This window comes from Acidovorax sp. SUPP950, assembly GCF_030158935.1.
Classification (GTDB): domain Bacteria; phylum Pseudomonadota; class Gammaproteobacteria; order Burkholderiales; family Burkholderiaceae_C; genus Paracidovorax.
This window is the reverse complement of record NZ_BQXE01000007.1, coordinates 57,250-113,129: the sequence shown is the minus strand read 5'-3', so window position 1 is coordinate 113,129 and position 55,880 is coordinate 57,250. Positions and strand designations below refer to the sequence as shown.

Sequence of the window (55,880 nt, the reverse complement as noted above, 5' to 3'; positions counted from 1 at the left end):
GCTGCAGGCCTGGCTGTCCACCCTGGCCCACGTGCCCGGCTGGACGAACCGGCTCATGGCGCTGCGCAACCGGCTGGTGCGGCTGGCAGGCCTGAAGGACCTGGGAGCGCTCGGTGGCGATGCCGCCCACCCGCTGCGCGACGCCGCCAGCTACCGGGTGGGCGACCGCGTGGGCATCTTCCGGATCCGGCACCTGGCCGAGGACGAAGTGGTCATGGGCCAGGACGACCGCCACCTCGACGTGCAGGTGTCGCTGACCAAGCGGCAACCGGCGGAGGGGCCGCCCCGCATCGCCCTGAGCACCGTGGTGCATGTGCACAACACGCTGGGCCGGGTCTACATGGCGCTGGTCGTTCCGTTCCACCGGCGCATCGTGCGCACCCTGCTGGCGCGCTACGCCGCCCGGTGAGGCGCGGGCGCTCGCCCCTGCCCGGCCGGAAACACCCGGTCACAACACTTCGCGCCGCGGCGATACCGGCTTGACGTTGGAGGATCACGATGGAGGTGCTGAAAAAAACACACAGCGCTTTTCCAAAGGAGATCGTCATGACCCGCAAGACCATTGCCCTCACCGCCGCCACGCTGGCCCTCGCTGCGATGGGCTCCGTCACCACCGTGGCACGGGCAGCCACCAGTGCCACCGTGATCGTGCAGTCTGGCGGACCGGTGTACCAGCAGCCCGGACCCGTGATGGTGCAGTACCAGGCACCGCCCCCGCCCCGCCGGGAAGCCGTGCCGCCCCCGCGCCGCGGCATGGTGTGGGAGACAGGCCATTGGGAATGGCGCGGCCATCGCCATGTCTGGGTGGCCGGCCACTGGGTCCGCGCCCGCCCCGGCTATGTCTACCGCCAGCCGGCCTGGGTGCAGCACGACGGCCGCTGGGAGATGCGCCGCGGCGGCTGGGACCGCGACGGCGACGGCGTGCCCAACCGCCAGGACCGCCGCCCGGACAACCCGAACCGGTACTGAGCCACGCGGAGCCGGCGCGGCCCCGCGCCCGCAGCCATTCACCCCATGGCGGCGGCGCGCCCCCGGTCCATATGCATATGGCGCGCGGCGCATGAACGCTTGCCCACAATGGCGCATCGGTTCTCACCCCGCGTTCAGCGCCCCTCTGCCATGCCGCTCCTTTTTCCCATCACCCACCACGCCACCCGCCGCATCGCCGCCGCCCTGGCCTGCGCCGCGGCCGCCACCTTCAGCTTCGCCGCCCACGCCGAAGCGGCCGGCTGGCCCCGGCAGCCCATTACCCTGATCCTGGGCTTTCCGGCGGGCTCGGGCATCGACGTCGTCGCCCGCGCGGTGCAGGAGCCCCTGAGCCAGAAGCTCGGGCAGCCCATCGTCATCGACTACAAATCGGGCGCGGCCGGCAACATCGCCAGCGAGTTCGTGGCCCGCGCCCGGCCCGACGGCTACACGCTGGCCTTCGGCACCGCCGCCACGCATGGCAGCAACGCCGCGCTTTACCCCAAGCTGCCCTTTGACGTGGAGAACGACTTCGTCCCGGTGGGCCCGCTGATCGACGTGTCGAACGTGCTCACCATCAACCCCGACGTCATCGACGCGAAGACGCTCCAGGAGTTCGTCGCGCTGGTGAAGGCCCACCCCGGCCAATACAACTACGCCTCCACCGGCAACGGCGCCGGCACGCACATGGCGTTCGCCGAATTCAATGCGCGCCTGGGCCTGGACATGGTGCACGTGCCCTACAAGGGCGGCCCCGAAGCCATCACGTCGGTGGTGCGCGGCGAGACCTGCTGCATCATGAACCAGGTGCAGACCGTGTTGCCGCACTACAAGGCCGGCAAGGTGCGCCTGCTGGGCGTGACCACCGCCAAGCCCGTGGCCGCCGTCAAGGAGGTGCCCACCATCGCCTCCAGCGGCCTGCAGGGCACGCAGGGCTTCGACAGCTCGATCTGGTTCGGCCTCTTCGCGCCCAAGGGAACGGACGCCGCCGTGGTGCAGAAACTCAACACCGCCCTGCGCCAGGTGCTGGAGCAGCCCGAGGTGCGCGAGCGCTTCGAATCGCAGGGCAACGCCGTGCGCATCGAGACGCCCGCGCAGTTCCGCCAGACCGTCCACACCGACCGCGCCAAGTGGGCCCAGGTGGTGAAGGACGCCCGGATCCGCATCGACTGACCGCACGGCCCGCCCCCTTCGCCGCGCACGGGGTTTGCGCCGCGCGGCTTCGCTGCTACGATGCACCCCGCAGGAGAGCGAACGGCCCCCGGGCCGCTCCACCGAAGGCGCAAACTCCCATACACGCTCAGGTCCCGTACTGCACCACCATCAAAGCCGTCTGGAGAGCCGCCATGCATGCCATGGCGCACCGAAGGAGCAAGCCCCTCGCCGTGTTGGCGCAGGGTGAATCTCTCAGGTACCAAGGACAGGGGGAGCGGCAGCACGGCAGATCGCCGTCGGCTGCACGCTATCGAGTCAATAGCACCACGCCGGCGATCTGCTTGCGCAAACCTTCCAAAAGGCTTGTGAATCATGCGCGTGATCGTTCTCGGTGCCGGCCTGCTCGGCACCACCTCCGCCTATTTCCTGCAGCAACTCGGCCACGAAGTGACCGTCATCGACCGCCAGGGCGTTCCCGGTGCGGAAACCAGCTTCGCCAACGGCGGGCAGATCTCGGTGAGCCATGCCGAGCCCTGGGCCAACCCCGGTGCGCCGTTCAAGGTGCTGAAATGGCTGGGCCGCGAAGACGCCCCCCTGCTCTTTCGCCTGCGCGCCGACATGCGCCAGTGGCTGTGGGGCCTGCAGTTCCTGCGCGAATGCACGCCGGCCCGCACGCGGCACAACATCGAGCAGATCGTGCGCCTGGGCACCTACAGCCGCGACACGCTGCAGCAGCTGCGCCGCGATACGGGCATCCAGTACGACCAGCGCACGCAGGGCATCCTGCACTTCTACACGAGCGCCCGGGAGTTCGATGCCGCGCTCGCTCCCGCCGAGCAGATGCGCGCCCTGGGCTGCGAGCGCCGCGTGGTCAGCGCCGACGAGGCCGTGCGGCTGGAGCCCGCGCTCGCCCACATCCGCCCGCAACTGGCCGGCGCCACCTACACGGCCGAGGACGAATCGGGCGACGCCAACACCTTCACGCGCGAGCTGGCCCGGCTGGCGCAGGCGGCGGGCGTGCAGTTCCGTACCGGCTGCCACATCACGGCGCTGCGCACGGCAGGCGGCGCCATCGACCATGCCGAGATCACCAACGCGGAAGGCCGCTTCGAACGCGTGCGGGGCGATGCCTACGTGCTGGCCATGGGCTCGTTCAGCCCGCTGCTGGCCGAGCCGCTGGGCATGCGCCTGCCCATCTACCCGGCCAAGGGCTATTCGGTCACGATGCCCGTGCGCGATGCCTCGGCGGCCTACGAGGTGAGCCTGACGGACGATGAATTCAAGCTCGTCTTCTCGCGCTACACCAGCGAGCGCGGCGACCGCCTGCGCATCGCCGGCACGGCGGAACTCAACGGCTACCAGCGCGACTTGAACCCCGTGCGCTGCGAAGCCATCGTGCGCCGCGTGGAAGAACTCTTTCCTGGCGCGGGCGACACGCGCCAGGCCCAGTTCTGGACCGGGCTGCGCCCTGCCACGCCCAGCAACGTGCCGCTGATCGGCAAGACGAAGATCGGCAACCTGTTCCTCAACACAGGGCACGGCACGCTGGGCTGGACGCACGCCTGCGGCTCGGGCCGCTCCATCGCCCGCATCGTGAGCGGGCTGGCGCCGGAAGTGGACTTCGCCTTCACCGGCATGCCGCGCACGGCCGCGCCCGCGCTCCTGCCAGTGACCTGAAGTCAAATGCTATTATTTTTATAGCTGTCACCGCATGATTTTCTAGGGCATGAGGCCAAAAAGGCCCAAAACCCCGTTGGGCCACCCCCGGGAAGGGGCGCACGGCCTGCGGGCATGCCGGCGCGGGGCCTCCCGCGGTCGCCGGGCTCAGACCGGCGCGTGCTCGCTGGTGAACACCGTGAGCACGCCGGTGTAGCCGTACAGCCGGTGGTGGGCAATCTCGCCGCCGGCGAAGAACCCCACCAGCGGCACGTCGCCCAGCGCATGGCGCACGATCTGCAGCTCCGCGCTCGGCCCCCCGAAATGCGGGCCGCCGCGCCCGGAGCAACTCACGTAGATCGCGCCCATGATGTGCCGCTGCACCGGCGCGCGCGTGGCCCCGTCGGCACCGCCACCCAGGGCCTGCGCCAGCGCGCGGCGCTCGCTGTCGGCCGACGGTGCGGGCAGGGTCTCGGCCTCCTCGGGCGTGAGTTCCTCGCGGATCTCGGCGCAGATGCGCATCAGGTCGGCGCGGGCCGCCGCCACGTTGCGCTGGCAGAACGCCAGGCGCATGCCCTCTTCCACCTGGTCGGCCAGGGCCACGCCCCGGCGCGTGGCGTCGAGCCCCACGATGTGGCGCACCCGGGTGTCCGTGCCGAAATGCCCGGCCCGGCCGAGCGGCTGCACGCCGGCATCCACCAGGCCCGCGAGCGTGGCCCGCACTTCGCGCAGCGCGGGCTGCGGGTCACCGTCGAGCGAGATGTGCAGCGTGTCCAGCAGCGCATCCAGCGCCGGCTGGCCGTCGAGCGCCAGCACCACGTTGTCCTGCGCCTCGGTGATGGTGCACAGCGGTCCCACGGGCTGGCAACCCTGCGTGACGCGCGACAGCAGGCTCACGCCCTCGCTGAAGGCCACGCCCGACAGTCCGCCGTCGAACACGCCGCGCGCGCCGCCCTGCCCCGCGATGTTGCCGTTGCCGCCCACGGCGAACTGCACGCTTGCGTTGCGGCTGGCCGACAAGCCGCCGAACAGGTAGCCGGTGGCCGTGCGGTCGGCCATTTCATCGATCAGCTCGGCCAGGTCGGGCGTGCGGCCGTCCGCGTGCACGAGCGCCGTGTGGGCGACGAACCCGCTGGCCGCATTGCGCGCCAGCGGCGCCACGCCGGAGAACACGCGGTACTGGTCGGACCGCAGGTCCAGCAGCATGACGGACAGCGCCGGCTCGTCGAAGTATTCAGCGTTGTTGGCCGCCACGCCCACGCCCACGGTGCCGCTCCAGTCGGTCACCTCGGGCAGTTCGGCCGACACGAAATCGAGCAGGGCCTGCGCCTCGTCCGCATAGTGGTCGGTGATGTAGAGCACCCCCAGGGTGGGCGCGCTGGCGTACTGCGGCAGCGCCATCTGCGCGCGCAGTTGCGCCAGCACCAGCGCGGCCGCCATGCGCCACTGGGGATGGGTGGCGTGGCCGTTGGGAAAGAGTTTCATGGTCGGTGGCAATGGTCGCGGCGGCCCGCTGCGCGGGCGGCCATGTCGGAAAAGAAAGTGCAGGGAGATGCGGTCACGGGCCCGTCCGCTTGCGCGGTGCGGCGGACTTGGCCGCGGCAGGCGCGGCAGCGCGCCGCGCCGCGGAAGGGGGAGCCCCCACGGGCTTCCTGGCAGCGGCCTTTTTCGGCGCAGCGGCCGGCCGAGTGCGCGGGGCTGCGGTGCGGGCTGCGGCCGGCTTGCGGCTGCGGGCGGTTGGCGCGTTGGCATCCTGCGGCGCCTGGGCCATGCGCTTGGCTTCCTGCACGCCCTGCAGCCCCTGGGCGGCCAGTTGCGTGGCCATGTCGGTGGCGGTCTTGAAGGCCTCGGCCGCCGCGCCGCGCGTGGCCTCCACCGCGGCCTGGTGCGACGCGTCGCCCATCGCCTGGGCCGCGATCTGCTGGAACTGGCTGGTCAATGCACCCCACCACTGCATCGGGTCCACGACGCCGGGCAGCGCGGTGGACGCCGCACCTGCGGCTGCGTGGTCGCTGGCGGCGTCTTCTTGGGCCGCGGACTCGGAAGCGGGCGCCTCGGCCGGTGGCTCGCGCTGGGGCTCGCGGTAGGCGGCGGGGCTGGCACGTGCGGGCTCGGGGACGGGCGCCGCAGGCGATGGCTTGGGCGCGAAGGCACCGGCCAGATCGCCCATCGCCACGTTCATGCCGTTGAGCGTGGCGAGGGTCATCTTCTGCACTTCCAGCGCCTGCACCGTGGCGCTCAAGGCGCGCGAGTTCTGCTCCAGCCAGAACTGCACGGCCTTCAATTCATCGATGCGTTTTTCCAGTTCTTCCACGCTGATCGTCGGGGCCACCCAGCTCGACAGGCTGGGCATCTGCGGCACGCCGCCCGGCGCGCCTTTGGCCAGGTTCTGGAGGAAGTCGAAGCCCGGCACGAACCTGCCGAAACCGAAGGGGGATGTGTCGCTCATGGCCATTCCTTTGCGATGCGCTGCATGGCGCCGGTGGGGATGGGACAGCTTAACGCGATTGACCCGCGGGGCCAACGCCGTGGGCATGGCCCCAGCATCGGCAGGGCACCTCGCCGGCACCGCTTTCTGCGCGCGCCTCGGGGCCTTCGAACCCAGCATCCATGCCGCTTGCAGCGTGCAATCCACGTGCGGCCCGCGCCCGCCGATGCAAACCCCCTAGAATCCGGCGACCAGCATGCTGGAATGTTCACCACTTTTTCCGAGAAATACCAACACCATGGCAACTGCAAAGAAAACCACCGCGCCTGCAAAGAAGGCCGCTCCCGCAGCCAAGAAGGCTGCAGCCCCCGTGGCCAAGAAGGTCGCAGCACCGGCCAAGAAGGCCGCTCCCGTGAAGAAGGTCGCAGCCCCCAAGGCCAAGGCCCCCGTCGCCGCCAAGGCCGCTCCTGCCGCGCTCAAGCCGCTGAAGGAAGTGTTCACGAAGACCTCGCTGATCGCCCACCTGGCACAGCAGGCCGGCGTCGAGCCCAAGGCCGCCAAGGCCGTGCTCGCAGCACTGGAATCGGCCATCCTGGCATCGGTGCACAAGAAGGGCTCCGGCGAATTCACGCTGCCCGGCCTGATGAAGATCGGCCTGCAGCAAGTGCCTGCCAAGAAGAAGCGCTTCGGCAAGGACCCGTTCACGGGTGCCGAGCGCTGGTTCCCCGCCAAGCCCGCCTCGGTCAAGATCAAGACCCGCGCGCTGAAGAAGCTCAAGGACGCCACGGTCTGATCGACCGGTCCGCTCCGCCGTGCCTTGGCGGCACCGCCAGCCCAACGAAAAAAGCCGGCACCTGTGCCGGCTTTTTTCATGCGCACCGCGTTCTTATCAGGGCTCCAGATACCACTGCGCCAGGCGCTTGCGCTCGCCAGGGCCCACGCCCAGCCGCTGCTCCAGGTAGCGCAGCACGCCGCCATGGTCCGTGTCCACGGCCTGCAGCGCCGCTTCGAGAAAGTCCTGCTGCACGCGCCACAGCACGTTCAGCACCGCCTCCGGCGCAGCCCCGTTCACCTGCGCGGGCCGCCGATACAGCCCGTTGGTGAGCAGGTAGTCCTGCATCACCACCTCGCGCGACACGCCCAGCGCCAGCAGGATGAGCGCCGCCGCGAAGCCCGTGCGGTCCTTGCCCGCGGTGCAGTGAAAGACCAGCGGCGTGTCGTTGTCCAGCAGGTGTTCGAACAGCGCGGCGAACTCGCGCGTGTTGTGCGCGACGAAAGCGCGGTAGGTGTCGCGCATCAGCCCCATCGCGATCTCGGGCGTGAGCGTGTGGCCCGACAGCGCCATCTCCTTGGCACGCTGCACCACCGTGGGCTCGATGGACAGAGGGTAATAAGCCACGTCGGGCAGCACGTAGGCCAGCGTGGCGCGCTCGTGCTCCCCCCGGAAATCCACGGCGCGCGCCAGACCCAGCGCCGATAGCGCCCGCGCGTCTTCGGGGGTCAGCGCGGCCAGGTGGTCGGAGCGGAACAGGCGGCGCCAGCGCACGGGCCGCCCCTGCTCGCCCGGGTAGCCGCCCAGATCGCGGAAATTCGTGGCGCCCAGCAGGTTCAGCGAACGGGTGTAGGAAGGTGAGTCGCTCATGCAGCCACTTTATGCGAAAGGCGCGGGGACCGGAGGGGGCCGCAAGCGCATCGCCCGCAAAGCCCATCCCAGGCGAACCCCTGCCCCAATCGCAAGGCGCCCCCTATACTGGCTACGGAGCACCCGACCCCGCTGGAAGCCATGGCGGTGGCATGGATGCAAGTGCACAGAAAGAGGCACGGAGAAAGAACGCAAGGGCGAATGCCGGCCCCTGCCAAGCGGGTCCCCGGCGCGAGGGGCCGGGTTCGAAGCGGAGAGGTACATGAAGAATCCAAGGCCAGTGACCGTCCACGGTCCGGCCTTCCATTCCATAATTTCAGGAGGAGGCTTGCATCCATGAAGAAGACGCTGGCGAACGCTTCCACCAGAAAGCTCCTGATGCTGCTGGTTCCAGCGCTGATCATCGTCCAGGTGGTGGCGTTCGTCTTCCTGCACTTCGCCAACCGCAACATCGCGCTGGAAAGCGTGGACTCCGCGCTGGAAGGCGGGGCGCAGACCTTTCTGTACACGGCCGCGACCCGCAAGGACAACCGGCAGCAAACCTCGCTCCTGGTCACGAAAGACTACGGGCTGCAGCACACGATCGCCAACGGCAACCGCGCAACCATCGAGTCGGCGCTGGCCAGCCAGCTGGCCCGCACGGGGGCCGAGCTGATCGTCCTCACGGACCTCAACCACAAGGTCGTGGCCCGCGCCTCCGCGACCCAGCTTCTGAACGAGCGCGACATGGACCTGGACGCCACGCTGGAGGCCCTGGCGACCGAGATCAGCGAGACCGGCCGCAGCATCGGGCCGCTGGCTGCGGGGGAGCACACGCCCGTGCTCTACAACTGGGTCAAGGCCACCATCAGCGCCCCCATGCCCATCATGAACATCTTCCTGGGCTACCGCGTCAACACCATGGCGGTGGAGCAGTTCACCAAGATGACGCAACTGAAAATGGCGTTCCTTTCGCAGGAGAGCGAAGGCGATTTCGTCATCCACACCTCGACCCTGCCCGGCATCGTGCTCAACCGCAGCATCCACGAGCATGCGCAGTCGTCCGAGAACTTTTCGGCGGAAGGGACGGACGGCGCGCAGTACCGGGCCAAGGTCATCAACCTGGGCGGGCTGCAGGGCTCCAACGTCATTGCCGTGGTGGCCAAGCCGTTCGCGCCGGTCTTCTCGCCTTTCCTGCGGCTGGAGGCGCTGTTCGCCGCCAGCATCCTGTTCAGTTCGTTCCTCTCCATCCTGGCCGCGAACCTCATCACCAACCGGGTGGTCGTGCCGCTCGAGAACGTGGCGCACCGCGATGCGCTGACCCATCTGGCCAACCGGCGGCTGTTCGAGATCAATCTGCAGAACGCCGAGCAGAACCAGCAGGCCCTGAACACCGGATACGCGATCTTGCTGATGGATCTCGACAAGTTCAAGGCCATCAACGACAACTACGGCCACGAAGCGGGAGACGCCGTCTTGAAGGAAGTGGCGCTGCGCACCAGGAAGCACGTGCGCTCGTCGGACACGCTGGCGCGCCTGGGCGGAGACGAGTTCGCCATCCTGATGCGCTCGCAGGACCTGCAGCGCGTGCAGGAGGCCGCCGCTGCCATTGTCAGCGCCATCCGGCAGCCCATCCAAGTGCGGCCGGACCAGTGGGTGAACGTCGGAGCCAGCATCGGCATCGCGCGCTCGCCCGAGAATTCGACCGTGGCCGCCCAGGTGCTGCATTGCGCCGACCTTGCCATGTATGGCGCCAAGCAGCAGGCCAGCGGGCTGCAGGTGTATGAGGGCACACCGCCGACGTGACGCCGCGCCGCCACCGCAGACACCGCGCTCGCGAAGGTGATTGCGTTGCAGCCCGTCCTGCGCGCAGGACCGAACGCGCCAACGGTTGAGTAGGACAGGTCTGATTGACGTGATTTGAAATTCTGGACCCAATGGACTTCCTTCACCCATCCCCCGCTCACATCCACCCACTGCCGAGGTCCGCACCCCCATGCCCAAGCTCCAAACCGAATCCAGCGCCCGCCATCCCGTCGAGATCCACTACGAAGATTACGGACAGGGCGCCCCCGTCGTGCTCATCCATGGCTGGCCTCTGAGTGGACGCTCGTGGGAAGCCCAGATCCCAGCACTCGTCGAAGCGGGCTACCGCGTGATCGCCTATGACCGCCGCGGCTTCGGCGCGTCGTCGCAACCCTGGGAGGGCTACGACTACGACACCTTCGCGAAAGACCTCGATGCGCTGATGACCGGCCTCGATCTCATGGGCGCCACGCTGGTCGGCTTCTCGATGGGCGGCGGCGAACTCGCGCGGTACATCGCCAAATACGGCAGCCAGCGTGTGGCCAAGCTGGTCTTCGCGGGCGCCGTTCCGCCCTACCTCTACAAGAGCGCCGACAACCCGGAGGGTGGACTGGACGACGCGACGATTGCGCAATTCCAGGAAGGCGTCAAAAAAGACCGGATGGCGTTCCTGGAAGACTTCACGCACAACTTCTTCAGCGTGGACGGCAAGCTCAAGGTCAGTGAGGAACAGCGCCAGTACGCCCGCGACATCGCCGCCATGGCATCGCCCAAGGGCACGCTCGACTGCATCCAAGCCTTCGGCAAAACCGACTTCCGCGAAGACCTCAAAAGCGTGAAGGTCCCAACGCTGGTCCTTCACGGTGATGCCGACGCCATCGTGCCGCTGGAAGTGAGCGGCGCCCGCACCCATAAGGCGATTCCTGGCAGCGTGCTCAAGGTCATCGCCGGGGCGCCGCATGGCTTCAACCTGTCGCATGCGCAGGAATTCAACGCCGCCTTGATCGCATTCCTGAAAAGCTGACGCCATGGCCGAGCCACACGCCCCCATTCCCGCGACCTTCGAAGACTTCGAGCGCCAGGCGCTGGCGAAAGGCTACGAGCAGGCACTCGTTCGCACCTGGGCCCCGCAGCAAATCGTGCAGGAGCATCGGCACGATTTTCATGCGAGTGCATTGGTGGTGGCGGGCGAGATGTGGCTGACGCAGTCGGGCACCACGCGCCACCTGGTGCCCGGCGATACGTTCGAACTGGATCGGTTGGAACCGCACGAGGAGCGTTACGGCCCGGATGGGGCCACGTACTGGGTGGCGCGGCGGTCGAGTACGGCTTGAATCGGCGGGATGCTTGGGATTGCGGGATTGCAGTGATGGCGCAATAGCAAGCCGACCCAGAACGACAGTGGAAAGATCCGCCCAAGGCAAAAAGCCCTTGGTTCGCAAGAACCAAGGGCTTTAATGACTGGTGGCCTGGGGCTGGTTCTAAAAAGTCCCTGGAACCCGCGCCAACACTCACTTTTTCCCACTCGTCCAGTTCCTTGGGTACACCGCTGGGTACACCAAACTGTCCGAAGAAGCATGTGGAATCGAACCACCTTGCTCGCAGCCCATTATGACACCCCTGAAGCACGCTGGACTTCGCCGGATGGCGCCATCAGGACTTTGACATATCGGCTCTGGCAAGTTTTTTCACAACATACACCACAGCCAGTATGTTGAAATTATTGGTCATGGCGTGTATATTGGCTTCAATACATAAGCGGTATGAACTTTCCTGTCCACTTTCCAAGCCAACTCCGTGAGCACCTGAGAGCTCTGCGCAAGGCGCGTGGCTTGACGCAAGCGGCCCTTGGGAAGCTGCTCGGGGTGGGGCAGGCGCGGATCGCAGAAATCGAGAACAACCCAGGGGTCGTCAGCGTAGACCAACTGATGAAGGTGCTGTCCGCTCTGAGCGTCTCAATGGTGCTGCGCGACGATGGTGCCGACGGCGCGTCAGACCGGTTTTCCCCCGGTGCAAGGTCGCTTGCATCCGAATCCGCCCCCCTTCCCAAAAAGAAGCCCGTGCCGCAGCTTGATATCAAGACACCTTCCGGCGGTCAATGGCGCATAGAGCCATTAACCGGCGCTGGCAGGCTCCCACCGAAGTCTGCCCTCGTCAGCCGCAGCGACGGCACGACCTCATCCGACGCCCAGGCGCTCCGCGATGCCAATCCGACGATGGATGTTGCGCCTACGTCCCGGCGCAACTTCATTATTCGGCCCAAAAAAGGCTCCTGGTAGTGGCTGCACTCAACGCCTGGATGAACGGCGAATGGGTCGGTACGTGGCAGGTCACCCGCGGCACCCACAGCTTCACATACGCACCCTCGTGGCTGGATTCCGGGAAGTGGCGGCCACTGTCCCTGTCGCTGCCGATCACCCGCACCTTGGAGATCAAGGGCGAGGTGGTGGCGAACTACTTCGACAACCTGCTGCCTGACAACGATCGCATCCGCGAGCGCATCGGTCGGCGCTTCAAGACCCGAACGCTGGACGCCTTCTCCTTGCTGGAAGCGATTGGCCGCGACTGTGTGGGCGCCGTGCAGTTGCTGCCCGAAGGAACCACACCGGACGGATGGGACCGTGTGGAGTGCCAAGCGCTGACCGAGGCGGAAGTTGCGCAAGCCCTGCACGCGGTTCCCGCCGATCCGCACATGCGTCCCGGCGACGAGGCACCTGTCTTCCGGATTTCGCTAGCCGGTGCGCAGGAAAAAACCGCCTTCACACGGGTGGACGGCCAATGGTGCCGCCCCCTCGGAGCGACTCCGAGCACTCATATCTTCAAGCTCCCACTCGGGGTGATTGCCAACACGAGCCGAGTTGAGATGTTCGACTCCGTGGAGAACGAGTGGCTGTGCGCCCAGATCATCGGCGCGCTTGGCCTGCCAATGGCCCACACCGAAATGGCCAGCTTCGAGGACCAGCGCGCATTGATCGTGGAGCGCTTCGACCGGGAATGGATGGACGATAACAAGTGGATTGCCCGGCTACCTCAGGAGGATTTCTGCCAAGCAATCGGCCTGCCCCCGCGACTGAAGTATGAAAGCGATGGTGGTCCGTCTATCGCGGCGGGCTTGGCGCTGCTGGCTGGAAGCGAGGACGCTACCACGGACCGGCTGGCCTTCCAACTTGCCCAGTTGGCCTTCTGGCTCATGGCTGCACCCGACGGACACGCCAAGAACTTCTCGATCTTCATGCGGCAGGGCAATACCTACGAAATGACGCCCTTGTATGACGTGCTGTCGGTCTGGCCCTATGTCGGCAAGGGCCGCGGACAACTGCACCTGCGAGACGTGCGCCTGGCCATGGCGCTGAGATCGAAGAACGCGCACTACGACGTCTACGGCATTCGTGCCCGCCACTGGTACGACTTGGCCATGAAGAACGGTGGACCAGCAGTGTGGGAGGGAATGCTGGGCTTGGTCGAGCAGGTCGAGGCAGCTCTCGATGTCGTCGAGGCACAACTACCCGAAGCCTTCCCGGACCGCATCTGGACTCCTATTGCGGGCGGCATGCGAAGCCAGGCGAAAAAGTTCCAAGCGGAAGCCGGTGCCATCTCGTGATGGCTGCTGAACGCCCCAGCGCAATATCGGCAAGCATGGGCCGACAAACATCTACGATGGTCAAGAACATCAAACCGGCGAGCGCCGCGGCAAAGACGCTTGTGCAGCCAGCCCGCGTGCGGGCCAACACCATCAAGGATTCGGTGCGCACGATCGACGGCCCCGTCGTCGAGTTTTCAGATCTGCGGGACGACGACCTGACCGGCAACCCCAACAAACCGGCGCCTGGCGACAAGGGGGCTACGACAGCCAATGCGATTTGCGCATGAGTGCAACCTTGTACGGGGTGAAAAAATGAAGCGAGCCGCCATCTGCGTTGGCGGCTTCGCATATGGTCTGTTCCTGACTTGGATTTGTCTCTACATCTTCAGCCATATCGATTGGCCTTCGCCTGACAGGCCAGCGATTGGGTGTCACGAAATCGATAAGTGCCCCATGTCCTGGTGGACCTTGCCGCTACTTTTTACCCATCTGTTGGGGGCACCAGTGCTGTTCGGAATCCTGAATGCCGTAGCGTGGCAGCGCTGGTCCAATAAGAAATGGACTTGGTGGTTTGGTGGTCTAAGGAAGGTCTGCGCAATGCGCTTTGAGGTGTGCTGATGCGGCCTGATCGAACCAACTCGCAATCTTGGCCCGCGACGCAGCGACGTTTCGCCCCTTGCGGGCCTGTTTCCCGGCCATTTGGCCGTTTGCAGGCGCACTCATGCCTGCACTTGCATCAAATGCCTTCGGGCCATCCACAGGTTGGACAGCGCGAACAGCGTGTGCAACTGCGCGGTGTTCTTAGCCAAGCCGCGGTAACGCACCTTGACGTGGCCGAACTGGCGCTTGATCACCCGGAACGGGTGCTCGACCTTGGCCCGGATGCTGCCTTGATGCGCTCAATCTGGTCGGTCAGGCTTTCGATCAACTGAGTTTTGTCCAGCAGCTTGCGCTTGCCAGGACGCATGGCGATGCTCCAGCGCACGCCGTCCTTGGCGTCTGGCCGTTTGCCAGCGCCCTGGTAACCGGCATCGCCCCACGCTTGGGTCTCTTGGCCGTGCAGCAGCGTGTTGGCCTCCACCACGTCGTTGACGCTGCCAGCGGTGCCGCGCACGGTGTGCACCAGGCCGGAGTCGGCATCCACGCCGATATGGGCCTTCATGCCGAAGAACCATTGCTGACCTTTCTGGCTCTGCTTCATCTCTGGGTCGCGCTCACCCGAGGCGTTCTTGGTCGAGCTGGGCGCGGCGATCAAGGTGGCGTCCACCACGGTGCCGGCACGCAGCAACAGCCCCTTGGCGCCAAGCAGTTCGTTGACCAGCGCCAGGATCTGGGGGGCCAGTTTGTGTTCCTCCAGCAGCCGACGAAACCGCAGGATCGTCGTCTCGTCGGGCACTGCGGTGTCCCAGTTCAGGCCTGCGAATTCGCGGAACAGCGGCACGTCGTGCAGCGCCTCTTCCATCGCCGGATCGCTCAATGTGAACCATTGCTGCATGAAGTGGATGCGCAACATCGTCTCCACTGCAAACGGCGGGCGGCCACGCTTTCCTTCAGGGGCATAGGGCGCAATCAGGGCCACCAGCGCAACCCACGGCACCACACGTTCCATCTCCGCCAGGAACTCGCGCTTGCGCGTGCGCTTGGTCGTCAGGTTCAGGCCCAGGTCCGCTTGCTTCATGCCTTCGATTTTCTCAGCGCGTCAGCTCGACGAGCACATCGAGAGCCGATTTGTGCAGACCTTCCCTAACCGTCCTGACTGTTGCCCACCGCTTAGCCGGCTATGCGATATGAAGCGGTTAACCTCGAAGTTCAGGCCGGAATGCTGCATCACGCCAGCTCAAATGCAGAGCGGCTACGGCGCTTCGCCCATCCGCCGCGCCGAACCAGCTCACATTCAGGCAACCTTAGCTGTATTGATTGCAGATCGACCTATTGGCCTTCAAAATCCCCGACCTTTTGAACTTTCAAGGGCGGCTTCGCCCCGCCCTTGCCACTAAGCAGTGCCTTGAATCCCCGGTCACGTGCAATAAACGCGACGAGCATGTGCGGCACCAGCGCCACCGAATCGACCGGCACCTGATGAACTTGCGCATGCACCTCGGCATACGCGTCGAGTTGTGCCTTCAACTCTGCCGACACCGTGATGGTCAGCTTCACCGATGACGATGCAGGCAGTGGCCCCAGGCTCAACCGGGTTGCACTCCTGCTCATTGCGCGCTCCCGCGGACAAAAAAGAGTGGCTGGTACGGCCGAAGGATCAAGTCCTTGCTCACCATCACCCGCATCGGGAATCCCGGCCGGATGGTCAGTGTCGGCTGGATGCTCGCATTGCGTTTCGTGATCTCCTGCCCGACCTGATTGATCGTATCCTGCGCACCGTCACGACCCGCGATCACGATGCGATTGCCGTCGGCACTGCTCGCTGGCGCCGCCAGTTCAGCTCCCATGCCTAGCAATGTGGACAGCGCCGCCCCGGCCAGGATACGGTCCCAGTGCCAATCGACACCATCCTCAAGCCCGGCATAACCGGCCGGGTCGATGCCGGGCAAGCGGTCCAGAGCAACCGATGAGGTGTCCGGCAGGATCAACCTAGTCCACACCAGCAGCACGCGCCGCTGCCCGAACGAGACCTGGCTGTCGTAGCGCCCGATCAGTCGCGAACCCTGGGGGATCAGCAGGTGATGCCCCGTGGCCGTGTCGTAGACCGCCTCGGTCACGTTTGCGATCACCTGCCCCGGCAGATCCGAATTGATCCCCGTCACCAGTGCTGCAGGGATCACCGTGCCCGCCATCACCTGGTACGGCGATGCGGGCAGTTGCAGGCTCCCGGGATTGCGCGTAGAGCCATCGCCGGCCTTCGCCATGAACGCCTCCTTCGAATCCTGCCGGTTCTGCACTGCCGTCGGATCAGACAAAGGCGCAGCAGGAGACGACGTACTCCCAGTCATTGCATTGAACGGATTCTGATTTGACGGGGAGGTGCTGGTGCTTGCAGTGCTGCCTGCAATTGCTGGCGGAGTTGCAATAAATGGCTTGGCTCCACCGCCGCTGCTTCCCGCGCCGCGGAAGAAAACCGAGGATCGCGCGGCCTCTTCGGCCGCGAGCTGCGCGGGATCTGTGCCATGCGGCGCCATCCGCTGCTCCATCGGCTGCTGCGCCTTCAGAATGGCCGGTCCAAGGTCGCCCGGCAGGGGTTCGCCCAACACGGGTGGGGTTGCCTTCAATGCTGGCGGAATCCCCGCGTAGTCTTTGGGCAGCCGATCCAGGTTCTCCGACTTCGCAATGCGATCAACGTTGAACAACTCGGCTGCGGGATTTCGCGAGCGCTGCTGCGATTGGAGGGACCATAGCGTGCCGCCCAACACCGCCGCAGCCAACGTAGCAGCGCCCACCACCAACACCCGTCGATTCAGACGAACGACCGGACGCGGCTGCGCGCGCAGCGCCAGTGTTTCCGGTTCGGCCTTGGCCGAAGCAGCAGGTTCGACTTCCTTCATGATCCGCTCCGCGCGACACCATCCGTGCGCTCGATGCGCACAACCTCTGCCTTGCCACCCTTGAACCCGCCAAGCCGGAGTTCCGCCGCGCCGAAGAGCCGGTCCACAACGTAGTACGGCGATCGAAAGCGGTAGTTCACGAGCTGGCCATCCCCTTGCGCCCCGATCACGAAGAGCGGCGGCAGTTCACCCTGCGCGATGCCACCCGGGAACTGGATGTAGACCCGTTGCCCGTCGTCGAACGCACGCAGTGGTTTCCAGGAGGGAGCATCGCCTGTGATCGCATAGCGGAATTTGATCTGTTCCAGCGACAAGCCCGAATCGACCGGCGTTGCCGCCTGCGCCTCGCGCGCCTGCTTCTGCAGAGCCAGCATCCGATCCTTAGGGTAGTCCCACGACACTGACGCCATCCAGGCTTGCGGCGTTGAGGACAACTCCAGCAGATAGGTGCGCCGGTTCGTCGTCACGACGAGATTCGTCTTCAGCCCGATGCGCGTGGGTTTTACCAGGATGTTCACGCGCAGGGTGGCGCCTGCGCCGCTGGCCGTGTCGCCAACGATCCAGCGCACAGTGTCGCCAGCCGACACGGTCACCAGTTCCTCGCCTTCCTGCAGTGCGATGACGGTCACCCGTCCCGGGCTCGTGTAGACCTGATACAGAGCTCCATCGGCGTAGGGCCAGACTTGGATCGCATTCACATAGCCCTCGCGCGTCGGCGCGATGCGCGCTTCTTCGTTCGCGCGAGAGACACGCACTTTGTCGTCGGCCGGCTCTGGCACCAGCTTGGATTCAGACTCGGTCGGCAGCGTCTTCATTTGCTCGGGCAAGGGCAAGGGCGCCGGAACAGCCACCACCTCAATGGGCTTCGCAGGCTCGGGCAGAACCTTCGCTGCGACGGCCACCGGCTCATCGAGCGAGATCATCGGCGGCGGCTTACCCTGCGTGGCACAGCCCCCAACCGCCACCAGAGTGGCAAGCAGGATCGACTGCAGTACGGTTTTACGGAAATGTGTACTCACGGTTTTGCTCCTTGCGTTGCTTCGAGTTCACGGCTCCAAGACAGGCCGTTGACGTAAATGCCCAATGGGTTCCTGCGCAATCGTTCCTCTGTGCGAGGCGGCTGCAGCACGACAGAGAGCACGGCCGTCCAGCGCTCGGTTCCCGAAGGCGACCCATTTGTGTAAATGCGCTCGATCCAGCGCACCTGGAACGAGGCATCGCTGGCGCGGACCACGCTGGTCACTTCCACCGCCACGGAGTTCTGACCTATGCGCGAGAACGGATCGTTGGTGCGGGCGTAGTCGTTGAGCGTCGCGGCGCCGCGGTCGGTCGTGTAGTCGTAGGCCTCAAGCCAGCTCCGTCGCACAACGATCGGATCGATGGATAGGGATCGCACATCGCCGATGAAGCGGGCGAGATGGAACGCGATCTGCGCGTCGGTCGGCTTGTACGGTGCAGCCGCCTCGCCGACAGCGCGCACTTGGCCAGCGTTGTCGACCTCAATGACGTAGGGTGTGACGATGGACTGTGCCGAGCGCCAGACCAAGCCGCCCGCCATCAGCATCGCCAGAGACAGACTGCCGAAGGCCATGAGCCGCCAGTTCTTCGCCTGCACGCGGCTGTCACCGATGCGCTGATCCCAGACCTGCGCAGCGGCTTGATAGGGAGTGACAGGCTCGGGCGTGTCCGAGTACCGCACTTGGGGTCGCTTGAATCGCATGTGGATTCCTTTCAAGGAAGGGAGTCAAGAGTTGGAGCTGTCTTGCAGGCTCGGGCCAGAGCCGCCACCTGCGTGGTCGCCAGAGCGCAGCACGTGGGCGGCGGTCGTCGCGGCCTGGGTCACTTGCTGCTTACGGCGCATGCGCTGCGCCCAAGCAGGTTCGGACGCAGGAGTTGCAGAAGCACTTCCTTCGGCAGATGCGTCCGATGCAGAGGAGGAAGTCGATGTCGGCGCTGCCGCATCGGCCACGAAACTCACCGCACGGTCTTTGACGGCCTTCGCGCTGGCCGCGATGCGCTCGCCGGCTGCACTGGCGCCGGACTTTGCTACGCTGGCGAGGCCTGTGCCGGCGGCCTGCACGCCGCCACCGGCCGATGCAGCGGCACCGGCCTGGTAGGCCGACTTCGCACCGCTGGCCAGGGTGCTGGCCGAGCGCGCCGCAGCAGCGCCACTACCAATGGCGGCACGCGCCGCACCGGGTGCCATGCGTGCACCGGCGGCAACAGCAGCACCCGCGCCGGCTACGGCCGCACCACCGGCCACCGCCAGACCGGCCGCACCCATCGCGGTGCCGGCAGCAGCGCCGGCGCCCAACTGCGGCGCACCAGACACCAGTCCCGTCGCGATACCCGGCCCGAAGATCCCCAACCCCAGCATCGCAAGCGACGCCAGCATGATCACCAGCGCATGGTCAATGCTTGGGTCCGCTCCTGGCGGCACCGTGAACTCGTTGAAGAGCCCAGAGCCAATGCCCACGATCACCGCGAGCACCAGCACCTTGATGCCCGACGACACAACATTGCCAAGCACCTTCTCCGCCAGGAACGACGTCTTGTTCCACAGCGCAAAAGGAACGAGGATGAAGCCCGCGAGCGTCGTCAACTTGAACTCGATCAGCGTCACGAAAAGCTGCACCGCCAGCACGAAGAAGGCCACGATCAGCACCAGCCATGCGAGAAACAGTACAGCGATGGTGTCGAGATTGGCAAACACCTCAGGGAACCCCGTCATGTCACTGATCTGCGCCATGATCGGCCGGCCAGCATCGATACCCACCTTGGCAAGCTGGCCCGGCTGCAACAGTTGGGCCTGGCTCATCCCCGAACCCGAAGCCGTCAGGCCCAACCCAGCAAAGGATCGGAACAAGATCCCCGCCAGGCTGTTGAAGTTGCCGATGATGTAAGCGAAGGCGCCGACGTACAGCACCTTCTTAATGAGCTTGGCGATCACGTCGTCGCCCTGGCCCGATGCGTGGCTCATAGCCCAGAACAGGCCAGCGAGCGTCATGTCGATGGCGATCAGCGTCGCCGTGAGGAAAGCAACTTCGCCGCGAAGCAGCCCGAAGCCCGAATCGATGTAGCGCGAGAAGACATCAAGGAAGCGGTCGATGACCGCGACGTCCTGCACGGCTATTCCTTCGGCGCAACTGATGTCGCCGGAACTTCTGACGCGGGCGAAGCCGGTGCCTTGGCCTCATTGCCTTGCCAGAACCCGTCGGGCGGTGATGCAGATGGCGTGTACTTTGGACCGCCGCTGCCGAAGAAGCGCCTGCGCGTGGCCTCGGCTACCGCATTGCATTGCGCATCGCCCAGCTTGGCATGGTCGGCTTTGCACTGCGAACGCAGTTCCTTCAATCGCTCAGGATTGGCGATCAGCGATTCGACGGATTCGATAGGTGCTGGCTTGCCACAGGCCGCCAGCATCAGCGCCGAGACCGAAGCCGCAAGGATGAAGGGCTTGTTCATGGTTCGCCCTTCACTCGCTATAGAAGTTGACGGTGGCGGGCGTATACGGCGTACCCGATCCCGTGAAGCGCCGCCGCACCTCGCGTGCACGCTCCTGCACAGCAACCTGCCGCGCCTGCTCCAGCGCCACCGCGCGGTCCTGCGTGATCTGCAACTGCTGTGCCTGCATCGACTGTCGGGCCTGCAGCGCCAGCAGTTGATTGGTTGCCTGCGTCGCCTGCAGGGCACCCACGGCCGACTGGCTCCGGTTGACCAAGTCCGTCAGCGTGGATTCGTCGGATGCGAAGTTCTGTACCGCCTGTGCCTGCACCTTGGTGGCGGTGCGCAGCGCGTCAAGTGAGTTTGTCCAGCGCTTGCGCGCGTCGAGAACCATCTGGGCACTGGAAACAGTTCCACTGAACGACTCGGGATAGAGCTGCTGGAACTGCGTCTCCATCTGCTGCACGTTGAAGGCCAGACCCTGGGCCTGCTGAATCAAGCGGTTCGTCGCGGACAGCGCGGCGCGCAGCTCGTTCAACGCGCTGAAGTCCAGGCTGGTCAAATTCTTTGCCTCATTCATCAGCGACTGCGCTTGGTTCTGCAATTGCCTGATCTGGTTGTTGATCTGCTCAAGCGTGTTGGCTGCGGTCATGATGTTCTGCGCTAGGTTCGTGGGGTCGATAACGACCCATTGCGCATGCGCCGACGGCGCGAGCGCGATCAGCGAAGCTGCCGCTGCGGCAATGAGGGATCTGCGAAGGTGCTTCATGGCGATTTCTCCTGCGAATTTGAGGAAGGGAATGGGAAAGAGGGGATGAGGTCCGCCGCCCAGTCGAGGCCGTGACTGCGCAGCCAGGAGTCGGCAAAGGCGTCAGGGCCGGCATCAACGAGTACGGCGTCGATGGCCCGTTGAGCCTCGGGTGACGACGCGCCTGCAAAGGCCAGCGCCACCGGCCCGAGTCCAAGGTCGAAGACGCGGTTGCCGAGCCGCGATTGGTAGTAATAGTCGCGTTTGGGTTGCGCCGTCGCGACGATCTCGATCTGCCGGTTGTTGAGCCCGAAGCCCTCGTAGATCGAACGGATCTGAGGTTCGGTCGCCTGCGGGTTGGGTAGGAAGATGCGGCTTGCGCAGCTCTCGACGATGGCGGGTGCGATGGATGAGTTTTGAATATCGGCCAGCGACTGCGTCGCGAAGATCACCGAGACGTTCTTCTTTCGCAGCGTCTTGAGCCACTGGCGGATACGCGCGGCGAAGACCGGGTCGTCGAGGAAAAGCCAGGCCTCGTCAAGGATCAACAACGTCGGCGCACCGTCGAAGCGCTCGTCGAAGCGAGAGAACAGGTAGCCCAACACGGCCAGCACAGCGGCCTTGCTCTGCATCAGCTCTTCCATCTCGAAGCACTGCACGGAACCCACGCCCAAGCGATCCAAGTCAGCATCTAGCAGCTTGCCGTGCGCACCGCCGAGCACGTAAGGCTGCAGCGCCTGACGCAAGGCGTTGGACTGCAGCAGCACCGAAAGGCCCGTCATCGTGCGCTCCTCGACGGGCGCGCTGGCCAGGCTGTTCAGCGCCGACCAGATCGCATCTTTCTCGGGCGGTCCAACGACCACGCCTTCGTGCACCAGCCGGCCCTCGATCCATTCAGCCGCCCACGTTCGGTAGCCGTTCTGATCGATGCGCGCCAGCGGCTGGAATGCAATGGCGCCGTCCGTTCCGAGGTCGTAGTGATCGCCGCCCAATCCCAGGATGGTCGCGCGCATCGAGCGGCCCATGTCGAAGGCGAGGATCTGAGACCCTGCATAACGCCGGAATTGCAGCGCCAGCGTGGCCAGCAGCACCGACTTGCCCATGCCCGTCGGCCCAACCACCAGCGTGTGGCCCACGTCGCCGATGTGCGTGATTAGCCGGAAAGGCGTCGCGCCATCGGTGCGTGTCACGATCAACGGCGGGCCATCGAGATGCGCGTTCTTCTCCGGCCCCGCCCACACCGCTGAGACCGGCATCATGTGCGCAAGATTCAACGTCGAGACGATCGGTTGACGCACGTTCGCATAGGCATGGCCCGGAACGGAGGAGAGCCAGGCATCGACCGCGTTCAAGTTCTCCGGAATCGTCACGAAACCGCGTCCCTGAATGGCGCGTTCTGCCTGCCGCAGCTTCGCGTCGGCCGCGGTCGCATCCACATCGAACACCGTTACCGTTGTCGTGACGTAGCCGAAGGAAACCTGGTCGCTGCCTAGCGCCTGGAGAGCCGCATCGGCATCCGATGCCTTATTCGATGCATCGGTATCCACCAGCGGAGATTCCTGCTGGAAGATCGTCTCGCGCAGCAGTGCGACGATGTTCTTGCGCTTGGCGAACCACTGGCGGCGCAGACGCGTCAGTTCTTTCTCGGACTCGGCCTTGTCCAGGCAGATGAAGCGCGTGGACCAGCGGTACGCGAAACCCAGGCGGTTTAGGTCGTCTAGCAAGCCGGGCCAGGTCGAGGTCGGAAAGCCGCGTACCGTCAGGACGCGGAGATGAGAACGGCCCAGCATCGGCGCCAGCCCGCCCACAAGCGGTTCGTCGGCAAGCAGCGCATCAAGATGCAGGGATACCTCGGGCACCGCCACTGCATGGCGGCGCGTAGAAACGCAGCCGTGCAGGAACGTCAGCGTTTGCGCATCATCGAGCCAGGCAATCTCCGGCATCACGCCGTCGAGCAGCCCGAAGAAGCGCTCGGTTTCGGACACAAAGGTGTCCAGCCGATCACGCCAGTCCACGCCTTCATTCTTCTGGTTCTCGTAGAGCAAGCGCCCTGCGCGCGCACGGGACTCCTCGGGCGGCAGGTACAACAGCGTCAGGTGGTAGCGGCTCTCGAAGTGGCTGGCGTCTTCTTCGAACACGGCGCGACGTTCCTCGTCGACCAGCCAGGACAGCGCCTCTGGGAATGACGACTGGGGGTAGTCCGCGGCCTCGCGCCGCTCGGCTCCGACGAACAGGGCCCAGCCCGAGCCAAGCCGGCGCAGGGCGTTGTTGAGGCGCGCCGACGTAGCGACAAGTTCGCCCTGCGTCGAGCTGTCCAGATCCGGCCCGCGGAAGCGCGCCGTGCGTTGGAACGCGCCATCTTTGTTGAGTACAACGCCGGGCGCGACCACGCCCGCCCACGGCAGCCAGTCGGCCAGTTGCGCCGGCCGCTTGCGGTATTCGGTGAGGTTCATCATCGTGATTCCCTCTCACACGTCCAGCAGCGCACGGTGTTTGATGTGCCGTGTGAAGACCTGCAGGAACTGCGGGTCCAGCCGCGCTCCCCAGACTGCGAGCGAATGGCCGACGATCCAGAGCGCGATGCCGGGCAACCAGAGCTGCAGCCCGAGACCGACCGCTGCGGCCAGCGTGCCGTTGGCAATCGCCACGGTGCGTGGCGCGCCGCCCATCAAAATCGGCTCGGTCAGAGAGCGGTGCAGTGGTACCTCGAAGCCCGGTGCCGAGCCATGCGTTGGTGCAGAGGCATTCATGCCAGTACCGCTCCGCCGGTGAAGCTGAAGAAGGTCAGGAAGAAGCTCGAAGCCGCGAACGCGATCGACAGCCCGAAGACGATCTGGATCAGCTTGCGGAAGCCCCCGGACGTGTCGCCGAACGCCAGCGCGAGCCCGGTGGCGATGATCACAATCACCGCCACGATGCGGGCCACCGGCCCCTGGATCGATTCGAGGATGGATTGCAGCGGAGCTTCCCACGGCATGCTGGAGCCGGCCGCGTGCGCCGGCAGCGCCACCATTGACAGTCCAAGCAGGAGCGTCGCAGCAGTGGCAACGAGCAGAAGAGGTTTTACGGAAGTACGCAGATTCGTCATGTCGGTTCTCCTGTGGATGACGGGTTGGGGGAAATTGAAGGAAAGCCAGGCCTGAGCGAGGTATCGAGCTGGTAACCGCGGCTGTCGAAGCCGATGACGCGCGCGATCTCGCGCACACGGCGTGCATGGCCACGACCGGCGATGAAAACGATCACGTTGACGGTCTCGGCGATGAGAGCGCGCGGGACGGTCACGCTGACCTCCTGAACGAGCTGTTCGAGACGGGTGAGAGCACCCGATGCGGAGCCGGCGTGCACGGTGGCGATGCCGCCGGGATGCCCGGTGCCCCATGCCTTGAGCAGGTCCAAAGCCTCCGAACCGCGTACCTCGCCCACAACAATGCGGTCCGGCCGCAACCGCAAGGTGGCGCGCACCAGATCGGCCATGGTGCTGACGCCGGGCTCTGTGCGCATGCCGACGTGGTCGTCGGAGCGACACTGCAGCTCCACCGTGTCCTCAAGGATCAGCACGCGGTCGCGCGTCTCTGCGATCTCATCAAGGAGTGCGTTGGCGAGCGTCGTCTTTCCGGTGCTGGTGCCACCCGCGACGACGATGTTCAGCCGGTCACGCACGGCTTGCCGCAGGAAGCTTGCCTGCTCGGCCGTCATTACACCGTCGTCCACGTAACGCGCGAGGCTCATGATGCGCAGTGCCCGCTTGCGGATCGCGAAGGATGGCGCCCGCACAACGGGTGGCAGCACGCCCAGGAAACGTTCGCCTGTCTCAGGCAACTCGGCGGAGAGGATCGGCGCACCTGCGTGCACCTCGGTGCGTACGTGCGCAGCGACCAGACGGATGATGCGTTCGGCTACCGGCGCAGGCAGCATGGTGCCCGTTGGGACGCGTCCGGTGCCGAGCCGGTCCAGCCACAGCGATCCATCGGGATTCAGCAGCACTTCAACGACCTCCGGATCGTCGAGCGCCGCGGCGATCTCCGACCCCATGGCCGTGCGCAGCATGCGGATGCGGCGGCCAGCCGACTCCCTGCCGTCGTGGCCGCTGCCGACATCGCCTGCCGTGCCACCGGCTGTTGCGTCTTCGATGCGCTTCATGGTGTTTCTCCTTCGCTGGGTAGAGAGGCATTGCCCGCAGGAGTCGCCTCTCCTGGAGAAAACGATGGGTGGCCCTCTCTTGGTGGTGATACCGATGAATCCGGTCCGATCTCCTGATGGATCTCCCGGACCAGGCTGCGCCCGCGCTGGAGGTGACGGGTGAGCTGCTCGATGAACTGGGCATAGCGGGCACGGCCCTGCGCGCGCATGGCCTCCTGCTGGTGTTCGGGCACCGGCAGGGCCACCGTCAGGTAGTGGCGCAGGTAGAGCGCCACTGTCTCGATCAGAACTCCCTGGTCGCGCTCCAGCCGGTCAAACTGGCGCGAGAGCCGGTCCAGGCGTTTGGCCAAGGCTGCTTCACGCTGGTCCATGGCATCGGGCGACAGGAAGGACGCGAGCGCCGCCGCAATGACCGACGACTTCGACGCGCGGCGGTGCACGGCGAAGTCTTCAAGGCGCTTCGCGTGCTCGGGCTCGATGAAGACGTTCAGGCGAGCACGGGTCATAGCGGGATCCCGTCGTCCGGGTCCATGGCGGCAAGGCGCGCAGTGCGCATCGACTGCCGATCCACGTCCTGCGGTCGCAATGGCACATCGTCCTCGTCGTCGAGCACCAGCAGGCCTTCGTCATCCGGCAGTGCAGGCAGGTCGGGCATCACATCCAGCTCGGGCTTGATCTGGTGGCCGCCCTCGTCGGCAAAGCCTCCCCCTTCGTCGTCGGAGGAAGCATCGGGCACCGCGAGCGGCGCCAGCTCGCTCCAGTCGTCGGGCCGCGCCGTAGGCCGGTCCGCATATACACCAGAAGCCAGCGCCGGCGCCGGCGACACGCGTGCCGTGAAGTTCTGATCCTGGTAGAACCGAAGCTTCTTGGCTCTGATCGGTGGATGGCCAGAGACCATGACCACGGAATCGTCAGGTGGTAGCTGCATCACTTCGCCGGGCGTGAGCAGAGGGCGCGCCGTTTCCTGCCGCGACACCATGAGGTGCCCCAGCCACGGCGCGAGCCGATGGCCAGCGTAGTTGCGCTGCGCGCGAAGTTCAGTGGCCGTGCCGAGCGCCTCGGAGATGCGCTTGGCCGTGCGCTCGTCGTTCGTCGCGAACGCTATGCGCACGTGGCAGTTGTCCAGAATCGAATGGTTCTGACCGTAGGCCTTGTCTATCTGGTTCAGGGACTGCGCGATCAGGAAGGCACGCAATCCGTAGCCAGCCATGAAGGCCAAGGCGGACTCGAAGAAGTCCAACCGGCCCAGCGCTGGAAACTCGTCGAGCATCAAGAGCAGCTTGTGCTTGCGCGCTATGCCGTCAGAGCCATCGAGCGACTCGGTGAGGCGCCGACCAACCTGGTTGAGGATCAACCGGATCAGCGGCTTGGTGCGGCTGATGTCGGATGGCGGCACGACCAGATACAGCGACACCGGATGCTCCGCCGAGATCAGATCGGCGATCCGCCAGTCGCAGCGCGACGTGACCTCGGCCACCGTGGGGTCGCGGTACAGGCCGAGAAAGCTCATTGCGGTGGACAGAACGCCGGAGCGCTCGTTGTCGCTCTTGTTGAGCACCTCGCGTGCGGCCGACGCAACGACAGGGTGCGTCTGCTCCCCGAGATGCGTCGTCGTCATCATCCGATGCAGCGTCACCTCGAAGGGGCATGCCGGGTCGGACAGAAAGTTGGCGACGCCCCGTAGAGTCTTGTCTTCACTCGCATAGAGCACATGCAGGATGGCTCCGACAAGCAACGCGTGGCTGGTTTTCTCCCAGTGATTGCGGCGCTCCAGCGCGCCCTCCGGGTCGACCAGGATGTCCGCGATGTTCTGTACGTCGCGGACTTCATGCATGCCACGCCGCACTTCGAGCAGCGGGTTGTACGCAGCGCTCTTCGCGTCGGTTGGGTTAAACAGCAGGCAGTGGCTGAAACGCGAGCGCCAGCCGGCCGTGAGATTCCAGTTCTCGCCCTTGATGTCGTGGATGACGGCGGAGCCGGTCCAGGACAGCAGCGTGGGGATCACGAGGCCAACACCTTTGCCCGAACGCGTGGGGGCGAAGACCATCATGTGCTCCGGGCCGTCATGCCGGAGATACGCGACGACCTTCCCGCTCAACTTGCCGAGGAACACGCCCGCATCGCGGACCAGGCCGGCCCGCTGGATCTCATCTTCGTCGGCCCAGCGGGCGGATCCGTAGGTCGTGACGCGCTTCGCCAGCCTGGAGCGCCACACCGCCATTCCGATGGCAGCGCAGGTGGCGAGCATTCCGCTCGATGCGGCGATGGTGCCGCCACGCTGGAACACCTCCGGCGCGTAGGCGTCGTAGAAGTACCACCACTCGAAGAGCTTCCACGGTTCGTAGATGGGAGCACCGGAAACGTCGAACCATGCGGGTCCGAGTCGAGCCTGATGGCCGAGCGCATGCGCCGTCCATTGCGTGGCCGCCCACACACCGCCGAAGGCAACGCCCAGCACCACGAAAATCTGTCCGAACAGGATGCCTGTGGGCATCGTCCACCTCCTTCACGTCTTCATTCCGTCCTTGATTGCGTGCTGAAGCAGCACGCGCGTGCCGCAGCGGCACAGCGTGCTCAAGTCTGGAATCGGATCGCCACGATGCCCACCCATCCAGGCGTGGTGCGGCGTACGCTGGCGGGTACGCGAAGACGTAGTTGGCTGGCCCTGATCAACGCGGCACGCAGCCCGTCGAGTGCACAGCATCGCGAGGGAAGTGCCTTCTGTCCAAAGCCGATGGGGCGGCGCACCGTCGTGATGCGCCGCTCCTTGTAAAGATCAGTTCAAACTCTTTGCGTGTGTCAGAAAACGTTGCAGTTCGTCGCTCAATCCGAAACGCTGGTGCTTGTGCAACACGTAGGTGACGATGCGTTCTTCTTCCTGCAGTGGCACAGCAACGATGTCTTCGCGGCGCAGCGTGGCAACGTGGTCGATATCGACCAGCCCAATGCCCATGCCGGCCGCGATACGGGTGAAGTAGCCGGTGAGGCTACAGGCTTCACCCGCAATCGTGAGCTGCGGTCGGTAGCGCTGAACGATGGCTCGCATCTGCTGCAAGAGCCCAGGTTGCCGGTCCGCCTTGTAAGAGATAAATGGGAAGGACAGCAGGTCGGTCAGGGCCAGCATCTCGCTCGACGCCAATTCATGCCCGATCGGCAACAGCGCCACCAAAGGAAAGCTCCAACCAACTTCTTGGGCAAGAGCCTCATCGTCCGGCAGACCGAAGGAGATGCCGACGTCGATCTCTTCACACCGCAACGCCACCGCCATCTCGTCAGCGGTCAGATCCGACAGTTCGAGTGGTGTCTCGGGCGCCAGCGCCTGCCAACCGGTGAAGCACTCTGACAGTTTCGGCTGGGCAATACCGTCAGCCACACCGATGCGCAGTGGTGCGCGGTAACTCGCATCGGTTGCGCGTACAACGCGCCGGGTGCGTTCCAGCCGGACGAACAGCTTGTGCGCCTCCTTAAGCAGTCGCGCACCTGCGGGGGTGAGGCGCAGTTTGCGCGGCATGCGCACGAACAACTGCACGCCCAGTTGGTCTTCCAGATCGCGGATGGTGCGCGACAGCGGCGTCTGATCGATGTGAATGCGCTCGGCAGCGCGACGAAAGCTCAGTTCTTCGGCGACGGCGATGAATTGGCGTAGATGCCGCAACTCGATCATCTGCGCCTCGCCGCGAACTGGATCAACAGTACACAGCAATGGCAGCAGATCGAGTGGTGCATGACGGGGGCTCCTTGAATGGATCAGGCTGTACTGGTACAGCTAAATGGTCCGATGGTTGAAATGGAAGAATAGATTCGAGGTGAATAGATGAAAGCGTGCGCGCGAGCGGCCGGCACAGTCCAAATGGGCAATCACGGTTTACGCTGCCACGTGGATCCTCTGCTGCTCAAGCGATCGATCGCAACCGCATCTGTGTACGACGCCTACGTTCTTATCCCGACAACTTGTTCGCGCGACCCGGCAGTGGTCCAGAACGTCGACAATTGTGTCCGCCCGTTGGTCCTGAACAGGATCACTCCTGTAGCTGATGATATTGAACGGCACGACATCACATTCTTGTCATCCAGCAAACTCGCGTGCATTCGTCGCGCGATCTAATCTCTCGTTTACACGAGGAGCAAGCCGTTCGCTGCTTCGCCGTTCGTGGAAACTGTGAAACTGGGTAGCAGAGGTTTGGAGTGGTCAGCATCGGCGTCTGTAGCAGCGTCGGTACACGGCTGACTCGTTCTTCAACGCCGTCATTGGTCTCGCATGCCAGACATTGATGCACGTGCATTTTTCCTCACTAGCCTCTGCAATCCATGCGCGCTCAACCAAACTGGCGGCGCCAGCATGCACCAAGACCCAACATCCCACAGTCCATCTGCAACTAGGCCGACCACCAGGCCTGCGGCGCTACAAGCCGCCAGTAGTACAGGGATGCGAAAAACGCTCATGGCACGGACGTCCTTTGTATTGCTCGCCGCCTGTTTGCGACGTGTTTGCGCCATCACAGAAATAGACCACTGCCGAGGACAACTATGGTGATGCAGTCCAGCAGCGCCCAGAGCACTTTGAGCGGCAGACCGCCGTAGTCCCCGAAGTGCAGGGGCTGCGACAGCGCTAGTGCGGTCAGATACCATGGCAGATCGGGACTGTCCGTCACTTCGGTAGTCGATGCATCCACCAGAACCGGCTTCACTAAGCGCGATGTCAGCGGTTCATCACCTCGCAAGAAAACGCCGTAGTGATGCGGGCTAGTGAAGTCTGTACCCGGAAAGGCGACGAACGCCAGCGTCATCCCCGGCACGGCCCCCTGCGCATGCTTCACGGCGCTCTGCAACGACCCAAGCTGGTGGTTGGGCACCGCCCTCTCGTGGGCATGACGCGCCGTCGCATGCGCGAGCTCGTCTCGCTGATACAGCTTGATCAAGAGGTCGGCCCAAGTGTTGACGACGCCCGTGGCGCCGACTACTAGCGCCCATGTCACCGTGACGATACCTAACAGATTGTGTAGGTCTAGCCATTGGATGCGCGATGACCGCTCCTGCCTCACCGTACCAAAATCGCGCCCACGCATGACCGGTGCGTAGAGCACCACCCCAGAAACCAAAGCGACCAGCAGCAAAATACCCATGAATCCCAGAAAGAGTTTGCCTGTGAGTCCCAGATAAAAGTCCGTATGCAACTTGTACATCAGCCAAAGAAAGCCTTCGGTGAAACGCGGCTCGGCCAGCACCTGCGCGGTATGCGCATCTACCGCCACCGACTTGCGTCCCTGCGTGGCGTGAGGCGCGCTGCCCATGGTCACATACCAGAACGTGTCATCGTCGAGCTCACGCGCCAGGAACTGAACGACCATCCCGGGCTGGCGCTCACGGGCAGCGCCAATCACCCGATCAAGGTCGGCCTTTGGCGAGCCTTGAGCCACTGGCGGTGGATGGATCCCGAGCCCGAGCAGCCCCGAGAGCTCGTGATAGAAGATGAGTGGCAAACCCGTCAGGCACATCAGCAGTACGAAGACGGTGCAGACGAGGCTGCTCCATTTGTGCGCCCAGGTCCACTGCCGCAGGCGCTGCTGTCTCGGCGTGCGCATGGTGCTCACCAGCGCAGCGTGGCCGTGGCCTTCAGGCTGCGGCCCGGACCGTACCAACACCGCGTAAGCCAGCAGTCGTAGGTGACTTTGTTCGTGAGGTTGCCAACGTTCAGGGCAAGCCGCCAAGAATCGAGTTCATAGCTCATCGCTGCATCCAAAATGGTGAAAGCCGGAACCATGTAGAAGCCCGGCGCGTCGGCACTCGGACGCTTGCCGACGTAGCGCGCGCCGACGCCGAATCCGAGCCCGTTCAGGCTGCCGCCACGGACTTTGTAGTCGGCCCAGGCGGAGGCCGTGTGGCGCGGGATGCCCTTAGGCGTGTTGCCGACGTTGCCGTTGTTGCTCTCAGCGACTTTGGCATCGATATACGTGTACGCGGCCATCACGTTGAGCGACTTGGAGAGTTCCGTCTTCGCTTCCAACTCAAGGCCGCGGGAGCGATAAGCACCTGTCTGGACCTGGCCGAACGGATGATTGACCTGATCGGGATCGGCCGTGAGCACGTTCCGCTGCTTGAGGTCGAACACGGCGACGGTGTAGAGGCTGTTGCTGCCCGGTGGCTGGTACTTAACCCCGACCTCGTGCTGCTTGCCTGTACGCGCCTTGAACGGCGCGCCGTAGTTGTTTGGATCGAGGGTCGGGGTGAACGAGGTAGCGATGCTCGCGTAGGGAGCAACACCGTTGTCGAACAGGTAGGTCAGCCCGACTCGTCCGGTCGTCTTCTTCTCCGAAATGGTGGTGATCCGCGACTCGAGCCGGTCGTCGATCTCGTGCTTCGCCGTATCCCAGCGCGCACCTAGAGTAAGCAGCCAGTGTTGACCGAATTTCGCTTGATTCTGCAGATACAGGCCCAGTTGCCGTGCGGCGGTCTTCTGATCGGTGTCAGGCGTTGCAGGAAGCGCGAAAGTGGTGCCGTAGACCGGCGCGAAGATATCGATGCCGGGCGAGGAGAAGCCGAAGTACCGCAGCTCGTCCAACTTGGTGGAACGATAGTCCAGCCCGACGAGCGTGGTGTGCTTGGCGCCCATTCCTGTCCATTCTTTCTGCAACTGGTTGTCGATAGCGGTCGACTCAGCGTTGCCGAACGAGCCAAAGGCACCCCGCCTCAACATACGGCGCGATGTATCGCTGGTCAGCAGCCCCAGTCCATAGGCAGTCTGGTAGTCCACATCGACCTTGCGCCAGCGCGCGTTCTGGCGGAACTCCCAATCGCCGTCGAATCGATGCTCAAATTCATAGCCTACCGAGTGCTGCTTCTTCTTGTAATAGTCGAAGCTGGGCTCACCTCCGTTGGTGTTGCGGGCAATGGTGCCGCTCGGATTGGGCAGTTCGATACCTGACGCAGGCAGAAAGGCGGACGTTCCGCCACTGTGGCCCAGATCGTCGGCCATGGTGCTCGCCAGCAGGGTCAGCGAGGTTGCCGCCGATGGCTTCCAGGTCAACGCAGGCGCCAAGAATATTCGGTTGTCTTCGACGAAATCAATGTCGCTGTCGCTCCTGCGTGCGAGTCCCGTGAGCCGATAGGTCCATTCACCGCTCTCGCCTACCGGACCGGCCAGATCTATTCCGATTTGCCTGCGCTGATGTGAGCCGATCTGGAATTGGATCTCTCGAATCGGATCCGATGTCGGCCGCTTAGACACCATGTTGAGCAATCCACCGGTGGAGCTCTGCCCGAACAGCATCGACGAGGGCCCTCGCAAGACCTCGATACGCTCCATGCCGTATGGCTCGCTGGTGCTCACCCCATAAGTGGTCGATGGCATTGCAAGGCCGTCCAGGTAGAAGGATGCCCAGTCAAAAGGGAAGCCGCGGAAAGTCGTCAGATCTTCCCGAAAGTCTTGTGCGGGCGACGGCGTCACGCCGACCGTGTAGCCCACGGCCTCCTTGATGCTGCTGACCGCACGCGCCGCCAGTTCGTCGCTGGTGATCACGGAGACCGACTGCGGTGTCTCCACCAGGAGAGAATCCGTCTTCGTTCCGGTCGCACTGCGCTTGGCGACGTATCCGTGGACGGGCCCGGTGGCCATTTCTTTGTCGACGTTGGCCGTGACGGTGATCGGCGCAAGGGTGGCGCCCGCTGCTAGCACCGGCATCGCGCGCACGACATAAGCCCCCCCTGGCGTACGCGTTGCCTCCAGTCGGTGAGCCAACAGCAGCGCTTCAAGGCCCTCCTCCACTGTGCGCTGCCCGATCACGGCGGCCGCCTTCCTGCCGCTCACGATGGTTGGATCGAAGGACAGCGTGATGCCGGCCTGCCGGGCGAATGCATTTAGGGCATCCTCCAGGCTGGCGGCCGGCACGTGGAAGTTTGTGCGCATGGGTTCCACGACCTGTGCATGCGCCCACGGTGCGGACCATCCGACGCCGAGGGCCGTGCTAAGCACGAGGTTTCGGATGACGACGACCATGCTTGTGCGGCGTCTAGTGAATGAGGCGGGCCTGTGGCGCACAGCGCCGACGGATGGCGAAGCGGAACAAGGGTGCGACATGATGGGGATCCTTTCGACTTGAGGTGATTCACCCGTATGCCGAATAGCACTTCCGAAACCCGTAAAGATTCGGAGAAACTCAGCGCGGCCCCGTTACGACTAACACATTGTCTTGTCCGCGGACCGCTCGCACGGGGAGCGTTCGCGTCAGCCCGTCTATTGCTTGTCCCACCGGATCGGATCCTTCAAGCTGGAACACGCCCGAGACGCGCAAGTTTGCCACTGCGGGATCGCAGCGCAGCGGTGCTTCTTGGTAACGCGACAGTTCGGCCACGAAAGCATCGAGCCGCATCTGCTTGGCCACCAGCACACCCTGTGTCCACCCTGCAGGGTCGAAGCTTCGGTCATCGGCGCGGCGCACCGGGGTGGCGTTGCCAACGCGAATCACCAAGCTGTCGCCGGCATTGGCGACGAACCGATGGCCCGACGCCAGATGCACGGCCACCTGCCCTTGGATCATGTGCAGGCGGGTCTCGCCTTGGCTCTGACGCACGCCGAACCGAGTGCCGATGGCTTCCAATCGTGCTTCGACCGTTTCCACCCAGAATGGCCGCCTACCGGCGATGGAAGGAGCATCGTCGCCGGTGTCGATGAACAACTCACCCCGCTGCAACACGATCAATCGGCGCAGCGTTGAGAACACCACGCGGACCTCCGTGCCGGTGTTCATCTGAAGCCGGGTTCCGTCCGGCAGCAAGACGCTGCGGCGTTGGCCGACGTCGGTGGCGTAATCCGAACGCTGTTGCCACGGTGCTAGACGAAACGCCAGCGCGCCCAGCGCCGAACCGATCACACCCAACCCCAGCAGCTTGACCGCAGCTCGGCGCCTCTTGCCCTTGGCCTGCATGTCCTCTGCCGCCGCCAATGTGTGGAGCGCCAGTGGGCCAACCCCGTCTGGGATAGAGTGAAACGCCTGCTCGACTGATTGCACCTGCTGCCAGGCCTGCTCGTGGACCGGGTTGGCTCGCCGCCACGCGTCGCAAATGTCGCGCTCATGCGTTGGCACAGTACCCGATGCGAGGCGAACGGCCCAGGCGATGGCCTGCTCCAGCGGCTCCAGTGCCGGCTCGTGCTGCCCTTCCTGGGGGACAGAAATTGCATCCGCATCATCAGCCGATCCTGCGTCCAGAGTCACGCCGACGCGCCGCATCAGGACATGGGGCGAAGCGCCAGGCAATGGCGAATCGCACTGGCCATGTACTTCTCCACCGAACTCAGGCAAACGCCCAGTTGGGTGGCAATCACGGGATAGCTTAGGCCCTCCAGGCGGGAGAGCAGGAAGGCGGCGCGCACCTTGGGCGGCATTCCATCCAATAACGAATCGATCCGCGCCAGTGCCTCAAGCAGCAAAAGGCGGATTTCTGGGGAGGGGGCCTCCTGATCGGGTAAAGCGGCTAACGCCTGCACGTAAGCTCGCTCGAGCGATTGGCGCCGCACATGGTCCACCGCCAATCCGTGAGCGATCGTGGTCAGCCAGGCACGCGGCTCCTGCGCGCCTAGCGCTCCGTGCGGTCTGCCCAGCACGCGCACAAAAGTGTCATGTGCCAAATCGGCGGCATCTGCCGGATTGCCGAGCTTGCGCAGCAGCCATCTCCGCAACCATTGGTGGTGGTCGCTGTAGAGTATTGCCACATCGAGCGTCGTGCTGCCAGCTGACATATAACGTCTATGAAAAACATCAATTATTGCGAATGGTTCTCATTATATGAGTTGCTATGAGTCAACTTGGTGGCGTATGGCTGATCTACCACAACTCAGCACATCGTACGTTTGGTAGGTTTGCAACCACGCTACAACTGTCAGCGGCTGCTCAGTGGCATTGACGGCATCGTACCCATGGCCTCGGCGCGATCCAATTGGAAGTAAGCCGTTGACTAGTCACTGCAAATCTGCAGGAAATACATGTGACCAGAATTCATAGGCCAGCGTGCGCTTGGTCGACCTTCCAGCACGCGGTGCACCGTCGATGGCGCCTGCTATGCGCTCGGCTCAAGATTGCGCGGTCACTGAAAGACGCTCGCCAAACGTATGCCCGTAAGCGCTCTATCGTGGTTCCGCAGGAGGGCCAAATGTGGGTGTAGTAGCGAGTGCTACGAATTGCGCATGTAGCTCATGATCGGAGTTACCAAGGGTGGTTGCGCGACGTAGCTCTTTGAAAGCCTCTGTAACGCAGTGAGCACGGAACGGCGGCATGAACTGACGGGCAAGTCGGGTCTGCCGAGATTGCCGCGCTTGAACAATGTTCGGCTGCATCCGGCGCTCATCGGACGTCGCGCCCGCGATGCCGACCAGACGCTCGCATTGGCTGCAGTCAATTGGCGCACGCCACGGTCAGATAGAGAGGCCTGGCCGCCTGCCAAGGTTCCAGGTGACGGATGAACCGCGCACCATGGCGCTGACCTGCTGACCCAGCCGTTGCTCGATCACCGGCCGCCAAGGCACCAAGCTGAAACCAATGCCATCGTCGAGCATGGCGAAGCGCCCGCTGGCGAGTTGAATCGACTTGCTGTAGGTGCCGCTGGCTCGCTGCCCGTCCTGCAGAGGGCGGTAGGTATGGCCGGTCTGGTCCTGCATTGATTTGCCAACAGTTGCCAATTCACGGTCGCGCAATGTGCCCAGCAAGTTACGCGCAAGGACCACGCGCTGGCCTCGGCGTTCCGCCAGCCCGCGCTCGGTAAGGAAGTCCAAGCGGGATTGCATCGCATCGCGCACCTGCGCACCGAAGCCCTGTGCAACGATACCGCCATCGGCCACCAGATTACGGTCGAGCCAGGTCGCCCCGACGGAGCGTACCTGCTGCTCAATGGGCAGGTGCGACTGCAGTTCGATCACCCGGCCCGTAGATGTTTGCGCATCGTGTTGCAGCGCCTTCTGCATCAAGTCAGCCGGAATCTTCCAAACACCATCGGCGATGCGCTCGACCACCCCTGAGCGGCGCAATGATTCCAACCGGCGCACATGGATTTCGACGGTAGCCTGCGGATCGTGATTTCCAGCGTGCTGAAGCTTGGCCAGATGACTGACCATGCTGTAGATGCCATCCTTTGATTCCGTCAGGACGTTGCGATCCACCGCCTTCTCCTGCCCCGGCAGCTTAGCCTCGACAATGGCTTGCATCGGCAACTCGGACAGATCAGCACCAGTTGCCAGCTTCAAGTAATGCGCCCGGCCGTCAATGCCATCGACCACCAAGTAGCCGCGGTCGTTCAGTTCGTCGGCCAGTCCCTTTCCAGCGATGCGACCGATGACGCGCGCATCACTGGCGCCATCCACGTCATGCACCACCAGTTCGCGCTGCTGGCCTTTAAGTGCGCGGCGCATCGTATCCAGGGCGTCCTCGCGCTCGCCAAGGGCGTTGAGCGTGGACGCCATGCCGGGTTGCAGCGTCCACCGGTTCGCATCCATCCGTTCGACCAGCCCCATCCCTTCAAGCTGCTGCAGCCGCGCTCGCAGCACGTTCTGGCGCTGCCTATCCGGTGGATTGCCTGTGAGATCGATGCCGTCCGGGCCGGCCTGCCGGATCAACGTCCGGTCGAGGCTGGTCAGCCGCTGCTGGTCCACTTCGCGCAGCAGGCTGTGCCGCATTTCCGCCTCAGTACGCGGCCCCAGCCACTCTGTGGCGATCTCGCTGGCACGCATGCGCATGCCGTGCGCCATGTAGTCCGGCGCTATCACCAGATCCTCTTTGCCGGCGGTGCGCCCATTCAGCACGATGTGGGTGTGCGGGTTGTCAGTGTCCCAGTGGTCGACGGCCACCCAGTCCAGTCGGGTTTCCAAGTCGATCTCCATGCGTCGCATGAGCTGGCGGGTGAAGCCCTTGAGGTCTTCCAGCTCCTGCCCGTCTTCCGGCGAGACGATGAAGCGGAACTGGTGGCGGTCGCCACGGCCACGCTCCTGGAAGGCCTTGGTGTCGGCCGCGTCGGTGTCCTGCCCGTAGGCCTGGCCCTTCTGTCCATCGCGCGTGACGCCGTCGCGCTCGATGTAGCGCAAGTGAACCGACACAGACTTCGGACTGGCGCGCCGGAGCACCACGAAGCGGCTCTTGATGATGACGCGTCTGGCGTTTGCCCCCAAGCGCTGACCAGCCATGGTGGCGGCGACGCGGCCCCGGCCGAAAGTGTTGGCGGGCCGACCGGCGTTCTTGCCGGAGCGCTTGGCGCCGGCCTTCGAAACCTCCTTGAGCACCTGCGAAATAAAGCGCTGCGAACGTGGTCCGGCGCGGGACTTCGGCGCCGCGGGTTTGACACGAAAGCGGTCATCGTCACGGCTGGCCATGGCGAAACCCCGAGCGCATCGTGGCGCACGCCATCGCAAACGGCACGCGGCAGACGCCGCAGCCATGCGGATTCCCGTGTCTGCAAGGCACACACGAGACCCCTCGCGGTGCCGCGACAAACCCACGTGCAGACTGGCTTTGCGGGGCACGGCGTGCCACCCCCTTTATCTGGCCCAATGCCTCCGTCCCCCGCATACGCTCCCGACTCCGGCTCCCATACCGCCCATGCGCCAGCCGCGCACGGGGTGCGCAGCGCAGCCTGCAGGGCAGCGCGGGTGCAGCGGAAGCTGCACGCTGGCACCTGGCCCCCTGCACGTTGGAATGCGGGCGAAACACCGTCTCGGCCGCAGTTCGGCGGAATGGTTGGTCTTCGGCCGGGCGCGGAATCGGTGCGCGAACGGTGCAGGCTCGGCGCATGCCTGTACACATGGCCGGTGACCCATAGGACGCGGGTGCAACGCGACAACCGTGTCCAACTGGATGAGCAACTAGGCACGACATCACGGTACGCTCCATGTCCACACTGGCGTCGCAATTCCGAGCACGGCAGACGCGTCGATGGGACCGAAATACCGGCTGTCGAACGACGCCGGGTTCGTGTCGCTAAGCAAGAACAGTTCGTTCTCGTCAAGGTCGCGACATTGCGCCCATGGGGTCAGAGTGCGATGTGCGCCATCGTGCAAACGAGCAGTTGCCACGACTACGCCATCAATGCGCACAACCTGGTCCCGGACGCACACCGACTGCGAAGCTGCTGCGCCGATGCGCTTGAGGATCGGTACGCCCGCAGGGAGATAGCCGCGTTGGGCCGCCATTGCAGCCACGGCGTCGGGAAGCCGGGCCAACACGATGCTGCCAACGCGCAGCAGGTCAAGTTTTTCAATGGGGTCGATGCGATACCAACCGCGTGCGACGCTGGCACTCGGGTTGTAGACGATGCGCTTGTGAACCTGCCACACGACTGGTGCGCCGAGCGCCATCAGAGCACAGCTCATGCAGACCAGCAACGCGCGCCGCGTCATGGTCGGCGTCATCGCAGCGCTCCGCGCACAAGATGCGCTGCATGACGCTCCGCCGTGTACATCGGCAGCGGCTGACGCGCTGCCAGCCGGTTGCCGACCGTGCGCCAATAGGCCGGCGCAGCATCACACGGTTCGACGCCAACAGCCTCGATGCTGTCGACCGATTCGAGCACCGCCTTGACCTGCGGCTCGCCATCGGCGCGCAGCAGGATGCTTGCGCCAGGCGACACGCCGGCGACGCGCTGCATGTCGTCGAGAGGCATTGGCGCCTGCAGCACCAAGAGCTGCCACAGCGCAGTGCCATAGTCGTTGCCGATCCATTTGATGCGGCAGCAGATCGTGCCCGGCGCGAGCACCGCAATGCGCCGCCAGCGGTCCAGAACGATCTCACGCACGGGCCTGCCGAAGCGCAGGTAGACGTTCACGCGATGCTCGACGAAGGCGAGCGAGACCTTCATGCGGATCGGCCGCGTCGGCAGCGCCGTCCGCGGCCACCGTTGCTCCGAAGTGAACGCAGGTCTTGCATTCGGCGTGTTCATGCCTTGCCCTCCAAGAACTCCCGCTCCAGCAACTCGCGCAGCATGTCAGCTGCCGTGATGCCGCGTCCGAACGCGATCATCTTGATGCGTCCGCGTAGTGCAGGTGTCACGTCGATGGTCAGGCGTGCGGTGAAGACTTGGCCCTTCGCAGGTCCAGCAGCCGCACTGTCCACGTTCTCCCGATGCACCCAGGCCGTGGCTGGATCGGCCGCCGGCCTGCGGCCGATGGGCGCCCGACGCGGCGTCTTCGATGGTGTCGGTGTTGTCATCCCAACGCCTCCCGCACCGCTTGCACGAGCGCCGCAACTTCGCGCGCGGCTGCACACTGCGGCGCCACTTCGCTCACCAGTCGGCCAGCCGCCACGCTGTCAGCGAACACGATGCGCTGCGAGATTTCTGCTTGAAGCGCTGGGAATGGCTGATCGACCAGCGCCTGCCTGGCCTCGCGCCCGATCACGGTGCCGACAACGCGCCGATTGATGACAAAGGCCGCGCGCAATGCAGGCCGGAAGACTCTCGCCTCCGCGATCAAGCCAACCATCTCCTGCGTCGCCCACACGTCGTAGGCACTCGGCTGCACTGGAATCAGCACCAGGTCGGCAGCCAGCAGCGCGGAGCGTGCGAGCGCCGCCACCCGAGGTGGGCCGTCAATGACGACGTAGTCTGCGTCCAGCGCAATCCCAGGCACTTCCCTGTGAAGCGTATCCCTCGACAATCCGAACACCCCGTATAGCCGTTCCTGGCCGCTTTGAGCGCGGCGTTGCGCCCAGTCCAGGGCGGAGCCCTGCGGATCAGCATCGAGCAGCGTCACGCGGCTTCCGTGCATCGCCAACTCGCCCGCCAGGTGAGTGGCGAGCGTGGTCTTGCCAGCTCCGCCTTTCTGGTTCAGCAGGGCGATGACCTTGCCGACGTGGGTGGTTGGTGTTCCTCGCCTTTCTGGAAAGCGGTCTTCGCTGCCCAAAAAATCAGCAACGCCACTTTTTTGAGCAGCATCGAATCGCACGCGCGTCTTATTCATTTATGTATCCCTTTAGATGTTTAAGGGGTCCCGAAACCGTTGCTGGGTGCGGCTTCCCGGCCGGTCGGTGCGGGCGATTCACCGATACTTCTGCGGGCGATCCACCGAGCGTCGTGCGGGTGATCCACCGAGCCCGTCCACACGGAATCCACAAGTTCTTCAACAGAAGTTGTGGATAAGTCACTTGAACGGGTCGCCGACGTGCTGGCGGCATCGGGACGGAAGAGCAGCCATTCGCTGCCACCACTACGCTCGATGGACAGCCGGTAACCCGGCAGCGACTGGCGCCGCGCGAGCTCGCGCACCTGCAGCGCGAAGTCGGACAGGCGCTGCAAACTACCGGACTTCAGGTGCAGGTGACGCATGTCGAATCGCCATCCGGCTGGCTGCCTGCCGCCATGCTTGCGCACCAGTCGGTATAGCCAGCGCTCGATGCCACCCGTGAGCTGAAAGTACGTCGGGTCCAGCGTGAGCACCAGAGCGTCATCCATCACCCCGGAGAAGAACCAGTCGGCCAGGATCAGCTCGATCCCGTCCGACCTGCCGTCGGGTCGCACGTACTCCTTCCATTCGTTGATCCATGAGAAGCGGTGAGTGCGGCGGACTCCATTCAGGCGTTCGCGCTGGCGCAGCGTTGTGGCGATGGTGGTGGACTGCAGGCGGTCAAGTGCGGCCCTGAGCGCAAGGTAGTCGCTGCGTCCGGTGCCGCGCTGCGCAAAGCGCAGGATTTCGTAGGGAGTGGCCACCATCAGCCGCGAGGGCGCGATGCCTTCCTTCTTGGCCTGGACGATCTGGCTCGCCGCCCAGATCAGCACATCAGCGTCCCAGATGGTGGCTATGCCGTGCTCAGGTACGCCTTCGACCGTGAGAGTGACGCCCCCGGCCTCGAAGAGGATCGGCACGCTACGGCGGGACTTCGCCAGGCTGAAGAACGGATAGGCCATCAGATCCTGCGCATCGCGCAACGCCATGTCGCCCGGCAGCGCGCGGAACAGCGTAAGCTGTTCGCGTTCGCCTGGGCGCTTGGACATCGCAGCTTTCTCCGGCTCAAGAGGATCAGCGAACCGAAGTGCGGACCACGTAGCCGGGGTCGGAGGTCATACCGAAGGTGTTGCTGTCGGCCCAGGCGCGCAGGTCCACGGCGGCGTACACGACGCGCGCGCCAAACTTGCGGAAGCGCGGACCACCACCGAGCACGCGTTGCTTCTCCAGCGTGCGAGGCGACAGCCGCAGGAACGCGGCCGCTTCGTCGGTGGTCAGGAATTCAGGATTTGCGGCGGCGGCTGGAACCTGTTGTGCCGCAGCGGGCTGCGGCGCAGCCGCTGCAAAGCCGCGCGAAGGGATCGAATGTCCGACTGCCATGAAGGCCTCCATCTCGGTGGATGGGCCGCAAACCATTCGCAGCCCGATGGAGGCAGTCTCGGGAACCAAGCCCGATCAGGGCAGGGAGAGATTCAGCGCAGACGTTCGTCTCCGGGGCGCTCCGCTGCGGTACGGCGCACACCTGCCAACGCGAGGTAGCCACCGTTCACATACGCCTCTGCACGTCGCAGCAGATGCCGCACCTGTGCGCGCAGCTCGCCATCCTCTCGCCAGCGCAGCACAACCTCACGGAGCCCAAACAGGACTTGGGCAACGTCACGGTGCGATGCGCCGGCACGCATGGCATCGAGCGCCTGCAGGGCGCGCAGATGCAGCAGCGCAGAGCGGGTTGCCGGTCGCGCTCGCGCCTCGGCAATCTCGTGGCCGTCCAACACCCGCGCCTGTGCATTGAAACCATCGAGCTGGCCACGCAGACGATGAGTCAGTGGCACGGCGCAGGCATAAGCCACGCCATCCTTGACATCGCCCGCTAACAAGAACTGAAGGCGCTGCACCGGCAGTTCGGCAGTCAATGTCAAATCGCCGCCGCCCAGCGCCAAGCGCTTGCGGCCGGGAACGCGCCACAGGTCGAACCCAGATGCCGCATCGGGCGCGCGCGACGCGCGCACCTGCAGCAACTCATCAGGTGACGAGAGCCATTGCGGATGCGCCTTTCGCGCATCCCTCCGTGGGTCTTCGACAACATCGCAACCCCCAGCGTTCAGCCCATACAGAACGTCGTCGCGCCGCTGTCTCGTACTCGTCCCGGTAGCGCGCATTGCGGCGCAGGTACTCCCACGCCAGCGCGGGACCATCCAGGTCCAACGTATAGAAATAGGCGGCCGATATGCCCCATGGGGCATGTGGCAGATCGTCAACGTTGCGCGTCGTCATGAAGCGGCTCCCTTTTGAGAAAGGAAGCTGCCACCGAATCAGGATCCGGGCATGGCTTTTGAAGCGCCGAGTGCTCGCGCGAGAAGCGACCCTAGGCTGCGACGGCTTGCGCCGAAACTTGCTAAAATTGCGCCGTGCCGCCCAACGTCGGCCCGCCCGCCCACGCTGGCGAAGCTGATTCAGCAACGTGGTCCGCAAGCCATTGCGGACGTGAGGCTGACTTTCATGGGTCTGCCGCAGGACTCGATGTGTGGGCGCATCGAATGTCAGCGGCTCACTTATGGAACGCACATGCCTGATTATTTCTCCGAAGCTCAGATCGAGCACTTCAAACGCGAGGCCAAGCAGCTTTGCCGAGCCTCCTCACTCATCACGCACAGCCAGGCGCTGGATCACATCGCGTTGGCGAACGGCCACCGCAACTGGTCGCTGCTGATGAGGAACGCGACCTCGCTGGACGTGGGGTCGCCCCCATATCGCTTCTCGCGGACCTCAGAAGAGATGCGCCTGGCGCTGCACAAGGTGCAGCTTCCCGCGCACAGTCGCACACCGCGGGTGGACGCAGCGCGCCAATCGGTGGCCGATCTTTCCCATCAGTTCATCTCAGCACACAACGCGGTCGATTTCGCAGTCGACTACATGAGATGCCTGCTCTCGGTGCCACGCTTCAAGATCTACGCCGCCACCACGGTCAACTGGGAGATGCGGTGCTGGCTGCCCTATGCGGCAAAGCAGCTCGGTGAGGACGACACGATCCTGGTCAACCGACGGTACAAGCCGGTGGGACAGATCACCGACGAATGGGCGGCGTACGAGTCCTTCCCGCACCTGCATGCCGGCCTCGATGCAGAGAGGCTCAAGGCGTTCTCGGCTCGGGCGACGAGCGAAGGTTTCCTGTTCAACGACGGGTGCCTGCCCTGGGCTTCCCGCCAATATGCTGGAGCCTATCTCCAACGGCTACTGCTGCTGCAGGCCGTGATGCGGGGCTGACGGTCAAGGGGGCGGGGATCTGCCGGCGCGCTCGTGGTGCCGGAAACAAAGACCGACACGCCAGTAGCAAACGCGTCAGTCGTTGATAGAACCGTCGCGAGCAGCGTCGGCCGCATAGGCCGACAGCGTCCGCTGCGGCTTGAAATGCGGATCGGCCCGAACGGGGATTCCGTTCGGCCCGACTATGGACGCCAGATCGGACAGGCGGATGTGGCCCAACTCCGGCACCCCCAGGCCCACGTCGATCAGCCCGTAGGCAGTGTCCCCATCGTCCGCTAGCTCTGCCAGCAGCCAGGTCGCATGCGCATCCAGCGTGTGCAGCTTCAGCACGGGCATCGGATCAACGGCATCTCCCCGGGCGCGCGCTGCGCCGTTGGCCAGCATTTCGCTGCGCTGCTGTTCGTTAAGAAAGGCCATGGACGTCAAGCTCCGGGAGCAAGGCCGCGCCGACAACGGGCGGCCGATGAGGGCATGGGTGGGAGCATGGATGCTCCTGCTTGTGGACCGGCGGGAGGGCATGTTTCCTGTCGCATCGAGATCACGAATTCTAGGCCGCACCATAGCGAATGAAATGAAGAGAGTTATCTTTAACGTGGTTTTAGTAGCCAGGCACAGCGACGCTTGGATCCATGCAAGCCAAGCGTGGAATACAGCGAGGAAGGCCTGCCGGTGCCACAACATTCGGTCCCGTGCCGGCGCTCGCCTTCGGCGCCGCAGTGCGCGCGATTCGCACCGAGGACGGCATTGCCCAAGAAACGCTTGCGCATCTCGCCGGTATCGAACGCTCCCACATGGGCAAAATCGAGCGCGGCGAGCACATGCCCACGTTGGCTCTGGTGTTCAAGATCGCACGGGCGCTGCAGCGCAGCGCGGGCGAGCTGGTGCTGGAAACCGAAGCGCGACTTCCGAAGGAAGATCAACGAGGTTGATTACTCGCGCAGACCGGCAGCACTCGGTAGATTTCGGGCGTCTTGGATCACGGTCTGGTCTGTCGTCAACGTCGGTGCAATCAATTATTCCGACAACAAATGATGACCCCCCTCAATCCAGAGCTGGAACAAGCGTGTAAAGACTACAGCCGATACATCGAGGCGATCTTTGGGCCAGCGATGACCCAATTGAAAACCAACATCGACGCTGGCCAAATGGAGCTGCATCAGGTGTTCGGGGCCAACCTGTTCGTTGCGCATGCGGTCGACTACATCCAGGCGATCCGCAAAGTTGATGGGATTCTGGAAACCAGAAAAGACCTAGTGCGGAAGTTCGATCAAACGTTCAGTGTGAATGGAGCACGCTTCAGCAATCGAAAGTTCGAGCTCATCGACGGCATCAACAACGCACTCAAGCACATCCGGCTCGATCCAAAACGGTATCGGCAGCTTGAGCAGCAGTACGGCCCGATTTCATTCCAAAGTCTGGTTGAAGAGAAAGGGCGGGTCCTGTGCATCCTCGATGGGTACCGGTTCGACTACGCACGCGTCGTGCTTCGGCCCGCATATCAAGCGCTGACGGGTTGGGATCTTTACGCCATTGATGACGTGTTGGAATTTGCCCGCGGCGGGTTTGTGGTGAGCGATTGGAGCCAAGACGATGCCCTCATGGCATCAGCCGATCCGGCTGATGCCCCAGATCAGATGATCGCCTACTGCAATCCCAACTGCGACGACTGCGGCGAAGGCGAACCCGACTGCTACTGTGCCGAGTTCGTCTATGACGGTGAGCAGGGACAGTTCGAGTCCAGATTTCGTGCCGATTTCGATTTCGATGAAGTCATGTCACGGATATCGGGCGCCTACCGCAGGGACGGAAACTAGCGGCAGACACAGCGGCAACACGCAGAGCGGTCAGCTCCGCCAGGCTCATCCAGCCCAGCGCCGAGAACGCCAGACTCAGATTGGCCAGTCCGAAGCGATGATCGTCGTCATGCGGATCGATGCTTGTGATCAGCCAGGATACCATCGCGCAGCGCACGCGAAGACCTTGACGGCGAGCGCGCTATATCACGGTGAGGCTCACAGCAAGCCAGCCTCAAACCGACCGCGCCTGGGAAAGCCCGCCGCGCAGACGTCAGTGATCGGCGCCCGCAGTGATGAGCCTGATTCAAAGCGCTCGACTCAATGGTCACTACCCGTACGCTAACTGCTGGACGTCGCGACGCGAAGATCGTGTCCAGCCTGGCTGGATCAGGAGCACTTTTGTCCATTTCGGATGCCTGCAATGTGAATGCAGGTGCTTCGCGAAACCGAACTCCCTTCGACCATGCTTGAGTAGCGGAAGGATCAGTTGACCATCGTTACAGGCAAGCGATCTTTTAGCTGACCATCACCGTACATTCTGATGACCTTGGATATGACCACTTGGTAGCCTGCGAGCCAATTCGCCTGCTTTCGTTTTGCCTTCAAGTGCGCGGGATGGTTCATGAGTTCTTGCAAGGCCTCCAGTGAGTCCCAGTAGTACATGTTCAAGGTGAGACCCGTGGCGCTGTTCTCCCAAGTCTCTTCGCCGATATATCCAGGGATCGTTTTTGCCGTGGCTGCAATGTCTTGGTCAAGGCGATGAAAGTCTCCATCCAGTTGCTTTGTCGCAAAAATGAACGTTGCTGAGTACATGTTTTCTGTGCCTGATATGAATGGGCAATAGCTAAGGGTAAAGGTGGAACTCCGCTTCGCTGTCAGCTCACCCCAGCTTTGATCACAGGACCGAGCTGAAGGCTTGCGACCAGCTTGTCGAGGAAACCGAACAGCTTCTGGTTCATTGCCCTATAGTTGTTTGCGCGCAGAGCCGCAGGTTGCTGGACAAAGCGGTGGTTAGTCAGCGCTGCCAACTCGCGGTGAGATGCCTCGATCAACAATTCAACCTCGTCTGGCGTGAATTCCATATGGCATTGGAAGCCGTAGACCAAGTCCCCGTATTCGATGATCTGGCGCGGGCAGCCTTCGCTGAAGGCAATGATCTTCGCGCTGTCGGTCAGGCCTGGCATATCGTTGTGCCAGTGACCAACCTCCAGGGTCTCACCGAAGTGAGAGAATTTTTCATTGACCCTACCCTCTGCCGTGAGCGTGATGGGGAACTTCCCGATTTCTTTCTCGGGGCTTCGCTCATGTTGCGCGCCGAGCGCTTGGCCGATTAACTGCGAACCCAGGCATACGCCAACGACCGCCCTGCCTGCGTTGACGAATTGGGCTATCAAGGCACATTCCGCGGCTGCGTCGAAGTGCGGACACTCTTCCTTTGTGGTAGAGGGCGATTGCGGACCTCCCAAGACAACCAGCAACTCGATGTTTTCGATCGATGGCGGGAGGGGATCGTTCAGGTAGACCCGGGAGTACGTGGCTTCATGGCCTCGTTCTGTGACCCAGGTTGCAAATGCGCCAGGTGCTTCGAACGACTCGTGCACTACAAAATGGACTCTCATGGCTTTGCTTCCCCAGTGATTAATTGGTAGCCGGATAAAGGATGGGCGCTCATCCATGCCGGCGTCTTGCATCTAGCGGCGCCCGCAGCTACTTCTGACTCAGCACGTGACTGAGTGCGCTGGCAAAGGCGTGTGCACTTGCCTCGTCGATGGTTGACACCGTGATGCGTAGTCCATGTGCAGGCGCCTGCACGGAGAAGGGTTCGCCTCCGCGAACTAGCCATCCCCTTCGAGCTAGCGCCAGCACGGCGGATTGTTTGCCTTCTGGGAGTGGGACCCATACGTTGAGGCCATCCGCTGGCGACGCGACTGCGATTTCGTGCAAGCCAAGGGCTGCTTCCAATAGTTTCCGACGTCGTGCATAGTCTTTGCGTGCCTGGGCAAGCTTGTTGGCTACGTCCGGTGAGGATAGGCAGGCGACGACTGCGTCTTGTAGAAGGTGACTCACCCAGTTCGTGCCAGGTGCCAGGCGCAGTCGCAGCCTTTGGGCTGTCTGCTCGTCGCTCGCAACAAAGGCACAGCGCAGGTCTGGACCCAACATCTTGGACACCGAACGGACTACAGCCCAGCGTTTGGCTAAAGGAGGAATGACATTGAAGTAGTCGGCGACAGCCAACTGCGAGAAATGATCGTCGGATATGACCAATACATGGGGGTAGCGTGCCAGCACGGCGCGCAGCTTACGCGCCCGCGCCGCGCTCAAGTTGCACCCCGTCGGGTTGTGGGCGCGCGGCGTCACGATAACGGCCCGTACGCCCTGGGCCAACGCCTGCTGTAGTCCTTCGACGCTCAGACCCTGCGCATCCATAGGCACTCCTACCGCTTGCAGTCCAGCGATACGCAGCGTGTTGACGCTGCCGATGAAACACGGGTCTTCAACCGCGACCTTGTCGCCCGCAACGAGATATGCCGTCAGCAGGCGTTCGATCGCATCGACGGCACCGCTTGTCAGACTTACCTCGAACTGCTCCGGACAGTCCTCTTTGAGCAGCTTCCTGGCAATGGCTTCCATCTCGGGATCGATCGTGGCTTCGCCATACAGACGCGAACGGTAAGTCCTGTGCGCCAGGGCTGCGGTGATGTCAGGCAGCCATGCTGGATTCGGGTTGCCGCTGCCCAGATCTGCCAATGGCGAGCCAGGCAAGAAACCCTCCTGCTCACCTGGGTCGAGCTGTTCACGAATGACGGTGCCTAGACGGCCTTTCGAAATCGCAATTCCGGATGCTGCCAGGCGCTTGTAAGCCATGGACACCGTGTTGCGGTTCACGTCCAAGGTTGCAGCCAGATCGCGGGTCGTGGGTAGCTCTTGGCCTGGCTTGAATGAGCCCGCCAGTGTCAATGCACGGATGCTGTCAAAGATCTCTGCTGCTGTCTTGCCAACAATTTTCATAATGATCTAGGACATGTTAGAGTTTGGCATAGGACAATAATACACCGTACTGAAAGGACATGAAATCCAATGGTCGATACGGGTCCATAGGACGAATCTCGTCATGACTACTGAACTTTTGCTTGAAACTTCAACGCTGCATGACCGGCATGGACGCTGGCCGCAGGCTGAGACGGTGGAAGACTTCCGCAACAACCTTACGGTGGTTCATGCACGCATGGCGGCGGCCTGCCAACGTGTCGGGCGCGATCCTGCTGGTGTGCGCTTGCTGCCTGTCAGCAAGACCAAGTCCGAAGCGAGCCTGCGTCTGGCCTACGCTGCCGGTTGCCGCTCGCTGGGCGAGAACAAGCCGCAGGAGGCATGTCGCAAGTGGGAGGCAATGCAAGATTTGACCGATCTGCGTTGGTCGGTGATTGGGCATTTGCAAACCAACAAGGCCAAGCTGGTGGCGCGCTTCGCCAGTGAATTCCAGGCGCTCGACAGCTTGCGGGTAGCTGAGGCCCTGGAACGGCGCCTGCAAGCCGAGGGACGTGGGCTGGATGTCTTTGTGCAGGTCAATACGTCGGGAGAAAGCGGTAAGTACGGGCTGCCGCCGAATGAAGTGGCTGAATTCCTGCGGCAGATGCCGGTCTTCTCGGCATTGCGTGTGCGCGGTCTGATGACACTCGCGGTGCTTTCGGCAGAAGCCGACCGGGTGCGCGAGTGCTTCGCACTCCTGCGTGGTGTGCGTGATCGGCTTCGACAGGAGTCGCCAAAAGGTATCTTGCTGGACGAATTGTCGATGGGAATGTCCGGCGACTACGAGATCGCAATCGAAGAAGGTGCGACCGTCGTACGCGTTGGGCAAGCCATCTTTGGCGCTCGGGCTACGCCAGACACCCATTACTGGCCATCGGCAGGGGAAGGCGGCGCGAATTGACTTCGCACATTGCCGACGTTTGCGCCGAATCGGTGTCAAGGCTTAAACCGCTGCCACCTCTGCTGAATTGGAATGGAATACACGTAAACACTTCGTGATCAATCTCTTCCATCCGTTTTCAGCAGTGATGGTGGTTCACAGTCCGCTGCAGATCGTAACGCACAAGCAACAACGCACGGGAAACCATGAGCCAACACCAGCGCGTCCACATGAAGATTGGCCGGATCTTGAAACGCCTACAAGCTCAACATTCAAAATCATGGCGCCTACAGAAATGAGTGAGGGCCCAGTTGCCAGCAAAGACCAAAGCCGTAGTGCAGGTTCGTTGGACGGAAAACTCATATTGATCCTTGCGGGCGGGGCGGGGTTGGCAGTCGCCAATCCATACTATTGCCAACCTATGCTCGCCGAGCTTGCCGGCGAGCTGCGAGTCGCGCCAGCCGTCGTCACCGCCATTCCGGTGGCCGCTTTGGTCGGAAACACCTTGGGTGTCATTTTCCTTGCGCCGCTGGGTGATAAATTTGAACGCCGCTCACTGATCGTTCTGACCACCATTGCGCTTGCACTTGCTTTGGTTGGAGCATCAGTGGCTATGGGACTGTGGTTGATGGTCATGGCGAGTTTCTCTATCGGCCTTTTCTCCACCGTTGCCCAACAGATCATCCCGCTCTCGGTTCACATTGCGCCTCCTGCCTCCAAGGGTAGAACGCTTGGTTTTGTTACCGGAGGCATCCTTCTCGGCATCCTGTTGTCGAGGGCAGTCAGCGGCAATGTCACTGAATGGTGGGGTTGGAGAACCATGTTCCTGATTGCCGGTGGCGCAATGTTCGCAATGGCGGGGGTCTTTACGAAAACGCTTCCCAGGGTTGAACCTACCGTCTCAGTCAGCTATGGTGAACTGATCGCTTCACTCTGGTCGCTATTGACCATGCATCGGGCATTGAGAGCAGCCATCCTCATTCAAGCATCCATCTTCGCGGCCTTTCTTGCTTTCTGGGCAAACCTCGCGCTTTTGTTTGCCAGTGAAAGCTATCAATTTGGTCCTTCGGCCGCAGGCCTTATGGCCTTGATTGGCGCTGCCGGTGTTGCTGTCGCGCCCGCCGCAGGTCTCCTTGCAGACCGCAGAAGTCATCGCACAGTAATTTGCATCGGCGCTGTCCTGGTTGTCATCGCCTTCGCACTGATGATCATCGTTCCAGGCAATCTGTGGGTACTTGCTGCAGGTGTTTTGGTGATGGATGTCGGCGTGCAATCATCTCAGGTCGCCAATCAAGCCCGAGTGCTTGCGCTGGACGCGCAGGCGCAAAGTCGTCTCAACACTGTATTTATCTCAACGATGTTGCTCGGCGGTGCGATCGGTGCTGCTTTGGGAGGTGTTGCATTTTCATTTTTCGATTGGCGTGGCACATGCGCAGTCGGGGCGCTCGCGGCAATTCTTGCTTTGACTTTTGCCGCGCTTTGCGATAGTTCGCATGCATGAGTTCTCTCGCCGATCGAGGTTCGCAACGCCTATGCAGGGATGAGTTGAGTCTCACATTTGCGTTTTGGCCCTCCTTATCGGCGCAGCGTCTGGCTTCCTGCGCTGGCTCGGAAGTGCGGCGGTTACTCGGGTGCGGGGCGCGGCGCCTTGCCGTCGCCAAAGAACCGACGGTTGGAGGCGATCGCCACTCGATCACACAGCTCCTTGCCAACCTTTGCCCGGTCTGCCTTGCATTGTTCACGCAGCAGTTTCAGGCGCTCGGGATCGGCCAACAGTGATTCAACGGTTTCGATTGGCTGCGTCTTGTCGCAAGCTTGCAGAAGCAAGGGAGCCGACATCAGCGCAGCCACGGCTGACAAGAGGAATTTTTCATACGCTACTCGTCGTGGTCGCGTCCAGCTCGTCGTTGGCCCGGTGCCAGTCCATGGTGCTGAAGAAGGGCTTGAGCCGTATGCGGGGCGACCTGCACGTACGGTTCTTACGGTGCGGCGGCAGCCGCTGCTACCCGACACAAGAGCACGGTCCGGCATCACCGGAGATGCACGGAATCACAGAAAGTGTAAGCCGTCTCAGATGGAAACCGACGAAGCACGGAATCTGCTGTACGTCCTTGCGGCGATCCGTACATGCGCAAGGCAACAGAAGCGACTTTACGACGATGTTGTGAAGCTCTCGTGCCTCGGGCAACATGGTCCACACAGCTTGGCATGCCGCGCCAAAAGGATCATCTCTCAGCGAAATCATGATTTTGGGCAACGCACTGCGCGAACAACTCAGGGCAACGTGAGGCTGGAGCGCTGCCGCATCTGCATCGCTATGCCCGCTGTCAAGATGGTTTGTGAGCCCCTCAGTCACCGGCGTCAGACAGGCGCTGCAGCTCATTCAACCACAACGCTCCCCGGCTTCCTCGTTGTTCAAGCCCGTTGGCCTGCGCTCATTTCTTCGACAGTTGTCTCGCGTCAATTGTCTTGAGCAAGCCTTCCAGCGTCTTGACGCCGTCCTTACTCAGCCCTTGCAGAGGCGAGCGCGGGACGCCGGCCTCGAAACCACGCAGACCCAATCCCGCTTTGATCGTTGTGGGCAGGCCACCCTGCAGAATGAAGCGCAAGATTGGCAACTGGTTGTAGAACACTTCGCGCGCGCCATCCATGTCCCCTGCTGCGCATGTGTCGTAAAGCGCTTTCGGCCATTCGGGAATCACGCACGGCGCGGCCGTGCACCAGCCGACTGCGCCCGCTGCGAAGGCTTCGAGCGCCAGCGGGTTGCTGCCATTGAAGAACGGAATGCCCGCATCGAGTTGTCGCAATGTGTGCATGCGCTGGATGTCGCCAGAGCTTTCTTTGACCATCGTCGCGTTATCGATCTCTTTGACGATCTTCACGATAAGTTCGGGCTTCATGTCCACGCCGCTGGTGGCCGGGTTGTTGTAGACCATGAGCGGTACGCCCACGGCCTCCGAGATCGTGGCGTAGTGGCGGAAGATCTCTTCCTCCGACAGCTTCCAGTACGACACCGGCAGCACCATCACCGCGTCGGCGCCAGCGGCTTCCGCAAACTTGGCCTTGCGAACCGCATTGCGCGTCGTCAGGTCCGAGATACCCACGATGACCGGGAGTCGCTTGTTGACTTGCTGGACCGAAGTTTCGGCGACAGCATCCCACTCCGAGTCATCCAGGTAAGCGCTTTCTCCAGTGCTACCCAGAGGGGCGATGCCGTGGGAACCACCGGCGACCAGACGGTCGACGAGGCCGCGCACAGCCGGAAGGTCCACGGCGCCCGACTTATCGAACGGCGTAACCGGATAGGAAATGATGCCTTTGAAATGAACATTCATGATGACTTTCTGATGTTGAGGGAAAAGGAAATCCGCAACCCGAGAAACCTGGCTGTGGACGGAACGAGAAATGGATAGTTGTTAGCGCTATCGCGCCTCAGCGCGGATTCAGACAGTCAGAATGACGGCCGGTCTTCAGCGTGCGACGCGCGTAATACGCGAAGGCCGCCTCATTGCGTTTGGGGCGCAAGATCCAGTCATGCGCTTCGCGACCCAGTGCCGGATCGATCGGCTGAATTGCTCCAGCAGCCGCGGCCAGCAGTTGCATCTTCGCAGCCCGTTCGAACGCGATCGCGAGCACGCAGGCGGCTTCCACGCTTTCCGCAGCAATCAGCAAGCCGTGGTGCGAGAGCATGAGCGTGCGTTTGCTGCCCAGTGCAGTTGCAATCAGTTCACCCTCTTCGTTGCCCACTGGCACGCCCGGCCACTTCGGAACGAATGCAACGTCGTCGTATAGCACGCAGTTATCCATGTGCGAGACCTCCAGCGGCACTTCGAGCATGCTCAAGGCCGCCGAGTGCAGCGCATGCGTATGAACGATGCAGTTGACGTCTGGCCGCGCGCGATAGACCCACGAGTGGAAGCGATTTGCGGGATTGGCCATGCCGTCGCCCACAAACACATTAAGGTCTTCGTCGACCTCCAGCAGGTTGTCTTCGGTAATTTCGTCGAAACCCATGCCCAGTCGCTGAGTAAGGTAGGTGCCATGCACACCAGCTCGAGTGGTGATCTGCCCCGCCAGTCCTGAGTCATGACCGTTCTCGAAAAGAATGCGGCAGGTCAGTGCCAGCTTCTGGCGAAGTGAGTAACCTGAGTCCTCTAGGACTCTGTCCATCTGGGCGTTCGCCCTGTCCTTGAGGGCGTCCTTGTTGAGGGCGAAAGTATTTTCTGCCATAGCGATGCTCCTGATTCAGATTGAAAAAAGTTTGCTTGTGAGTTCGAGCGACGAAAGATTCATGTCCGGTCGGCCGGGAAACAACGCCTGGTAGCCGGCCAGTTCTTCGATCCGGGCCACCCATTCCTCGACATGCGGATAGACGTCCAGATCGATGCCGCCCATCGTCGACATCCGCGTATACGGATAGAGCGCCACATCAGCGATGCTCGGTTCCGTGTCGGTGCAGACCCAGCGACGGCCGGTAGCCAGATGCGCCTCGAAAATTGACAGTGCTGCATTGCTTTCGTGCAACCAGCGTCGTGCCTGAGCAGCCTCGGCAGTCAGGTCTTTCCGGAGGGCGAGGTGCAGTCTCAACCGCGAAAGCGGCGGCATGTGCTGCTCCTGCTCGAAAGCCATCCACGCCAGCGTCTGGGCTTGCTGCTTCGCATCCTCAGGCCACCACGGCGTACCGCGTGCCAGGTAGAAAAGGATGGCCCCAGACTCGCTCAAACGACTTCCATCATCCAGCTCGAGTACAGGCACTTTTTTCATCGGAGCAGAGTTGATGAACTCGGCCGACCTCAAGTCGCCGCGGTCGATAGACAGCGTAGCCCTTTGTAGATCTATGCCCAAAAAGCTCGCCAGAAGACGAACCTTCCAACAGTTCCCTGAACGCTGCGTGTCAATAATGCGCATGCGTTCAGTCCACTTTGGTACCGGCGACCCGGACAATGCGCGTCCATTTCTCAGTTTCGCTGCGCACGTGTTTTTGGTAGGCAGCTTCGCCCGTTGGCAGTGCCTCTATTCCCATCTCAGCGAGCCTGTTTTGCATATCGGGGCGCGCGAGGGCGCGGCTGAGTGCTCCTGCGACGATGGACGCCTGTTGCTTGGGGGTGCCCGGGGGAGCCAGTAAGGCATTCCAAGAGCCAATTTGGAATGTCGGCACTCCTGCCTGGGAACTGGTCGCCACGTTCGGCAGCGCAGGGCTGCGCGCCTCAGAAGCGATCGCCAGTGCCTTGAGCTTGCCCGTTTGGACGTGGCTCTTCACAACGGGAATCGCGTCGATGACGATCTGGACCTGATTGCTCAAGGCTGCGTTGATGGCTTCTGCCCCGCTCTTGAAAGGGACATGGACTATGGCGGTGCCAGTGGCTATTTTGAAGAGCTCCAAGCCTAGGTGCGGCGAGCTGGCGTTGCCGGCAGAGCCCGCGTTGAGCCGGTCGGGGTTGGCCTTCGCGTAGGCCACAAGGCCCTTGAGATCCGTGACACCCGGGATGTCTCCAACTGCCAGGACATAGGGCGAGTTACTCACCAATGAGATAGGCGTAAAGGTGGCCGAGTCGTAGGTCAGCTTGTTGTAGATCATTTTGTTGACGACCTGGGTGCCGACGGTGCCCAGCAGCAGGGTGTACCCGTCCGGTGCAGCCTGCGCGAGGGCTTGCGCTGCGATATTGCCGCCGGCGCCTGCACGGTTCTCAATCACCACAGGCTGCCTGAGCTCCTCCCCCAGCTTCTGTCCGACCAACCGCGCAACCACATCGGTGATGCCGCCAGCACCAAAAGGTACGATCAATTTGACTGGCTTGGAGGGGTAGGCATCCTGTGCAAAAGCGGGCCTGGGAATAGCCGTGATCCCGACTGCTCCTGCGACAGCGCCGAGCATTGCTGCGAGAAGCGAGTTTTTCCACAGCATGGACTGCAAATTCAGCATGACATACTCCAAAAAAAGAACTAAATGCAGCGAAAGATGCGCGCTGCTTGATATGACTCAAGTTTACTATAGGACACAAGTGTCCTTCAAGCAACAATGGCAATTAAGTTGAAACTCTTGCGTACTCAGGCGGGAATGACTCTCGAAGAGCTTGCTCAGGCTGCGGACTTGACGCGCAGCTACGTCTCCAAGGTGGAGCGCGGGTTGGCCAATCCGTCGATTGGTGTGGCTTTGAAATTGGCCGAGGCATTGAAGCTGCCGGTGGATGAGTTGTTCGGCCAGCCGTCACCCACCAGCCCAGTCACGATCACGCGCGGCGCGCAATCGAGGGCAAAGCGACAGGACAAAGGATCTCCTCGGCTCGTCGCAGGCAAGGCGCCGGGGCAACAGCTGGTAGCGTTCGTGCTTCAACCCGGGCGCGAAAAAGGTGTGAAACACGTGAAAAGCCATCACGAAGGAGAAGAGCTGATCTATGTGTTGAGCGGCGAAGTCTGCCTGGAACTAGACGACAAGACCGAGGACCTGGTGGCCGGAGACTGCGTGCATTTCAACGCTTCGGTTCCGCACCGGTTGATCTGCACGGGCGCAGCGCCGGCCGAAGTGCTGCTGGTCATCTCGGGGGCTGCCACCGCCCAGTGACTATTGCGACGCATTTGCGCACCTCGAATTCTCTCTTTCGGCTTTCTTGCGAATTGGGTAAGCAGGGCTGGGCGACCGGTCAATTCTTCTCACGACCACGTCCCTCAATGCGCTGAGGCATGTCGCTTGGACGAACCCTTGGTCACCACGCGCGCGCCTCCGCGCCCATCGCGGCCTTGGCGTGAACCGGACGGCGCGGGTCCGGGCGCGCCGCACCGAAGGCCGCAGCAACGCGAAGGAACGGCAGGCACGGTAAATTTGCTTCGCGAGGAATGCGCGCAGCGCAGGGGAAATTTGTCGGGCAGGCCGGTTGCGGCGAACAAGCCCGAGGTGCACCGACCGCAGGAAGCGTGCGCCGTGCCCGCGCCAGGATTCACTGCAAATACAAGGCCGAGG

Annotated in this window: 56 protein-coding genes, 2 pseudogenes and 1 riboswitch (1 of these 59 running past the window's edge); of the genes and pseudogenes, 17 read left to right on the top strand and 41 right to left on the bottom strand. The window is 63.2% G+C overall.

Going from position 1 to position 55,880, the window contains the following annotated elements; genetic code table 11:
• The 4 genes from AVME950_RS21360 to AVME950_RS21345 form a co-directional block, all read left to right on the top strand.
• A protein-coding gene (locus AVME950_RS21360) for a DUF2867 domain-containing protein (RefSeq protein ID WP_284431348.1) crosses the window boundary here: on the top strand, positions 1-409 show its 3' portion. It extends 125 nt beyond the left edge of the window; 409 of the gene's 534 nt are visible here — the last part of the coding sequence; the start codon falls outside the window, past its left edge; the stop codon is at positions 407-409.
• A 137-nt stretch (positions 410-546) separates the two neighbouring features.
• Positions 547-969, top strand: a complete 423-nt coding sequence (locus AVME950_RS21355; protein WP_272566806.1) for a YXWGXW repeat-containing protein — start codon at positions 547-549, stop codon at positions 967-969.
• A gap of 150 nt (positions 970-1,119) precedes the next feature.
• Positions 1,120-2,139 (top strand): Bug family tripartite tricarboxylate transporter substrate binding protein, encoded by a 1,020-nt coding sequence (locus AVME950_RS21350; RefSeq protein WP_284431347.1) that lies wholly within the window; start codon positions 1,120-1,122, stop codon positions 2,137-2,139.
• 150 nt (positions 2,140-2,289) lie between these two features.
• Positions 2,290-2,400, top strand: a riboswitch (glycine riboswitch).
• Positions 2,401-2,493: 93 nt separating this feature from the next.
• Entirely contained in the window at positions 2,494-3,798 is a 1,305-nt protein-coding gene (locus AVME950_RS21345; RefSeq protein ID WP_284431346.1) for a D-amino acid dehydrogenase, read from the top strand.
• A gap of 147 nt (positions 3,799-3,945) precedes the next feature.
• On the opposite strand, the gene AVME950_RS21340 is transcribed toward AVME950_RS21345, so the two are convergent.
• Entirely contained in the window at positions 3,946-5,262 is a 1,317-nt protein-coding gene (locus AVME950_RS21340) for an FIST signal transduction protein (RefSeq protein WP_284431345.1), read from the bottom strand.
• 73 nt (positions 5,263-5,335) lie between these two features.
• Entirely contained in the window at positions 5,336-6,226 is an 891-nt protein-coding gene (locus AVME950_RS21335; RefSeq protein WP_284431344.1) for a PhaM family polyhydroxyalkanoate granule multifunctional regulatory protein, read from the bottom strand.
• Between the two features lie 277 nt (positions 6,227-6,503).
• Here AVME950_RS21335 and AVME950_RS21330 point away from each other — a divergent pair, with 277 nt between their 5' ends.
• Positions 6,504-6,998, top strand: coding sequence for an HU family DNA-binding protein (locus AVME950_RS21330; protein WP_284402479.1), 495 nt, complete (start codon positions 6,504-6,506; stop codon positions 6,996-6,998).
• Positions 6,999-7,094: 96 nt separating this feature from the next.
• On the opposite strand, the gene AVME950_RS21325 is transcribed toward AVME950_RS21330, so the two are convergent.
• Positions 7,095-7,847 carry a tyrosine-protein phosphatase gene (locus tag AVME950_RS21325; protein ID WP_284431343.1) on the bottom strand — a complete coding sequence of 251 codons (753 nt, stop codon included), beginning with the start codon at positions 7,845-7,847 and terminating at the stop codon, positions 7,095-7,097.
• 336 nt (positions 7,848-8,183) lie between these two features.
• Between AVME950_RS21325 and AVME950_RS21320 the strand changes: the two genes are divergently transcribed.
• From AVME950_RS21320 to AVME950_RS21295, 6 genes are all read left to right on the top strand, one after another.
• Positions 8,184-9,632 carry a diguanylate cyclase domain-containing protein gene (locus tag AVME950_RS21320; RefSeq protein WP_284431342.1) on the top strand — a complete coding sequence of 483 codons (1,449 nt, stop codon included), beginning with the start codon at positions 8,184-8,186 and terminating at the stop codon, positions 9,630-9,632.
• A gap of 190 nt (positions 9,633-9,822) precedes the next feature.
• A complete protein-coding gene (locus tag AVME950_RS21315; protein ID WP_284431341.1) occupies positions 9,823-10,656 on the top strand; it encodes an alpha/beta fold hydrolase in 834 nt (277 codons plus the stop codon).
• A gap of 4 nt (positions 10,657-10,660) precedes the next feature.
• Positions 10,661-10,966: a cupin domain-containing protein gene (locus AVME950_RS21310; protein WP_284431340.1), complete on the top strand. Its 306-nt coding sequence runs from the start codon at positions 10,661-10,663 to the stop codon at positions 10,964-10,966.
• 429 nt (positions 10,967-11,395) lie between these two features.
• Positions 11,396-11,911: a helix-turn-helix domain-containing protein gene (locus AVME950_RS21305; RefSeq protein ID WP_284431339.1), complete on the top strand. Its 516-nt coding sequence runs from the start codon at positions 11,396-11,398 to the stop codon at positions 11,909-11,911.
• A complete protein-coding gene (locus AVME950_RS21300) occupies positions 11,911-13,233 on the top strand; it encodes a type II toxin-antitoxin system HipA family toxin (protein WP_284431338.1) in 1,323 nt (440 codons plus the stop codon). The genes AVME950_RS21305 and AVME950_RS21300 overlap by 1 nt, the downstream gene beginning before the upstream one ends.
• 56 nt (positions 13,234-13,289) lie before the next feature.
• Positions 13,290-13,502, top strand: coding sequence for a hypothetical protein (locus AVME950_RS21295; RefSeq protein ID WP_284431337.1), 213 nt, complete (start codon positions 13,290-13,292; stop codon positions 13,500-13,502).
• 432 nt (positions 13,503-13,934) lie between these two features.
• Here AVME950_RS21295 and AVME950_RS21290 read toward each other — a convergent pair.
• The 28 genes and pseudogenes from AVME950_RS21290 to AVME950_RS21155 all read right to left on the bottom strand — a co-directional run bounded on the left by AVME950_RS21290 (position 13,935) and on the right by AVME950_RS21155 (position 42,229).
• Positions 13,935-14,893, bottom strand: a protein-coding gene (locus AVME950_RS21290) for an IS5 family transposase (protein ID WP_502869438.1) whose coding sequence is annotated in 2 segments (ribosomal slippage) — positions 13,935-14,104 and positions 14,104-14,893 — 960 coding nt in all. Because the reading frame shifts where the segments join, the coding sequence is not laid out codon by codon here.
• Between the two features lie 251 nt (positions 14,894-15,144).
• Entirely contained in the window at positions 15,145-15,426 is a 282-nt protein-coding gene (locus AVME950_RS21285) for a DUF2274 domain-containing protein (RefSeq protein ID WP_284431335.1), read from the bottom strand.
• Complete coding sequence (locus AVME950_RS21280) at positions 15,423-16,712, bottom strand: TraB/TrbI/VirB10 family type IV secretion system protein (RefSeq protein WP_284431334.1); 1,290 nt, start codon at positions 16,710-16,712, stop codon at positions 15,423-15,425. The genes AVME950_RS21285 and AVME950_RS21280 overlap by 4 nt, the downstream gene beginning before the upstream one ends.
• On the bottom strand, positions 16,709-17,731 hold the full coding sequence (gene trbG, locus AVME950_RS21275; protein ID WP_284431333.1) for a P-type conjugative transfer protein TrbG: 1,023 nt from the start codon (positions 17,729-17,731) through the stop codon (positions 16,709-16,711). The genes AVME950_RS21280 and trbG overlap by 4 nt, the downstream gene beginning before the upstream one ends.
• Positions 17,728-18,432 (bottom strand): conjugal transfer protein TrbF, encoded by a 705-nt coding sequence (trbF, locus tag AVME950_RS21270; RefSeq protein ID WP_284431332.1) that lies wholly within the window; start codon positions 18,430-18,432, stop codon positions 17,728-17,730. The genes trbG and trbF overlap by 4 nt, the downstream gene beginning before the upstream one ends.
• 24 nt (positions 18,433-18,456) lie before the next feature.
• Positions 18,457-19,839, bottom strand: coding sequence for a P-type conjugative transfer protein TrbL (gene trbL, locus AVME950_RS21265; RefSeq protein ID WP_284431331.1), 1,383 nt, complete (start codon positions 19,837-19,839; stop codon positions 18,457-18,459).
• Positions 19,840-19,928: 89 nt separating this feature from the next.
• Positions 19,929-20,177, bottom strand: a pseudogene (locus AVME950_RS21260) (EexN family lipoprotein); the annotation flags it as partial.
• 10 nt (positions 20,178-20,187) lie between these two features.
• On the bottom strand, positions 20,188-20,925 hold the full coding sequence (gene trbJ / locus AVME950_RS21255) for a P-type conjugative transfer protein TrbJ (RefSeq protein ID WP_284431330.1): 738 nt from the start codon (positions 20,923-20,925) through the stop codon (positions 20,188-20,190).
• A complete protein-coding gene (gene trbE / locus AVME950_RS21250) occupies positions 20,922-23,360 on the bottom strand; it encodes a conjugal transfer protein TrbE (RefSeq protein WP_284431329.1) in 2,439 nt (812 codons plus the stop codon). Before trbE ends, trbJ begins: the two co-directional genes overlap by 4 nt.
• A 12-nt stretch (positions 23,361-23,372) precedes the next feature.
• A complete protein-coding gene (locus AVME950_RS21245) occupies positions 23,373-23,654 on the bottom strand; it encodes a VirB3 family type IV secretion system protein (protein WP_284431328.1) in 282 nt (93 codons plus the stop codon).
• Positions 23,651-23,992 carry a TrbC/VirB2 family type IV secretion system protein gene (locus tag AVME950_RS21240; RefSeq protein WP_284431327.1) on the bottom strand — a complete coding sequence of 114 codons (342 nt, stop codon included), beginning with the start codon at positions 23,990-23,992 and terminating at the stop codon, positions 23,651-23,653. Before AVME950_RS21240 ends, AVME950_RS21245 begins: the two co-directional genes overlap by 4 nt.
• The gene (trbB, locus tag AVME950_RS21235; protein WP_284431403.1) at positions 23,989-24,951 is read right to left on the bottom strand and encodes a P-type conjugative transfer ATPase TrbB; all 963 of its coding nucleotides are present in this window, start codon (positions 24,949-24,951) and stop codon (positions 23,989-23,991) included. Before trbB ends, AVME950_RS21240 begins: the two co-directional genes overlap by 4 nt.
• A gap of 89 nt (positions 24,952-25,040) precedes the next feature.
• Positions 25,041-25,550, bottom strand: coding sequence for a CopG family transcriptional regulator (locus AVME950_RS21230; RefSeq protein WP_284431326.1), 510 nt, complete (start codon positions 25,548-25,550; stop codon positions 25,041-25,043).
• Positions 25,547-27,538, bottom strand: coding sequence for a conjugal transfer protein TraG (locus tag AVME950_RS21225; protein ID WP_284431325.1), 1,992 nt, complete (start codon positions 27,536-27,538; stop codon positions 25,547-25,549). Before AVME950_RS21225 ends, AVME950_RS21230 begins: the two co-directional genes overlap by 4 nt.
• 282 nt (positions 27,539-27,820) lie before the next feature.
• Complete coding sequence (locus AVME950_RS21220; protein ID WP_284431324.1) at positions 27,821-28,708, bottom strand: LysR family transcriptional regulator; 888 nt, start codon at positions 28,706-28,708, stop codon at positions 27,821-27,823.
• A gap of 832 nt (positions 28,709-29,540) precedes the next feature.
• The gene (locus AVME950_RS21215) at positions 29,541-30,626 is read right to left on the bottom strand and encodes a PepSY-associated TM helix domain-containing protein (protein ID WP_284431402.1); all 1,086 of its coding nucleotides are present in this window, start codon (positions 30,624-30,626) and stop codon (positions 29,541-29,543) included.
• 5 nt (positions 30,627-30,631) lie between these two features.
• On the bottom strand, positions 30,632-33,037 hold the full coding sequence (locus AVME950_RS21210) for a TonB-dependent siderophore receptor (protein ID WP_284431323.1): 2,406 nt from the start codon (positions 33,035-33,037) through the stop codon (positions 30,632-30,634).
• 160 nt (positions 33,038-33,197) lie between these two features.
• Positions 33,198-34,253 carry a FecR domain-containing protein gene (locus AVME950_RS21205; protein ID WP_284431322.1) on the bottom strand — a complete coding sequence of 352 codons (1,056 nt, stop codon included), beginning with the start codon at positions 34,251-34,253 and terminating at the stop codon, positions 33,198-33,200.
• A gap of 14 nt (positions 34,254-34,267) precedes the next feature.
• Positions 34,268-34,777, bottom strand: coding sequence for a sigma-70 family RNA polymerase sigma factor (locus tag AVME950_RS21200; RefSeq protein ID WP_284431321.1), 510 nt, complete (start codon positions 34,775-34,777; stop codon positions 34,268-34,270).
• 672 nt (positions 34,778-35,449) lie between these two features.
• Positions 35,450-37,393, bottom strand: a complete 1,944-nt coding sequence (locus AVME950_RS21195) for a DUF3363 domain-containing protein (protein WP_284431320.1) — start codon at positions 37,391-37,393, stop codon at positions 35,450-35,452.
• Positions 37,394-37,894: 501 nt separating this feature from the next.
• Positions 37,895-38,428 carry a S26 family signal peptidase gene (locus tag AVME950_RS21190; protein WP_284431319.1) on the bottom strand — a complete coding sequence of 178 codons (534 nt, stop codon included), beginning with the start codon at positions 38,426-38,428 and terminating at the stop codon, positions 37,895-37,897.
• A complete protein-coding gene (locus AVME950_RS21185; RefSeq protein ID WP_284431318.1) occupies positions 38,425-38,955 on the bottom strand; it encodes a DUF2840 domain-containing protein in 531 nt (176 codons plus the stop codon). Before AVME950_RS21185 ends, AVME950_RS21190 begins: the two co-directional genes overlap by 4 nt.
• Positions 38,952-39,224, bottom strand: coding sequence for a chromosome partitioning protein ParB (locus AVME950_RS21180; RefSeq protein ID WP_284431317.1), 273 nt, complete (start codon positions 39,222-39,224; stop codon positions 38,952-38,954). Before AVME950_RS21180 ends, AVME950_RS21185 begins: the two co-directional genes overlap by 4 nt.
• On the bottom strand, positions 39,221-39,973 hold the full coding sequence (gene parA / locus AVME950_RS21175; protein WP_284431316.1) for a ParA family partition ATPase: 753 nt from the start codon (positions 39,971-39,973) through the stop codon (positions 39,221-39,223). The genes AVME950_RS21180 and parA overlap by 4 nt, the downstream gene beginning before the upstream one ends.
• 215 nt (positions 39,974-40,188) lie before the next feature.
• Positions 40,189-41,004: pseudogene (locus AVME950_RS21170) on the bottom strand (replication initiator protein A); the annotation flags it as partial.
• A gap of 25 nt (positions 41,005-41,029) precedes the next feature.
• Complete coding sequence (locus AVME950_RS21165) at positions 41,030-41,335, bottom strand: helix-turn-helix transcriptional regulator (protein WP_284431315.1); 306 nt, start codon at positions 41,333-41,335, stop codon at positions 41,030-41,032.
• A 92-nt stretch (positions 41,336-41,427) separates the two neighbouring features.
• Positions 41,428-41,964 carry a DNA -binding domain-containing protein gene (locus tag AVME950_RS21160; RefSeq protein ID WP_284431401.1) on the bottom strand — a complete coding sequence of 179 codons (537 nt, stop codon included), beginning with the start codon at positions 41,962-41,964 and terminating at the stop codon, positions 41,428-41,430.
• A 13-nt stretch (positions 41,965-41,977) separates the two neighbouring features.
• Positions 41,978-42,229, bottom strand: a complete 252-nt coding sequence (locus tag AVME950_RS21155; RefSeq protein ID WP_284431314.1) for a transcriptional regulator domain-containing protein — start codon at positions 42,227-42,229, stop codon at positions 41,978-41,980.
• Positions 42,230-42,520: 291 nt separating this feature from the next.
• On the opposite strand from AVME950_RS21155, the gene AVME950_RS21150 reads away from it, so the two are divergent.
• Positions 42,521-43,219: a P-loop NTPase family protein gene (locus AVME950_RS21150; protein WP_284431313.1), complete on the top strand. Its 699-nt coding sequence runs from the start codon at positions 42,521-42,523 to the stop codon at positions 43,217-43,219.
• 75 nt (positions 43,220-43,294) lie between these two features.
• On the opposite strand, the gene AVME950_RS21145 is transcribed toward AVME950_RS21150, so the two are convergent.
• Positions 43,295-43,636 (bottom strand): DUF2958 domain-containing protein, encoded by a 342-nt coding sequence (locus AVME950_RS21145; RefSeq protein WP_284431312.1) that lies wholly within the window; start codon positions 43,634-43,636, stop codon positions 43,295-43,297.
• A gap of 212 nt (positions 43,637-43,848) precedes the next feature.
• On the opposite strand from AVME950_RS21145, the gene AVME950_RS21140 reads away from it, so the two are divergent.
• Both AVME950_RS21140 and AVME950_RS21135 read left to right on the top strand, forming a co-directional pair.
• On the top strand, positions 43,849-44,148 hold the full coding sequence (locus AVME950_RS21140; RefSeq protein WP_284431311.1) for a helix-turn-helix domain-containing protein: 300 nt from the start codon (positions 43,849-43,851) through the stop codon (positions 44,146-44,148).
• A gap of 99 nt (positions 44,149-44,247) precedes the next feature.
• Positions 44,248-45,033, top strand: a complete 786-nt coding sequence (locus AVME950_RS21135; protein WP_284431310.1) for a hypothetical protein — start codon at positions 44,248-44,250, stop codon at positions 45,031-45,033.
• On the opposite strand, the gene AVME950_RS24330 is transcribed toward AVME950_RS21135, so the two are convergent.
• The 4 genes from AVME950_RS24330 to ptsJ form a co-directional block, all read right to left on the bottom strand.
• The gene (locus AVME950_RS24330) at positions 44,990-45,178 is read right to left on the bottom strand and encodes a DUF2958 domain-containing protein (protein WP_349817245.1); all 189 of its coding nucleotides are present in this window, start codon (positions 45,176-45,178) and stop codon (positions 44,990-44,992) included. The two genes, AVME950_RS21135 and AVME950_RS24330, sit on opposite strands and share 44 nt — an antisense overlap.
• A gap of 320 nt (positions 45,179-45,498) precedes the next feature.
• A complete protein-coding gene (locus tag AVME950_RS21130; RefSeq protein ID WP_284431309.1) occupies positions 45,499-45,828 on the bottom strand; it encodes an antibiotic biosynthesis monooxygenase family protein in 330 nt (109 codons plus the stop codon).
• Positions 45,829-45,890: 62 nt separating this feature from the next.
• Complete coding sequence (locus AVME950_RS21125) at positions 45,891-46,691, bottom strand: type 1 glutamine amidotransferase (protein ID WP_284431308.1); 801 nt, start codon at positions 46,689-46,691, stop codon at positions 45,891-45,893.
• Positions 46,692-46,722: 31 nt separating this feature from the next.
• Entirely contained in the window at positions 46,723-48,024 is a 1,302-nt protein-coding gene (gene ptsJ / locus AVME950_RS21120; protein WP_284431307.1) for a MocR-like B6 salvage transcription factor PtsJ, read from the bottom strand.
• 103 nt (positions 48,025-48,127) lie between these two features.
• Here ptsJ and AVME950_RS21115 point away from each other — a divergent pair, with 103 nt between their 5' ends.
• The gene (locus tag AVME950_RS21115; RefSeq protein ID WP_284431306.1) at positions 48,128-48,943 is read left to right on the top strand and encodes a YggS family pyridoxal phosphate-dependent enzyme; all 816 of its coding nucleotides are present in this window, start codon (positions 48,128-48,130) and stop codon (positions 48,941-48,943) included.
• Positions 48,944-49,037: 94 nt separating this feature from the next.
• Positions 49,038-50,423: an MFS transporter gene (locus AVME950_RS21110; protein ID WP_284431305.1), complete on the top strand. Its 1,386-nt coding sequence runs from the start codon at positions 49,038-49,040 to the stop codon at positions 50,421-50,423.
• Positions 50,424-50,545: 122 nt separating this feature from the next.
• Here AVME950_RS21110 and AVME950_RS21105 read toward each other — a convergent pair whose 3' ends face one another.
• The 5 genes from AVME950_RS21105 to AVME950_RS21085 form a co-directional block, all read right to left on the bottom strand.
• Positions 50,546-50,773, bottom strand: coding sequence for an EexN family lipoprotein (locus AVME950_RS21105; protein ID WP_284431304.1), 228 nt, complete (start codon positions 50,771-50,773; stop codon positions 50,546-50,548).
• Positions 50,774-51,357: 584 nt separating this feature from the next.
• Positions 51,358-52,257 carry a dihydrodipicolinate synthase family protein gene (locus tag AVME950_RS21100; RefSeq protein WP_284431303.1) on the bottom strand — a complete coding sequence of 300 codons (900 nt, stop codon included), beginning with the start codon at positions 52,255-52,257 and terminating at the stop codon, positions 51,358-51,360.
• Positions 52,258-52,354: 97 nt separating this feature from the next.
• Entirely contained in the window at positions 52,355-53,152 is a 798-nt protein-coding gene (locus tag AVME950_RS21095; protein ID WP_284431302.1) for an aldolase, read from the bottom strand.
• A gap of 15 nt (positions 53,153-53,167) precedes the next feature.
• A complete protein-coding gene (locus AVME950_RS21090; protein WP_284431301.1) occupies positions 53,168-53,830 on the bottom strand; it encodes a glutathione S-transferase family protein in 663 nt (220 codons plus the stop codon).
• Positions 53,831-53,834: 4 nt separating this feature from the next.
• Complete coding sequence (locus AVME950_RS21085) at positions 53,835-54,845, bottom strand: Bug family tripartite tricarboxylate transporter substrate binding protein (protein ID WP_284431300.1); 1,011 nt, start codon at positions 54,843-54,845, stop codon at positions 53,835-53,837.
• Between the two features lie 96 nt (positions 54,846-54,941).
• Between AVME950_RS21085 and AVME950_RS21080 the strand changes: the two genes are divergently transcribed.
• Positions 54,942-55,484, top strand: a complete 543-nt coding sequence (locus AVME950_RS21080; RefSeq protein ID WP_284431299.1) for a helix-turn-helix domain-containing protein — start codon at positions 54,942-54,944, stop codon at positions 55,482-55,484.
• Positions 55,485-55,880: the final 396 nt, after the last annotated feature.

Excerpts from the sequence above, each read along its gene's own strand:
- AVME950_RS21355 (WP_272566806.1), top strand. The coding sequence starts at position 547 with ATGACCCGCAAGACCATTGCCCTCACCGCCGCCACGCTGGCCCTCGCT.
- AVME950_RS21350 (WP_284431347.1), top strand. The coding sequence starts at position 1,120 with ATGCCGCTCCTTTTTCCCATCACCCACCACGCCACCCGCCGCATCGCC.
- AVME950_RS21345 (WP_284431346.1), top strand. The coding sequence starts at position 2,494 with ATGCGCGTGATCGTTCTCGGTGCCGGCCTGCTCGGCACCACCTCCGCC.
- AVME950_RS21340 (WP_284431345.1), bottom strand. The coding sequence starts at position 5,262 with ATGAAACTCTTTCCCAACGGCCACGCCACCCATCCCCAGTGGCGCATG.
- AVME950_RS21335 (WP_284431344.1), bottom strand. The coding sequence starts at position 6,226 with ATGAGCGACACATCCCCCTTCGGTTTCGGCAGGTTCGTGCCGGGCTTC.
- AVME950_RS21330 (WP_284402479.1), top strand. The coding sequence starts at position 6,504 with ATGGCAACTGCAAAGAAAACCACCGCGCCTGCAAAGAAGGCCGCTCCC.
- AVME950_RS21325 (WP_284431343.1), bottom strand. The coding sequence starts at position 7,847 with ATGAGCGACTCACCTTCCTACACCCGTTCGCTGAACCTGCTGGGCGCC.
- AVME950_RS21320 (WP_284431342.1), top strand. The coding sequence starts at position 8,184 with ATGAAGAAGACGCTGGCGAACGCTTCCACCAGAAAGCTCCTGATGCTG.
- AVME950_RS21315 (WP_284431341.1), top strand. The coding sequence starts at position 9,823 with ATGCCCAAGCTCCAAACCGAATCCAGCGCCCGCCATCCCGTCGAGATC.
- AVME950_RS21310 (WP_284431340.1), top strand. The coding sequence starts at position 10,661 with ATGGCCGAGCCACACGCCCCCATTCCCGCGACCTTCGAAGACTTCGAG.
- AVME950_RS21305 (WP_284431339.1), top strand. The coding sequence starts at position 11,396 with ATGAACTTTCCTGTCCACTTTCCAAGCCAACTCCGTGAGCACCTGAGA.
- AVME950_RS21295 (WP_284431337.1), top strand. The coding sequence starts at position 13,290 with ATGGTCAAGAACATCAAACCGGCGAGCGCCGCGGCAAAGACGCTTGTG.
- AVME950_RS21285 (WP_284431335.1), bottom strand. The coding sequence starts at position 15,426 with ATGAGCAGGAGTGCAACCCGGTTGAGCCTGGGGCCACTGCCTGCATCG.
- AVME950_RS21280 (WP_284431334.1), bottom strand. The coding sequence starts at position 16,712 with ATGAAGGAAGTCGAACCTGCTGCTTCGGCCAAGGCCGAACCGGAAACA.
- trbF (WP_284431332.1), bottom strand. The coding sequence starts at position 18,432 with ATGCGATTCAAGCGACCCCAAGTGCGGTACTCGGACACGCCCGAGCCT.
- trbJ (WP_284431330.1), bottom strand. The coding sequence starts at position 20,925 with ATGAAGCACCTTCGCAGATCCCTCATTGCCGCAGCGGCAGCTTCGCTG.
- trbE (WP_284431329.1), bottom strand. The coding sequence starts at position 23,360 with ATGATGAACCTCACCGAATACCGCAAGCGGCCGGCGCAACTGGCCGAC.
- AVME950_RS21245 (WP_284431328.1), bottom strand. The coding sequence starts at position 23,654 with ATGAATGCCTCTGCACCAACGCATGGCTCGGCACCGGGCTTCGAGGTA.
- AVME950_RS21240 (WP_284431327.1), bottom strand. The coding sequence starts at position 23,992 with ATGACGAATCTGCGTACTTCCGTAAAACCTCTTCTGCTCGTTGCCACT.
- trbB (WP_284431403.1), bottom strand. The coding sequence starts at position 24,951 with ATGCTGCGCACGGCCATGGGGTCGGAGATCGCCGCGGCGCTCGACGAT.
- AVME950_RS21230 (WP_284431326.1), bottom strand. The coding sequence starts at position 25,550 with ATGACCCGTGCTCGCCTGAACGTCTTCATCGAGCCCGAGCACGCGAAG.
- AVME950_RS21225 (WP_284431325.1), bottom strand. The coding sequence starts at position 27,538 with ATGCCCACAGGCATCCTGTTCGGACAGATTTTCGTGGTGCTGGGCGTT.
- AVME950_RS21220 (WP_284431324.1), bottom strand. The coding sequence starts at position 28,708 with ATGATCGAGTTGCGGCATCTACGCCAATTCATCGCCGTCGCCGAAGAA.
- AVME950_RS21215 (WP_284431402.1), bottom strand. The coding sequence starts at position 30,626 with ATGCGCACGCCGAGACAGCAGCGCCTGCGGCAGTGGACCTGGGCGCAC.
- AVME950_RS21210 (WP_284431323.1), bottom strand. The coding sequence starts at position 33,037 with ATGGTCGTCGTCATCCGAAACCTCGTGCTTAGCACGGCCCTCGGCGTC.
- AVME950_RS21200 (WP_284431321.1), bottom strand. The coding sequence starts at position 34,777 with ATGTCAGCTGGCAGCACGACGCTCGATGTGGCAATACTCTACAGCGAC.
- AVME950_RS21195 (WP_284431320.1), bottom strand. The coding sequence starts at position 37,393 with ATGGCCAGCCGTGACGATGACCGCTTTCGTGTCAAACCCGCGGCGCCG.
- AVME950_RS21190 (WP_284431319.1), bottom strand. The coding sequence starts at position 38,428 with ATGACGCCGACCATGACGCGGCGCGCGTTGCTGGTCTGCATGAGCTGT.
- AVME950_RS21185 (WP_284431318.1), bottom strand. The coding sequence starts at position 38,955 with ATGAACACGCCGAATGCAAGACCTGCGTTCACTTCGGAGCAACGGTGG.
- AVME950_RS21180 (WP_284431317.1), bottom strand. The coding sequence starts at position 39,224 with ATGACAACACCGACACCATCGAAGACGCCGCGTCGGGCGCCCATCGGC.
- parA (WP_284431316.1), bottom strand. The coding sequence starts at position 39,973 with ATGAATAAGACGCGCGTGCGATTCGATGCTGCTCAAAAAAGTGGCGTT.
- AVME950_RS21165 (WP_284431315.1), bottom strand. The coding sequence starts at position 41,335 with ATGGCAGTCGGACATTCGATCCCTTCGCGCGGCTTTGCAGCGGCTGCG.
- AVME950_RS21155 (WP_284431314.1), bottom strand. The coding sequence starts at position 42,229 with ATGACGACGCGCAACGTTGACGATCTGCCACATGCCCCATGGGGCATA.
- AVME950_RS21150 (WP_284431313.1), top strand. The coding sequence starts at position 42,521 with ATGCCTGATTATTTCTCCGAAGCTCAGATCGAGCACTTCAAACGCGAG.
- AVME950_RS21145 (WP_284431312.1), bottom strand. The coding sequence starts at position 43,636 with ATGGCCTTTCTTAACGAACAGCAGCGCAGCGAAATGCTGGCCAACGGC.
- AVME950_RS21140 (WP_284431311.1), top strand. The coding sequence starts at position 43,849 with ATGCAAGCCAAGCGTGGAATACAGCGAGGAAGGCCTGCCGGTGCCACA.
- AVME950_RS21135 (WP_284431310.1), top strand. The coding sequence starts at position 44,248 with ATGATGACCCCCCTCAATCCAGAGCTGGAACAAGCGTGTAAAGACTAC.
- AVME950_RS24330 (WP_349817245.1), bottom strand. The coding sequence starts at position 45,178 with ATGGTATCCTGGCTGATCACAAGCATCGATCCGCATGACGACGATCAT.
- AVME950_RS21130 (WP_284431309.1), bottom strand. The coding sequence starts at position 45,828 with ATGTACTCAGCAACGTTCATTTTTGCGACAAAGCAACTGGATGGAGAC.
- AVME950_RS21125 (WP_284431308.1), bottom strand. The coding sequence starts at position 46,691 with ATGGATGAGCGCCCATCCTTTATCCGGCTACCAATTAATCACTGGGGA.
- ptsJ (WP_284431307.1), bottom strand. The coding sequence starts at position 48,024 with ATGAAAATTGTTGGCAAGACAGCAGCAGAGATCTTTGACAGCATCCGT.
- AVME950_RS21115 (WP_284431306.1), top strand. The coding sequence starts at position 48,128 with ATGACTACTGAACTTTTGCTTGAAACTTCAACGCTGCATGACCGGCAT.
- AVME950_RS21100 (WP_284431303.1), bottom strand. The coding sequence starts at position 52,257 with ATGAATGTTCATTTCAAAGGCATCATTTCCTATCCGGTTACGCCGTTC.
- AVME950_RS21095 (WP_284431302.1), bottom strand. The coding sequence starts at position 53,152 with ATGGCAGAAAATACTTTCGCCCTCAACAAGGACGCCCTCAAGGACAGG.
- AVME950_RS21090 (WP_284431301.1), bottom strand. The coding sequence starts at position 53,830 with ATGCGCATTATTGACACGCAGCGTTCAGGGAACTGTTGGAAGGTTCGT.
- AVME950_RS21085 (WP_284431300.1), bottom strand. The coding sequence starts at position 54,845 with ATGCTGAATTTGCAGTCCATGCTGTGGAAAAACTCGCTTCTCGCAGCA.
- AVME950_RS21080 (WP_284431299.1), top strand. The coding sequence starts at position 54,942 with ATGGCAATTAAGTTGAAACTCTTGCGTACTCAGGCGGGAATGACTCTC.